The organism is Moorena sp. SIO4E2 (assembly GCF_010671945.1).
Taxonomy (GTDB): Bacteria; Cyanobacteriota; Cyanobacteriia; order Cyanobacteriales; family Coleofasciculaceae; genus Moorena; species Moorena producens.
In genome coordinates, this window is sequence record NZ_JAAHIE010000015.1 from 1 (window position 1) to 57,671 (window position 57,671).

Annotated in this window: 53 protein-coding genes, 2 tRNA genes and 3 pseudogenes (1 of these 58 running past the window's edge); 34 read left to right on the forward strand and 24 right to left on the reverse strand. The window is 44.0% G+C overall.

The genetic code is table 11. The features are described 5' to 3' along the window. Nucleotides 1–607 precede the first annotated feature (607 nt). The gene (locus F6K37_RS02855) at nt 608–1,156 is read left to right on the forward strand and encodes an outer membrane beta-barrel protein (protein ID WP_008185975.1); all 549 of its coding nucleotides are present in this window, start codon (nt 608–610) and stop codon (nt 1,154–1,156) included. A gap of 367 nt (nt 1,157–1,523) precedes the next feature. Next, the gene (gene sir / locus F6K37_RS02860) at nt 1,524–3,476 is read left to right on the forward strand and encodes a sulfite reductase, ferredoxin dependent (RefSeq protein WP_008185973.1); all 1,953 of its coding nucleotides are present in this window, start codon (nt 1,524–1,526) and stop codon (nt 3,474–3,476) included. 367 nt (nt 3,477–3,843) lie between these two features. Here the strand turns inward: sir and coaE are convergent, their stop codons facing one another. The 4 genes and pseudogenes from coaE to F6K37_RS02885 all read right to left on the reverse strand — a co-directional run bounded on the left by coaE (nt 3,844) and on the right by F6K37_RS02885 (nt 6,472). Further along, entirely contained in the window at nt 3,844–4,497 is a 654-nt protein-coding gene (gene coaE, locus F6K37_RS02865) for a dephospho-CoA kinase (protein ID WP_008185972.1), read from the reverse strand. A gap of 896 nt (nt 4,498–5,393) precedes the next feature. Further along, nucleotides 5,394–5,666: pseudogene (locus tag F6K37_RS02875) on the reverse strand (Txe/YoeB family addiction module toxin). Continuing rightward, nucleotides 5,647–5,919 carry a type II toxin-antitoxin system Phd/YefM family antitoxin gene (locus F6K37_RS02880; RefSeq protein WP_008191289.1) on the reverse strand — a complete coding sequence of 91 codons (273 nt, stop codon included), beginning with the start codon at nt 5,917–5,919 and terminating at the stop codon, nt 5,647–5,649. The pseudogene F6K37_RS02875 and the gene F6K37_RS02880 overlap by 20 nt, the downstream one beginning before the upstream one ends. Next, nucleotides 5,891–6,472 (reverse strand): spondin domain-containing protein, encoded by a 582-nt coding sequence (locus F6K37_RS02885; RefSeq protein WP_287248031.1) that lies wholly within the window; start codon nt 6,470–6,472, stop codon nt 5,891–5,893. The genes F6K37_RS02880 and F6K37_RS02885 overlap by 29 nt, the downstream gene beginning before the upstream one ends. 149 nt (nt 6,473–6,621) lie before the next feature. Between F6K37_RS02885 and F6K37_RS02890 the strand changes: the two genes are divergently transcribed. After that, the gene (locus F6K37_RS02890) at nt 6,622–6,771 is read left to right on the forward strand and encodes a hypothetical protein (RefSeq protein ID WP_165691804.1); all 150 of its coding nucleotides are present in this window, start codon (nt 6,622–6,624) and stop codon (nt 6,769–6,771) included. 352 nt (nt 6,772–7,123) lie between these two features. Here F6K37_RS02890 and F6K37_RS02895 read toward each other — a convergent pair whose 3' ends face one another. Further along, nucleotides 7,124–8,098, reverse strand: a complete 975-nt coding sequence (locus tag F6K37_RS02895; RefSeq protein ID WP_229414234.1) for a potassium channel family protein — start codon at nt 8,096–8,098, stop codon at nt 7,124–7,126. A gap of 393 nt (nt 8,099–8,491) precedes the next feature. Here F6K37_RS02895 and uvrA point away from each other — a divergent pair, with 393 nt between their 5' ends. The 4 genes from uvrA to F6K37_RS02915 all read left to right on the forward strand — a co-directional run bounded on the left by uvrA (nt 8,492) and on the right by F6K37_RS02915 (nt 13,723). Beyond that, nucleotides 8,492–11,476 carry an excinuclease ABC subunit UvrA gene (gene uvrA / locus F6K37_RS02900; RefSeq protein WP_008177551.1) on the forward strand — a complete coding sequence of 995 codons (2,985 nt, stop codon included), beginning with the start codon at nt 8,492–8,494 and terminating at the stop codon, nt 11,474–11,476. Nucleotides 11,477–11,584: 108 nt separating this feature from the next. After that, nucleotides 11,585–12,004, forward strand: a complete 420-nt coding sequence (locus F6K37_RS02905; protein WP_008177549.1) for an element excision factor XisH family protein — start codon at nt 11,585–11,587, stop codon at nt 12,002–12,004. Further along, nucleotides 11,989–12,327, forward strand: a complete 339-nt coding sequence (locus F6K37_RS02910) for a XisI protein (protein WP_008177547.1) — start codon at nt 11,989–11,991, stop codon at nt 12,325–12,327. Before F6K37_RS02905 ends, F6K37_RS02910 begins: the two co-directional genes overlap by 16 nt. Before the next feature lie 103 nt (nt 12,328–12,430). Continuing rightward, on the forward strand, nt 12,431–13,723 hold the full coding sequence (locus F6K37_RS02915) for an FGGY-family carbohydrate kinase (protein ID WP_287248036.1): 1,293 nt from the start codon (nt 12,431–12,433) through the stop codon (nt 13,721–13,723). 128 nt (nt 13,724–13,851) lie between these two features. Here the strand turns inward: F6K37_RS02915 and psaK are convergent, their stop codons facing one another. Further along, entirely contained in the window at nt 13,852–14,121 is a 270-nt protein-coding gene (gene psaK, locus F6K37_RS02920) for a photosystem I reaction center subunit PsaK (protein ID WP_044491752.1), read from the reverse strand. Between the two features lie 834 nt (nt 14,122–14,955). Between psaK and F6K37_RS02925 the strand changes: the two genes are divergently transcribed. The 4 genes from F6K37_RS02925 (at nt 14,956) to gltX (ending at nt 18,911) form a co-directional block, all read left to right on the forward strand. Further along, nucleotides 14,956–16,512 carry a TM0106 family RecB-like putative nuclease gene (locus F6K37_RS02925; RefSeq protein ID WP_008177541.1) on the forward strand — a complete coding sequence of 519 codons (1,557 nt, stop codon included), beginning with the start codon at nt 14,956–14,958 and terminating at the stop codon, nt 16,510–16,512. Between the two features lie 203 nt (nt 16,513–16,715). Next, on the forward strand, nt 16,716–16,979 hold the full coding sequence (locus F6K37_RS02930) for a hypothetical protein (protein ID WP_071986763.1): 264 nt from the start codon (nt 16,716–16,718) through the stop codon (nt 16,977–16,979). A 279-nt stretch (nt 16,980–17,258) separates the two neighbouring features. After that, nucleotides 17,259–17,332 (forward strand) — tRNA-Asp (locus F6K37_RS02935). A 130-nt stretch (nt 17,333–17,462) separates the two neighbouring features. Beyond that, nucleotides 17,463–18,911, forward strand: a complete 1,449-nt coding sequence (gltX, locus tag F6K37_RS02940; RefSeq protein ID WP_287248041.1) for a glutamate--tRNA ligase — start codon at nt 17,463–17,465, stop codon at nt 18,909–18,911. A gap of 25 nt (nt 18,912–18,936) precedes the next feature. Here gltX and F6K37_RS02945 read toward each other — a convergent pair whose 3' ends face one another. From F6K37_RS02945 to F6K37_RS02965, 5 genes and pseudogenes are all read right to left on the reverse strand, one after another. Further along, the gene (locus tag F6K37_RS02945) at nt 18,937–19,500 is read right to left on the reverse strand and encodes a helix-turn-helix domain-containing protein (RefSeq protein ID WP_008177532.1); all 564 of its coding nucleotides are present in this window, start codon (nt 19,498–19,500) and stop codon (nt 18,937–18,939) included. A gap of 87 nt (nt 19,501–19,587) precedes the next feature. Next, nucleotides 19,588–20,403, reverse strand: coding sequence for an SDR family oxidoreductase (locus tag F6K37_RS02950; protein WP_008177529.1), 816 nt, complete (start codon nt 20,401–20,403; stop codon nt 19,588–19,590). Between the two features lie 279 nt (nt 20,404–20,682). Next, entirely contained in the window at nt 20,683–21,003 is a 321-nt protein-coding gene (locus tag F6K37_RS02955) for a 2Fe-2S iron-sulfur cluster-binding protein (protein WP_287248088.1), read from the reverse strand. Continuing rightward, nucleotides 20,977–21,750: pseudogene (locus tag F6K37_RS02960) on the reverse strand (TrmH family RNA methyltransferase); the annotation flags it as partial. The gene F6K37_RS02955 and the pseudogene F6K37_RS02960, both read right to left, overlap by 27 nt. Nucleotides 21,751–21,767: 17 nt before the next feature. Further along, nucleotides 21,768–21,851 (reverse strand) — tRNA-Leu (locus tag F6K37_RS02965). 320 nt (nt 21,852–22,171) lie between these two features. Between F6K37_RS02965 and murA the strand changes: the two genes are divergently transcribed. Further along, nucleotides 22,172–23,569 carry a UDP-N-acetylglucosamine 1-carboxyvinyltransferase gene (murA, locus tag F6K37_RS02970; protein WP_008188237.1) on the forward strand — a complete coding sequence of 466 codons (1,398 nt, stop codon included), beginning with the start codon at nt 22,172–22,174 and terminating at the stop codon, nt 23,567–23,569. 98 nt (nt 23,570–23,667) lie between these two features. On the opposite strand, the gene thyD is transcribed toward murA, so the two are convergent. Together thyD and psb28 are read right to left on the reverse strand one after the other, a co-directional pair. Continuing rightward, nucleotides 23,668–24,585: a thylakoid membrane protein ThyD gene (thyD, locus tag F6K37_RS02975; protein ID WP_008188239.1), complete on the reverse strand. Its 918-nt coding sequence runs from the start codon at nt 24,583–24,585 to the stop codon at nt 23,668–23,670. 106 nt (nt 24,586–24,691) lie between these two features. After that, the gene (psb28, locus tag F6K37_RS02980) at nt 24,692–25,078 is read right to left on the reverse strand and encodes a photosystem II reaction center protein Psb28 (protein WP_287248044.1); all 387 of its coding nucleotides are present in this window, start codon (nt 25,076–25,078) and stop codon (nt 24,692–24,694) included. Between the two features lie 416 nt (nt 25,079–25,494). Between psb28 and F6K37_RS02985 the strand changes: the two genes are divergently transcribed. The 4 genes from F6K37_RS02985 to F6K37_RS03000 all read left to right on the forward strand — a co-directional run bounded on the left by F6K37_RS02985 (nt 25,495) and on the right by F6K37_RS03000 (nt 26,904). Then, nucleotides 25,495–25,683, forward strand: a complete 189-nt coding sequence (locus F6K37_RS02985; protein WP_044494793.1) for a hypothetical protein — start codon at nt 25,495–25,497, stop codon at nt 25,681–25,683. A 162-nt stretch (nt 25,684–25,845) separates the two neighbouring features. Next, nucleotides 25,846–26,040 (forward strand): hypothetical protein, encoded by a 195-nt coding sequence (locus F6K37_RS02990; protein ID WP_008188242.1) that lies wholly within the window; start codon nt 25,846–25,848, stop codon nt 26,038–26,040. Between the two features lie 157 nt (nt 26,041–26,197). Continuing rightward, a complete protein-coding gene (locus F6K37_RS02995; protein WP_154659913.1) occupies nt 26,198–26,347 on the forward strand; it encodes a hypothetical protein in 150 nt (49 codons plus the stop codon). Continuing rightward, nucleotides 26,344–26,904, forward strand: a complete 561-nt coding sequence (locus tag F6K37_RS03000; RefSeq protein ID WP_008188244.1) for a Uma2 family endonuclease — start codon at nt 26,344–26,346, stop codon at nt 26,902–26,904. Before F6K37_RS02995 ends, F6K37_RS03000 begins: the two co-directional genes overlap by 4 nt. Nucleotides 26,905–27,410: 506 nt before the next feature. Here F6K37_RS03000 and F6K37_RS03005 read toward each other — a convergent pair. Both F6K37_RS03005 and F6K37_RS03010 read right to left on the reverse strand, forming a co-directional pair. Continuing rightward, nucleotides 27,411–27,917: a PIN domain-containing protein gene (locus tag F6K37_RS03005; RefSeq protein WP_287248051.1), complete on the reverse strand. Its 507-nt coding sequence runs from the start codon at nt 27,915–27,917 to the stop codon at nt 27,411–27,413. Beyond that, nucleotides 27,914–28,159 (reverse strand): UPF0175 family protein, encoded by a 246-nt coding sequence (locus tag F6K37_RS03010; protein ID WP_008188247.1) that lies wholly within the window; start codon nt 28,157–28,159, stop codon nt 27,914–27,916. Before F6K37_RS03010 ends, F6K37_RS03005 begins: the two co-directional genes overlap by 4 nt. A gap of 156 nt (nt 28,160–28,315) precedes the next feature. On the opposite strand from F6K37_RS03010, the gene F6K37_RS03015 reads away from it, so the two are divergent. The 4 genes from F6K37_RS03015 (at nt 28,316) to F6K37_RS03030 (ending at nt 36,714) form a co-directional block, all read left to right on the forward strand. Continuing rightward, nucleotides 28,316–28,489, forward strand: coding sequence for a hypothetical protein (locus F6K37_RS03015; protein ID WP_154659914.1), 174 nt, complete (start codon nt 28,316–28,318; stop codon nt 28,487–28,489). A gap of 50 nt (nt 28,490–28,539) precedes the next feature. Next, the gene (locus tag F6K37_RS03020) at nt 28,540–28,743 is read left to right on the forward strand and encodes a hypothetical protein (protein WP_287248053.1); all 204 of its coding nucleotides are present in this window, start codon (nt 28,540–28,542) and stop codon (nt 28,741–28,743) included. A gap of 19 nt (nt 28,744–28,762) precedes the next feature. Beyond that, nucleotides 28,763–30,406, forward strand: coding sequence for a glycosyltransferase family 39 protein (locus F6K37_RS03025; RefSeq protein ID WP_287248055.1), 1,644 nt, complete (start codon nt 28,763–28,765; stop codon nt 30,404–30,406). A gap of 269 nt (nt 30,407–30,675) precedes the next feature. Continuing rightward, nucleotides 30,676–36,714 (forward strand): translocation/assembly module TamB domain-containing protein, encoded by a 6,039-nt coding sequence (locus F6K37_RS03030; protein ID WP_287248057.1) that lies wholly within the window; start codon nt 30,676–30,678, stop codon nt 36,712–36,714. A 151-nt stretch (nt 36,715–36,865) separates the two neighbouring features. Here F6K37_RS03030 and F6K37_RS03035 read toward each other — a convergent pair whose 3' ends face one another. Beyond that, on the reverse strand, nt 36,866–37,078 hold the full coding sequence (locus tag F6K37_RS03035; protein ID WP_287248059.1) for a hypothetical protein: 213 nt from the start codon (nt 37,076–37,078) through the stop codon (nt 36,866–36,868). 744 nt (nt 37,079–37,822) lie between these two features. Between F6K37_RS03035 and F6K37_RS03040 the strand changes: the two genes are divergently transcribed. The 6 genes and pseudogenes from F6K37_RS03040 to F6K37_RS03065 all read left to right on the forward strand — a co-directional run bounded on the left by F6K37_RS03040 (nt 37,823) and on the right by F6K37_RS03065 (nt 45,469). Then, on the forward strand, nt 37,823–37,960 hold the full coding sequence (locus tag F6K37_RS03040) for a hypothetical protein (RefSeq protein ID WP_154659972.1): 138 nt from the start codon (nt 37,823–37,825) through the stop codon (nt 37,958–37,960). 24 nt (nt 37,961–37,984) lie between these two features. Beyond that, the gene (locus F6K37_RS03045; protein ID WP_008190558.1) at nt 37,985–41,227 is read left to right on the forward strand and encodes an efflux RND transporter permease subunit; all 3,243 of its coding nucleotides are present in this window, start codon (nt 37,985–37,987) and stop codon (nt 41,225–41,227) included. 85 nt (nt 41,228–41,312) lie between these two features. Further along, nucleotides 41,313–41,528: pseudogene (locus F6K37_RS03050) on the forward strand (DUF433 domain-containing protein); the annotation flags it as partial. Next, nucleotides 41,527–42,138, forward strand: coding sequence for a Uma2 family endonuclease (locus F6K37_RS03055; protein ID WP_008190555.1), 612 nt, complete (start codon nt 41,527–41,529; stop codon nt 42,136–42,138). The pseudogene F6K37_RS03050 and the gene F6K37_RS03055, both read left to right, overlap by 2 nt. A 217-nt stretch (nt 42,139–42,355) precedes the next feature. Then, a complete protein-coding gene (locus F6K37_RS03060; protein ID WP_287248064.1) occupies nt 42,356–44,464 on the forward strand; it encodes a protein-disulfide reductase DsbD family protein in 2,109 nt (702 codons plus the stop codon). Between the two features lie 306 nt (nt 44,465–44,770). After that, nucleotides 44,771–45,469 carry a redoxin domain-containing protein gene (locus F6K37_RS03065; protein ID WP_287248066.1) on the forward strand — a complete coding sequence of 233 codons (699 nt, stop codon included), beginning with the start codon at nt 44,771–44,773 and terminating at the stop codon, nt 45,467–45,469. Here F6K37_RS03065 and F6K37_RS45325 read toward each other — a convergent pair. Further along, a complete protein-coding gene (locus F6K37_RS45325; RefSeq protein WP_008190549.1) occupies nt 45,466–45,963 on the reverse strand; it encodes a LysR family transcriptional regulator in 498 nt (165 codons plus the stop codon). The two genes, F6K37_RS03065 and F6K37_RS45325, sit on opposite strands and share 4 nt — an antisense overlap. 341 nt (nt 45,964–46,304) lie before the next feature. Between F6K37_RS45325 and F6K37_RS03075 the strand changes: the two genes are divergently transcribed. The 3 genes from F6K37_RS03075 to F6K37_RS03085 are packed head-to-tail and all read left to right on the forward strand — an operon-like array spanning nt 46,305 to nt 48,053. Next, complete coding sequence (locus F6K37_RS03075) at nt 46,305–46,496, forward strand: hypothetical protein (protein ID WP_071986973.1); 192 nt, start codon at nt 46,305–46,307, stop codon at nt 46,494–46,496. An 18-nt stretch (nt 46,497–46,514) separates the two neighbouring features. Beyond that, nucleotides 46,515–47,276, forward strand: a complete 762-nt coding sequence (locus F6K37_RS03080; protein WP_287248069.1) for a nitroreductase family protein — start codon at nt 46,515–46,517, stop codon at nt 47,274–47,276. A gap of 51 nt (nt 47,277–47,327) precedes the next feature. Further along, nucleotides 47,328–48,053 (forward strand): pirin family protein, encoded by a 726-nt coding sequence (locus tag F6K37_RS03085; protein ID WP_008190546.1) that lies wholly within the window; start codon nt 47,328–47,330, stop codon nt 48,051–48,053. Between the two features lie 174 nt (nt 48,054–48,227). Here the strand turns inward: F6K37_RS03085 and F6K37_RS03090 are convergent, their stop codons facing one another. Continuing rightward, nucleotides 48,228–48,818, reverse strand: coding sequence for a 2OG-Fe(II) oxygenase (locus F6K37_RS03090; RefSeq protein WP_008190544.1), 591 nt, complete (start codon nt 48,816–48,818; stop codon nt 48,228–48,230). 140 nt (nt 48,819–48,958) lie between these two features. Between F6K37_RS03090 and F6K37_RS03095 the strand changes: the two genes are divergently transcribed. After that, nucleotides 48,959–50,197: an RNA-guided endonuclease InsQ/TnpB family protein gene (locus tag F6K37_RS03095; protein WP_071986982.1), complete on the forward strand. Its 1,239-nt coding sequence runs from the start codon at nt 48,959–48,961 to the stop codon at nt 50,195–50,197. A gap of 30 nt (nt 50,198–50,227) precedes the next feature. Here the strand turns inward: F6K37_RS03095 and F6K37_RS03100 are convergent, their stop codons facing one another. The 5 genes from F6K37_RS03100 to patD form a co-directional block, all read right to left on the reverse strand. Next, nucleotides 50,228–50,836: a 2OG-Fe(II) oxygenase gene (locus F6K37_RS03100; RefSeq protein WP_008190538.1), complete on the reverse strand. Its 609-nt coding sequence runs from the start codon at nt 50,834–50,836 to the stop codon at nt 50,228–50,230. Between the two features lie 571 nt (nt 50,837–51,407). After that, nucleotides 51,408–51,632, reverse strand: a complete 225-nt coding sequence (locus F6K37_RS03105; protein WP_143764248.1) for a PEP-CTERM sorting domain-containing protein — start codon at nt 51,630–51,632, stop codon at nt 51,408–51,410. Continuing rightward, nucleotides 51,629–52,057, reverse strand: coding sequence for a hypothetical protein (locus F6K37_RS03110; RefSeq protein ID WP_008190532.1), 429 nt, complete (start codon nt 52,055–52,057; stop codon nt 51,629–51,631). The genes F6K37_RS03105 and F6K37_RS03110 overlap by 4 nt, the downstream gene beginning before the upstream one ends. Nucleotides 52,058–52,090: 33 nt before the next feature. After that, nucleotides 52,091–52,225 (reverse strand): hypothetical protein, encoded by a 135-nt coding sequence (locus F6K37_RS03115; RefSeq protein ID WP_008190529.1) that lies wholly within the window; start codon nt 52,223–52,225, stop codon nt 52,091–52,093. Nucleotides 52,226–52,557: 332 nt separating this feature from the next. Then, on the reverse strand, nt 52,558–52,932 hold the full coding sequence (gene patD / locus F6K37_RS03120; protein ID WP_008190528.1) for a heterocyst frequency control protein PatD: 375 nt from the start codon (nt 52,930–52,932) through the stop codon (nt 52,558–52,560). Between the two features lie 314 nt (nt 52,933–53,246). On the opposite strand from patD, the gene F6K37_RS03125 reads away from it, so the two are divergent. After that, nucleotides 53,247–55,511 (forward strand): RelA/SpoT family protein, encoded by a 2,265-nt coding sequence (locus tag F6K37_RS03125; protein ID WP_008190525.1) that lies wholly within the window; start codon nt 53,247–53,249, stop codon nt 55,509–55,511. Between the two features lie 184 nt (nt 55,512–55,695). Here the strand turns inward: F6K37_RS03125 and F6K37_RS03130 are convergent, their stop codons facing one another. Continuing rightward, the gene (locus F6K37_RS03130) at nt 55,696–56,652 is read right to left on the reverse strand and encodes a ribonuclease Z (protein ID WP_287248076.1); all 957 of its coding nucleotides are present in this window, start codon (nt 56,650–56,652) and stop codon (nt 55,696–55,698) included. A gap of 75 nt (nt 56,653–56,727) precedes the next feature. Between F6K37_RS03130 and F6K37_RS03135 the strand changes: the two genes are divergently transcribed. From F6K37_RS03135 to F6K37_RS03145, 3 genes are all read left to right on the forward strand, one after another. Then, nucleotides 56,728–57,003: a hypothetical protein gene (locus F6K37_RS03135; protein WP_287248078.1), complete on the forward strand. Its 276-nt coding sequence runs from the start codon at nt 56,728–56,730 to the stop codon at nt 57,001–57,003. An 85-nt stretch (nt 57,004–57,088) separates the two neighbouring features. Then, nucleotides 57,089–57,217, forward strand: coding sequence for a hypothetical protein (locus F6K37_RS03140; RefSeq protein WP_287248080.1), 129 nt, complete (start codon nt 57,089–57,091; stop codon nt 57,215–57,217). Continuing rightward, nucleotides 57,218–57,671 carry the beginning of an MFS transporter gene (locus F6K37_RS03145; protein ID WP_287248082.1) on the forward strand. Its footprint extends 689 nt past the window's final position, so the window shows 454 of its 1,143 coding nt (coding positions 1–454); its start codon is at nt 57,218–57,220; its stop codon lies off the right edge, out of view.

Here is a 57,671-nt window from a genome sequence, read left to right on the forward strand (position 1 = left end):
TTTTTGCTGCCATTGAGGAAGAACAGTTCCGACGTCAATATTTTTACCAGGTGCCTCTGTCTACCATTGCCGGATATAGCATGGTTGGTATCAAACAAGATTAGACGTAAGCATTCAGCAATCAGCAATCAGCAGTCAGCAGTCAGCCTTGGCCTTTGGCCACGCTACGGGAATGGCCACGCTATGGGAATGGCTGATCGCTGATCCCTGATCCCTGAGGGCTGATCGCTGATCGCTGATCCCTGATCGCTGATCCCTGATCCCTGATCCCTGAGGGCTGATCCCTGAGGGCTGATCGCTGATCGCTGATAACTGATAGCTGATAGCTAAATGCTTACAATCTGTGACACCTGCTAAACAGTCCACTAAGAAAACACAGACATTCGATTAATTGATAGAACCGACTCTCTTTTAAAGAGTATCAACTAATTAAGCCGTCTAAAACTAAGCCAAATTTTTTATAGTTATATCCGGATTAGCCAGATTCAAGTCATCTCAAGGCTTTCAAGTATTTAGATTTTTTTTTAGAACCTGAGGAACCTTTTGTTTATTCCCAACGACTTGTAGAGAAAGGAACAAAAAATTAACGAATTTGAGGAAATAAACAATGCAAGGTTTACTGAAATCTATTTTCACCATTTCTACTTTGGCCGCTACAACAATTGCTCCCGTTTTACTAGGAAATAGTATGGCTTCAGCTAATCCAGGAGCAGATGATCTCAGCGTCAAAGGTACAGATGCTAGCTACATTGGCGTTGGTCTGGCCGCCGGTGTAACTAGTGATGGACAAGGGAATGACCAAAATATTGGTGGTAATATTACAACTCGTCTGACAACTTCAAAGCTTCCCGTTTCTCTACGTGGTGATGTTATTTTCAATGATGATAATACCGCGATTATTCCTAGTGTTTCTTTTGACCTAGGCGTAGCCAAAAATACTAATGTTTTTGCTAGTGTTGGTTACTCTTTTGTGGAAGATGACGGAGACAATACACCCATAGGTAATCAAGATGCTTGGGTGCTTGGCTTGGGTGCTGAAAGCCAAATTGCTAAGGATGTTTTGGTTTACGGTAATACTAAGGTAGGTCTTAACGCTTACGAAAATAGTTCAGGTGAGTCTGTCAGTGTTCAATTGGGTGCAGGCTATCGTTTCTAAACTTAGTATGTCCATTGTCAAAGGGAAAGGATGAAGGATGAAGGATGAAGGATGAAGGATGAAGGATGAAGGATGAAGTATAAAGGATGAAGTATAAAGTGTCAAATACTTCAACTGAGGTGACAACAATCCTCTTGTGCATCTACTCGCTTGAGCGAATCTACTCGCTTCAACCTTCCTTCAACTCTTCCCTTTCCTCTTTCCCGGTATCTGCTTCAATCACACTGAGTGGGTTTAGATAAATTTTAGGATTTATAAAGTTATCGATCCAATGGGCAACGGTAGTATTAGGATCTAATCATTAACCGTAATCCCGAGCGATTTATCGGGAATTATACTTATTCATCTTTTTAGATCCGTCGAACCAATGGTTGTATCTCAGACTCCTAAAGCCCGCAAACCCTCTAAGATTGAAGGAATTAAAGAACGCAGTAACTTCTTGCGTGAGCCGGTGGCAACTGAATTGCTACAGGATACTACTCATTTTACAGAAGACGCTATTCAAGTTCTTAAGTTTCACGGGTCTTACCAGCAAGACAACCGAGATAACCGGGTCAAGGGTCAGGAAAAAGACTATCAGTTCATGCTGCGCACTCGAAATCCTGGAGGATTTATTCCACCAGAGCTTTATCTGACTCTAGAGCAGTTGTCAGAAGAGTATGGTAACCATACCCTACGAGTAACTACCCGTCAGGGTTTTCAGATTCATGGCATTCTCAAAAAGAATTTGAAAGCGACAATTGCCGCAATTGTCCGCAATATGGGGTCAACCTTGGGTGCTTGTGGAGACCTCAACCGCAATGTTATGGCTGCACCAGCACCATATAAAAATCGACCAGAGTATCAGTATGCTTGGGAGTATGCTGATCGGATTGCTGACTTACTTACCCCTCAAACCGGTGCCTATTACGAGATTTGGCTGGATGGGGAAAAGGTAATTAGTGCTGAGGAAGCTCCGGAGGTGAAAGCAGCACGGCAGCGCAATGGTAATGGTACTATTTTCCAGGACAAAGAGGAACCAATCTACGGGGAACACTATATGCCCCGGAAGTTTAAGTGTTCCGTAACGGTTCCCGGGGATAACTCGATTGATATCTATACCCAAGATGTGGGGTTGGTGGTAATTACCAACGACCAGGGAGAACTGGAGGGATTTAATGTTCTGGCTGGTGGGGGTATGGGTCGTACCCACAATAAGGAAGAAACCTTTGCTCGTCTAGCTGACCACATCTGCTATGTGGAGAAAGAGGATATCTACGACTTGGTTAAGGCAATTGTGGCAACTCAACGGGATTATGGCGATCGCGTAAACCGCCGTCATGCCAGAATGAAGTACCTAATCAATGATTGGGGTGTCGAGAGGTTTCGGGAAAAAGTAGAAAGCTACTTCGGTAAAACCCTGGCACCGTTTAAGCCCTTACCCCCATTTAAGTACGAAGATTATTTGGGTTGGAACGAACAAGGAGACGGAAAGCTATTCCTGGGGATATCGATTGAGAATGGTCGGGTCAAAGATGAAGGGGATTTCCGACTCAAAACAGCTCTGCGGGAAATTACTGAGAAATTTGCCCTACCGATGCGGCTGACTGCTAACCACAATATAATTCTCTATGAGATTGACCCCACCCACCAGCAAACCCTGAATCAGATTCTCGAACAGCACGGTATTCAAGTTACTCCAGAAGGAATTGAACCGTTAGTGCGCTACTCCATGGCTTGTCCAGCTTTACCTACTTGTGGTTTAGCGATTACCGAATCAGAACGGGCGCTCCCTGGCATGGTTGAGCGGATTCGGTTACTGCTGGACAAATTGGGGTTAGAGAAGGAATATTTTGTGATCCGAATGACCGGTTGTCCCAATGGCTGTGCTAGACCGTATATCGCAGAGTTGGGATTTGTCGGTAGTGCACCAAAGGCTTATCAAGTGTGGCTGGGAGCTTCACCAGATCAAACTCGGTTATCACGAGCCTATGTCCAGAAAATGCCAGAAAGTGAGCTGGAATCTTTCTTTGAACCAATTTTTGTGCAGTTTCGGCAAGAGCGCAAACCAGAAGAGAGTTTTGGGGATTTTTGCGATCGCATTGGCTTTGATGCCCTTCGGGAATTTTCTGCTAACTATGAGCTAGGTAGCGGTATAGTTAATCCAGATGCCAAGCTAGCAAGTAAGAAATCCTCAGCTAAGAAATCTTCTACTGCTAAAAATCGCCGTCGAATTAGCATTCCCGAAGAAGTCCATGCTCGTCTTAAGGAAGCTGCTGCTAACCAAGGGAAAAGTATGACGGAGTTGGCAGCAGAGGCTCTGAAAGCTTATTTGCCATAACTAGGTTAGCAGGTTTAAGGCTGTCTGTCAGAATGTAGAATGCATAATTTAGAATGTAGAATGTAGAATGTAGAATGCATAATTTAGAATGTAGAATGTAGAATGCAGAATGCAGAATGTAGAATGCAGAATGTAGAATGTAGAATGTAGAATGTAAGCAGGTACACAAAATTAATTACACATTTCAAAAAACTCAAAGGCTTACAATGTAAGGGTTACAGAGATGGCGAGTAGGTAATTAATCCTGCGATCGGTGCTTATAATTCTAAATTCTAAATTCTAAATTCTAAATTCTAAATTCTAAATTCTAAATTCTAAATTCTAAATTCTGAATTCTAATAAATTCTAAATTCTAAATTCTAAATAGTTAGGGATGATATGAATTGGTAGCAAGAGCAGTAGATACTTGTTGGATTAGAGCTTCTTGGGTAGAGGAGTTATCTAAAACTAGATCAGCAAGTTCTATTTTTTGCTGGAGGGGGAGTTGGCTGTTGATCCGGGCTTGAGCTTGTTCTTTAGAGATGCGATCGCGTTTCTGGATCCGTCTGAGCTGTTGTTCTGGTGAGCAGCTGACTACCCAGATTTCTGTCACTAAGTCTGTCATCTTAGCTTCAAATAGTAGAGGGATGACTAATATCACTGTCGGAGCAACTAGCGATGCAGCGCGGTCTTGGGGGTTTCCCCCACTCGCTATTGCATCAAGAAAGGTATCGAGTTCAGATCGGAAGCGATCGCGTACATAAGGATGGATTTGTTGCTCTAACCACTGTCGCTCAGTTGGGTTACTAAAAATTATCTCTCCTAAGCGTTTACGGTTCAGGGTACTGTCACTGTGCTGCACTTGTAAACCGTAGCGCTGATAAATCTGTTTCAGGATTGGTGAATCTGGTTGTACTGCTTCTCTGGCATAGATATCCGCATCTAAAATTGGTAGCCTGTAGGTATCAGCCAGGTAATTCGATACGGTGGTTTTTCCCGTAGCGATACCACCGGTTAGACCAATGATGCGTTTTTGATTCATGGGCGTTAAGTGTAGAATCAGTGGTTAGATCAGGGATGCGATCGCACCTGTTGGTCACAAATCCGTGCTACCAGGTGGTGGGTTACCACCCAATTCCCTTCCCCTAACTTACCCTAAAGTAGCTGAGGGCTGATATCAGATCAGGATGATTACCCTTAATCAAAATCTCCCCCATCTCCCACACTCCCCGCGCCCGGGCCCCACACTCCCCACACTTCCCGCAGTTTTTTAGCCATGTCTACAGAATTTATTCCGAATCACAACAATAATCCCAAGAAACAACGTATTAAGTACATTAAGGGCTCTCCTGAAGCAGTAACCAAAACTATTTACGGCCTTTGCGCACTCGGGTATGGGTCGGTTTCCGACTGGAGCCCTTTGCAACCGACGGGCATTCCGGGGCAAGTAATTAGTTTTGCAACCAAGTATCAAACTTGGCGTTAATAGGTTAAATTTATGGGGGGGTTTCCCCCCCGGTCTGGTCCGGTAGGATCACATCCGGATTGATTCGGAAACTGATAGACAAGACAATTGCGTTTACAGTATTGAAATAGCCGTGGATAGTATTTCTACGGCTATTTTTTTTTGTAAGCTATCAGCTTAAGCGCTACGCGCACGCTACGCGAACAGCTATCAGCTATCAGCTATCAGCTTAAGCGCTACGCGCACGCTACGCGAACAGCTATCAGCTATCAGCTATCAGCTTAAGCGCTACGCGCACGCTACGCGAACAGCTATCAGCTATCAGCTATCAGCTTAAGCGCTACGCGCACGCTACGCGAACAGCTATCAGCTATCAGCTTATGATTGGGGCTACACCTATGGTGGGCAGTGCCTAGTAACGGGCTTTGTCAGCTGATTTGTATCAAGCACTGCCCACCCTACATGAACTAAAATCAATTAAATTGATCGTAATGACCACCTATTGCAAAAATATAAACATAGTTATCATCAAATTTGTAAATAAGGCGATCTTTTTGAGAAATTATTCTTGACCACAACCCCGATAAATTATGTTTTAACGGTTCAGGTTTTCCCATTCCTTTAGCGGGATCGTCTCTCAGCATTTCTTTGATGATTTTACAAAGGGTTTGATGGAGTTTTTTGTCTTTTTTACGAAGTTCTTCGTAATTTTACCAAGTTTTGCCCTCAAATACTAAGGATATCATCTAGTTCTTCCTGATTGGGAGAGTAGCCTTTATTTTGGGTATGGGTAGCTTGAGAATGGTTAATCTGTTCCATTAAATGGCTATTTTGTAATACATACAAGGTTTCTTGTTGTTGTTCCAAATCTTCGGCACTAATAATAATAAAGTATCCCTGATTGGGATCGGTTATTTTGAGGGTAGTATGGTGATTGATGACTTGTTTAATAAAGTCTTGGATGTTAGTTTTAAATTGCTTGATAGGGATAGAGTTCACNAGTAGTCGTCTGCTGCTCGTCGTTAACTTCCGTACCTGCATCCAGAACTTGAGAACCGAGAACGGTAAAGTCAGCTCCAGTGAAATTACCTTCTTCATCAAAAATCTCAAAAGCCAAGGGGTTGCCATTAGCAATGAAAGCATCATTACTGGGAAGAATCATTGCTGCGTAGCTGAAGTAACGGCTAGTAGAATCTACAGTAAATGTGGCTTGGGCAATATCCCCAGAAGCAACTGGACCATTTGGACCAGGAATTACCCCATCAACTGAACCCGCACCACTAGCAAAAAACTCTTGACTAAGCACTGCTGCATTGCCATCCTCTGCAATCCGCTCAAGTCCTGGTGAAGCTGCCTCACCCCGATCATAAATATCAAACAAACCATTATGAAAACCAACCCAGACTGGAGTCAATAACGTGCCGTTTTCCGGTGCCAGGCTTTCAATTGTCACCTTAAGGGTGGCTGCTGTTGCCCTAGATGCCATGGCTAGTGTAGAGGTTACCGTAACCATGGTCACGATTTTGAGTGATTTAATAATTGAATGCTTCATGGTGATTCTGATCAATGAGATCAATATGGTAGATTTGCTTCGGAGTGTGTTGCTCAACTATCTATACAGCTACATCATTATCCGTAGAGTGTAAGTATTCAGCTATCAGCTAATGCGCTACGCGCACGCTACGCGAACAGCTAAAGGCCTTGGCCGTTGGCCACGCTACGCGAATGGCCACGCTACGCGAACAGCTATTAGATGCTTTAACTGCTCGGGGTTGGATGAGTAAAACAAGCAGGGATTTTCAAGCAGCCGTATCAGCAGCCCCAGCTTGTTTACTACCGACCGTTGATTAGCTGACGACTGACGGCTGATAGCTGAATGCTTACCGTAGAGTTAATCAGCTAAGTGTTCAAAACTTAGTGTTCAAAACTGATTTTGCTGGCACCGTATCAAGTGGTTAATCCTAGGTTAGTAGCTTGACTAGAATTATTGGTTTCTTGGTTTAATTGTTGCTGAATAGAGGCTGAAAATTTGCTGATAATTTACTGATAATTTTCCGCCTCTCTCAGCCTTGTCTCATGACGTGATATTATCTAGGGTTGACTACTTATGCTGGAAGGGTGTTCGTTAATTTAATTAAAATTAACCATTTAAAATTAACCATTTACAATGGTTAATTAACACATTACAGGTGACATATCACACTTACGTTGAAGATTTCTGTAGCGGTCGTGGTTCATCTTGAGCAACGACAATTAAATAGTCACCATTCTCAAGTTTATAATCTGTCGGTGGATTGGAGATAACATCTCCTTCAATTCCTTTTTGTACTGCTAGGACAATACTTTGATAGGCTTGCTTCATATACGTAAATACTTCCATAAAGGAACTACCCACCCGAGATTCAGGTATCGCAATTTTATAAAGCTTGTTGCCACTTTGAGTACTTAATATTTCAGAGACAACTTTGGTAATTCCATGGTTAAGAGCAGCTTGGGAAATGAGCATGCTACTTAACTCACTGCTAACGATTATTTCGTCAACCTTAGCCCGCTGACAGGATTTAACATGAGTTTCATCTACCAGCTCCACAACTGTGTAAGCGTTGGGATTAATACTTTCTACTGTCAGGGTAGATAGTATAACTTTGGCGTCGCGAGCTGTTTCATCTATGCTGTCATCCCCTAAAATTATAACAGTTCTAGCCTGGATCAAGTTGGCTCGATTCAAGGTTTCATCACATACGTTGCCCTTAATAAAAAACAAATTATTGTCTTCGATAGGCTTCCGGTCTATATTGGCAATTAAAATAATTTTATCATCTTGAGTTTTAGGAAACTTTCGCAACTCATTTATAATAAATTGTGCTCTAGAATTCCATTCGGAAATAATCAAGTGATTGTTAAATTTATAAGACCCCATACCTAGATCATTTTTAATTTTTTGATCGACAAAAATACCAGCGAGGGTAGCGGTGAAGATGGCTAAGAATCCAATCCCCACAAACATATCGAGAATAGCAATAAAGCGACCACCAACTGTGACAGGTGTGATATCACCATAGCCAACAGTTGTTAGGGTGACGATGCTCCACCAGAAAGCATCTGCTTTTGAGATATCTGGTTCCAGCCATGATATAGTGATGGTGTTAATAGTAATAATTATAATAATAATAATCATTACTTTATCAAGGTTTTCACTGCGCAAAAAATTCCAGAATTTTCGATTCCATAGTAAGATCATTTGACTTAGAGGTAATGGTTAGATCATGTCGGTTTAAGTAACTATAATATCCCTTCACGGGGATCTATTCTCGGGTAATGGCTAAGCTGCGGGTGCATCTAATTTATAGATTGAATCGGCAAGGGTGCAGGGGGGCTCAGGAGCTCGGGAGTGGGGTTTGGAGTGTTTCAAGTTTACTGAAAACTATACAAAAACTATACAATTTCAATCTGCGATCGCTCAAGCTGAAAGCTAGAGGGCGTTCGGCAAAGGTCTGAATGCTTAGGTTTAACATTACTATAGGAACGGATAGCGCTACTATTGTTAAGGAGTTTAAAGCCGCTGTCGGTCATGCCAAAATCCTCTAACCCCAACCACACCCAAGACCACACCCCTAACTCTGCTCAAAACACCATTCGGATTCGGGGGGCTAGACAGCATAACCTGAAAAATATTGATCTGGAACTGCCACGCGATCGCATTATTGTCTTTACTGGTGTTTCCGGTTCCGGCAAATCCTCCCTGGCATTCGACACTATCTTTGCGGAAGGACAACGCCGTTATGTAGAATCCCTTAGTGCCTATGCTCGTCAATTCCTGGGACAACTGGATAAACCGGATGTGGATGCCATCGAAGGCTTAAGCCCCGCTATCTCCATTGACCAGAAATCTACATCCCATAACCCCCGTTCCACCGTTGGTACAGTTACAGAGATTTACGATTACCTGCGATTACTGTTTGGAAGGGCTGGTGAACCCTATTGTCCCCGATGCGATCGCAATATTGCTCCCCAGACCATCGACCAGATGTGCGATCGCATTATGGAACTCCCTGACCGGACTCGCTTCCATATCCTGGCTCCCGTTATCCGAGGCAAAAAAGGCACTCACAAGAAACTATTATCCAGCTTAGCCACCGAAGGATTTGTGCGAGTCAGAGTCGATGGTGAAACCTTTGACCTCTCCGATACCATCGAATTGGATAAAAATTATACCCACAACATTGAAGTGGTGGTTGACCGTCTCATCAAAAAGCCTAGTATTCAAGAACGGATTACCGATTCCCTTGCTACTTGCCTAAAACGTTCTACTGGAATTGCAGTTATCCAAGTTTTAGATAATACATCAGCACAGCCAGCAGAGGTCAAATCTGATCATAATTATAAACGTACGGCTCGCAAAAAGGGTAGTTCATCTGACCAAGACCTTCCCCAAGAAATCGTCTTTTCAGAAAACTTTGCTTGCCCAGAACATGGGGCAGTAATGGAAGAATTATCTCCCCGATTATTTTCCTTTAACTCCCCCTACGGCGCTTGTCCATTTTGTCACGGTATCGGTAATTTACAAACCTTTTCTCCAGAACTAGTAGTACCTGACCCTACTCAACCCTTATATAGTGCTATTGCCCCCTGGTCAGAAAAAGACAACACCTACTACATCTCCCTACTCTATAGCGTAGGACAAGCCTATGGTTTTGAAATCCAAACTCCCTGGAATCAGCTAACCTCTGAACAACAAGACATCCTGCTCTACGGCACCGACGAAAAAATCTACATTCAAAATAATTCTGCTTATGGCAAAGAAAAAGGGTACTACAAGCGCTATGCTGGCATTATCCCGATCCTCGAAAAACAGTACAAAGACACTAGCTCTGAAGCATCAAAACACAAACTAGAGCAGTATTTAATTTATCAACCCTGTCCAGAGTGTCATGGTAAACGGCTCAAACCAGAAGCACTATCGGTGCGGTTAGGACAATATCATATTGATGATTTAACTAGTGTCTCAATTCGCCAATGTCGTCAACGGATTGATAACTTACAACTCTCCCCCCGCCAAGCTCAAATTGGTGACCTTGCCCTCAAAGAAATTAAAGCCCGATTACAATTTCTGCTTGATGTAGGATTAGATTATCTTACCCTTGACCGTCCAGCCATGACCCTTTCTGGTGGAGAAGCTCAACGGATTCGCCTAGCGACTCAGATTGGAGCAGGCTTGACTGGAGTTTTGTATGTATTAGATGAACCGAGTATTGGATTGCACCAAAGAGATAATGGACGGTTACTCACTACCCTGATCAAATTGCGAGATTTGGGGAATACCTTGATTGTTGTAGAACATGATGAAGAAACCATTCGCACTGCCGATCATATTGTCGATATTGGTCCGAAAGCTGGAATTCATGGGGGAGAAATTGTTGCTCAAGGGGATTTAGAAACTATAATAAAAAGTGAAAATTCCCTGACGGGAGCGTATTTATCAAAACGCCAAGTAATTGAAACTCCTAGTCAACGTCGAGAGGGAAATGGTCGTTCATTTGTGATTAAAAATGCTCATCGTAACAATCTCAAACACATTGAAGTAGAGATACCACTAGGGAAATTAGTCAGCATTACAGGTGTATCTGGTTCTGGTAAATCTACGTTAGTAAACGAATTACTTTACCCAGCATTACAACATCATCTGACTCGTAAAGTACCCTTTCCCAAACAATTGGATCAAGTTGAGGGACTCAACGCTATTAATAAAGCAATCGTAATCGATCAATCTCCCATTGGTCGCACTCCTCGGTCTAATACTGCTACCTATACAGGAGTATTTGATACCATTCGAGAGGTATTTTCTAAAACTATTGAAGCTAAAGCTAGAGGTTACAAGCCAGGCCAATTTTCATTTAATGTCAAAGGAGGACGTTGCGAAGCTTGTTCGGGACAGGGGGTGAATATCATTGAGATGAACTTTTTGCCCGATGTCTATGTACAATGCGATGTTTGTAAGGGAGCGAGATATAATAGAGAAACGTTGCAAGTGAAGTATAAAGGATATTCCATTGCTGATATTTTAAATATGCCAGTGGAAGAAGCGTTGGAGGTATTTAAGAATATTCCAAGAGCAGCATCTCGGTTACAAACCTTAGTAGATGTGGGGTTAGGATATATTCACTTAGGGCAACCAGCACCGACATTATCTGGTGGAGAAGCACAGCGGGTGAAGTTGGCAACAGAATTGTCACGTCGGGCAACGGGAAAGACATTGTATTTAATCGATGAACCGACAACAGGATTGTCATTTTATGATGTTCATCACTTGTTAAATGTATTGCAGCGGTTGGTAGATAAAGGAAATTCTGTTTTGGTGATTGAACACAATTTAGATGTGATTCGCTGTGCTGATTGGGTAATAGACTTAGGACCAGAAGGTGGGGATAAAGGGGGAGAAGTAATTGCCTCTGGAACACCAGAGGAGGTAGCAGAGCATCCTAATTCCTATACAGGGCAGTATTTGAAGGAGGTTTTGCAGGAGTACCCGCGACAGGAAGGACTGCTAAGTGCTTAGTGCTTAGTGGGTCAGTTATAGGGCATGTTTCAGGGATGGCTTTTCTGATGCGATCGCTATTTGAGTTTCCATCCTAGTTGAGGATGATGCTAGAGGGAAGAGATTGAGATGGCAAGGCGAGACATATACCACAATACGGTTAAGCGTGCCTTACAAAAGGATGGCTGGACAATTACCCATGATCCATTTCCCCTACAGATAGGCCACAAACGCTTATCTGCTGATCTTGGTGCGGAACGTCTAATTAGTGCTGAAAAAGGAATACAAAAAATTGTTGTTGAAGTCAAGAGTTTTGTAGGAAAGTCTGATGTAAAAGATTTAGAGCAGGCTTTAGGGCAGTATATCCTGTATCGTCAAGTCCTGGATGAAATGGGTGTAGAGCGCTGTCTTTATCTTGCCGTTTCTAGACTGACCTTTAAAAACGTGTTTACCATAGAATTGGGAAAGGTATTGCTAAGGAACCAAATTATTAAATTAATTGTTTTTGATCACGATAGTGAAACGCTGATTCAATGGATACCAGATTAAACTACCAAGACATCATCAAAAAAGTATTAATGGAACACGCTGAGTATCGTGCTTCCCTACCTGACAGCTATGACTCTAAAGTGCTTTTCGATGATCAGCGAGGACACTATTTAGTATTAGACATAGGTTGGAATGATGACCAGTACCTACACGCTACACCCATTCACCTAGATTTAATTGGTGACAAAATCTGGATTCAATACGATGATACGGAAGAGGGGATTGCTACCGATTTACTGGAAGCAGGTATTCCCGCAAACGATATTGTACTTGGTTTCCGCCATCCTCAAGTAAGACAATATACAGGTTTTGCAGTAGGCTAAAGGTGGAATGCAGAATGTAGAATGCAGAATGTAGAATGAGGTAAAATTCCAAATTCTAATATTCTAAATTCTACATTCTAAATTCCCTAATCCCTAATCCCTAATGACTGTCTATCTAGGCATCGATTTCGGAACCTCTGGCGCACGGGCAGTAGTGATCGACTCTGTTGGTACTATCTTTGCCGAGACTCAATATCCCTTTCCAATCCAAGCCATCACCATCGATACCGCAACACACTGGCAGAAGGTATTATTTTCCCTGATTGAGCAAATTCCCCAGTCAATCAAGGGTGAAATTAATGCGATCGCAATTAATGGCACCTCCGCAACAGTTTTGTTATGCGATCGCATCGGTCAACCTGTAGATGCACCCATCCTTTACAACGATCCACGAGGAGTAGCTGTGATGGAACAACTTAGAACCATTGCTCCTCCCAACCATGTCGTTTTAAGTGCTACCTCCAGCCTTGCCAAACTTCTCTGGTGGTATGACTGTACAGATCTGATCAGCAAAAGCTCTGCTGAAACTAATCCCCTATACTTCCTCCATCAAGCGGACTGGTTAGCCTTTCTATTGCATGGAAAACTAGGCATAAGTGATGATCACAATGCCTTAAAGCTCGGTTATAATCCTGAAAATCTTTGCTATCCTGACTGGCTCAAACAGCTACCGGTGTCACCCATGCTACCCAACGTCTTGGCTCCCGGTACACCAGTAGGAGTTGTAACCCCTGAGGTAGCTCACGGCTTGGGATTATCACCAGATTGTCTAGTCTGTACAGGTACCACCGATAGTATTGCCGCATTTATCGCTAGTGGTGCCAAACAACCAGGTGAAGCGGTAACCTCCCTTGGGTCTACCGTGGTATTGAAACTATTGAGTACCACTCCTCTAGAAGACGCCAAATTTGGGATTTACAGTCATCGATTGGGAAATTTATGGCTTACCGGTGGCGCATCCAACACGGGTGGAGCAGTACTACGCCACTTTTTCAGTGACAGAGAATTAGAAAGTCTCAGCTCTCAAATCGACCCGGAGCAAGAAAGTGCCTTGGATTATTATCCCTTACTTAGACCAGGCGATCGCTTTCCCATTAATGACCCTGATCTCCGGCCAAGATTGGAACCCAAACCCGATAATTCCGTGGAATTTCTCCAAGGAATGCTCGAAAGCATAGCGCGAATTGAAGCTAGGGGATATAGCTTGTTGCAACAGCTCGGAGCAAGTCCCTTAACCGGTGTCTATACTGCTGGTGGTGGTGCCAAAAATCCTACCTGGACAAGGATTCGAGAGCGTCAGCTCATGGTACCGATGTTGACATCCCTTCACACAGCGGCTGCTTATGGTACAGCACTATTAGCAAAGCAGGGATGCCTGTTAGGAGATCGGGTATAGGGTAATTGTGTCTAGGATTACTGCATGACCGAGTGACTGGGTGAGAATCTGCTGTGAATTATCAGCCCTGGATCAACCTGACCATCATCACTATCCCAGTTCGCCCTATACCCTAGAGCTCCTAAGCTCTAGATAATCCCCATGTTAGCCAATCCTAAGATAGTGCCTAGTCCTAGGATGTGACCGAAGCTGGTGGTTGCCAGTAGGGCGGGAAGACCCATGCCACCGAAGAACTCAGGCATAGGCAATGCCGGACCTGCGCTAGGATTCTGGATAGTAGCTTTTCCGAAGGCAATCGCTAGGACATTGCAGACAATCATGATGATTCCGACTGTCGGGCTCCATTCCAGGGTGTTGGGAACGGCAGATGCAGCAGCAAGCAAGATTGAGTAAGTCAATTTGTGTTCTCCTGTTTTTGATAGACTCTTACAGTGATCTCTTAAAGATTTAATCTTTTATAAAGATTTTACCAGCACGGTCTCATAATTAATTTTTTTGGAAAAGTCGATTCCGTTGCCAGTCTTGCTTTGATTACCCTTGATTAGAGAGCGAAAGCCCGTGATTACTAGACTTTTGGGCGGTGGGATTCGGTAAAATTAAATCAAGCCTTTATGTAAATAATTGTTAAGTAATCCCTGGTTGCTCAGTCAATGTTTCGGTAAATTTACATAAATTAATAAAAGCGGGATAAACCCTGGATTGATCAATCAATCCGGGTTGACCGGATTAATTCATCCTGCATGGCTGGTGATATCTTACGCCTAGCGGCGAGTATCACTAGCCATGGGGGGTTAGCTTCCTCCGCTCTTATGCCCCACACCTCAATGCTACGCCATGAGTGTTTAAAGTTACCGTAAGGTACTGGTCGCCTTTATGGTTAGTCGGTTATGCGTAAAAGGGTTAAAACTTTGCCGATTTTGGCTCCACTATCCTAAGGTTTCGTCTCCAGGGATGAATCCCGGACAGGAACTCTGATAAACAGCCTGAAAAACGTTATACTGAAAATAGTAGGGAAAACAAATTAAGAGCTAACCGCCACCTGCTAAGTAAAAAAAAGAACTTTTTTTAATTGTTCCGGTGCGGAGGGGCATCCCGTATCGTTAATAAAGCTTACCGAGTAACCGAACGCGCCCCGCGTCGGCGAAAGCCGATAGCGATGGCTGGTGTTGGTAAGAAGCCCACACTCAACCTGACAAGGTGAGTGTGGGAGTATGTCACCTGAAACTATAATTATGCTGCTGACGGACGCATTACTTTTAGATTACAAACGCTGTCGGCGTCGAGCGTTTTTGGACATTTATGGAGACCCCACAGAGCAAGACCTACCCTCAGATTTTCTGCTGAAACTGCAACAGAAAAGCCGAGACCATAAACAACAGATTCTGGCTACTGTGCCCCACCACTCACCCCGCTACCCCAGAACAGATTGGCACGCTGCTGCACAGGCCACCTTGAAACTGATGCAACAAGGGACGGAGTACATTTCTGGAGGGGTACTGTTGATGCCAACTGGTGACGGGGTGACATTGCTATGTTTTCCTGATTTGCTGGTCAAACAGCCGGGACGTTCTAATTTTGGTGATTGGATCTATGTTCCCACCACCATTAAGCTCAGCAAACGACCCAAGCCAGAGTATAAAATCCTTACTGCTTTTCGTGCTCAGCTGTTAGCAGCAGTACAAGGACATTGGCCCACCACTGGCTCATTAATTTTGCGTAACCAAAAGTGCTACACCGTGGTAATAGAACGATGGGTGCCACTGATGGAACAACTGCTATCGGAATGTATTGAGACTCTATTGCAGCGACAAGAACCAGAGGTGTTCATTTCCCGTCAGCGGTGTAGTCTTTGCTGTTGGTATCACAGTTGTTATGCGATCGCTAAATCTGTGGAGCACATTTCCCTATTGCCTGGAGTAACACCCAGCCGCTATCGGGATTTGGAGGCTTTGGGAGTAACCACAATCGAATCCTTAGCCACGTCTACGATTACTGAATTAGAGCCCAGCTTTGGTAGCTCAGTAGCTTTCCAGTTGGTGCAGCAAGCCCAATCTCAGGTACAAAACCGGGTGCTGCTTTATCCCAAACATTACTTTAGTATACTTGAATACGAACAACTAGAGCGAGGGAATGGTAATGCCAAAATCTCGGCAGACCTCCCGAATCAAGACTCTTTACCGACAGCATCTGTTGAGCTTTATTTTGATATTGAAGCACAGCCTGATTTGCCCCTGGAGTATTTGCTAGGGGTGTTGGTGATTGATCGACGCACTGAAACAGAGACTTTCCATAACCTATTCGCAGAACATTCTTGGCAAGAAGGATTCATCTGGCTACAATTTTTAGACTTAGTTGAGCGTTATCCAGATGCCCCAATCTTCCATTTTTCCAAGTATGAAGTTGACACGGTCAAGCGCTTAGCAACCCTTTACCAAACTCCACGACAGATAGTTAAACCCCTGCTAAATCGTTTCGTGGATGTTCATCAAATAGTTATTGATACTGTGACCATGCCAGTGGAGAGTTATTCTCTGAAAAATTTGGCGAGATGCTTGGGCTTTGAGTGGCGAGACCCCGATATGACTGGCTCCCAATCTGTGTGTTTGTATGACCAGTGGTTACAAACAGGCAATCACTCTATTCTCGAAATGATCCAGCGCTACAATGAAGATGACTGCCGCGCTACATATCACCTCAAGGAGTGGCTAGTCAACTTTTTGTCCAACACTTTGTCCAACACTTTGCCCAACACTTTGCCCAATACGATTAACTTTCAAAACTTAGCATGAAGTTATGCAACAATTTATTAAGTTATTAGATTTTGTAATCTAGCTGACACACACAATGTATAGGTAGATGCTAAATTAAATCTAAAGGGGGCTTTCGCCATCATTGGATGGAGGGGAGCCCTCTCTAGAATTTTAAGAGGTCTAGAATTTAGAGGTCTAGAATTTATTGAGGTCTAAAATTTATTTGATAAGAGGTGATTAATATGCTTCCACTTTTTCTAATTCTTTTGGTAACTGCCCTAGGGAGCATCTTGATATCTTGGAGAGTCTCTCACGAAATCCCTCGCCTATTGGGAGTAGGCAGTACCATTGTCTGTCTAATATTTGGTTTTGCTATGGCACCTTGGCCAGTACAGGTTTTGATGCTCCTATTAATTCTTAGCCTGGAACGATTTTATCCATTCAGCAGAACAGCTTCAGAGGCAATCTTAATCTCAAAAGTCTCCAACACCAAAAGAGAATGGTGATTCTGCCATAGTAGTAAATAAGGTTTTTGGTCTTGAAAAAAAAATAGTGAGCCCTAGGGTGCTTGATTCACGCACCCTATTGCTTAAGCCCTGGGATAGGTTATACTGATCACAGCCATAAACTGAGCCTTCGGTCATTGGTCGAGGGTAAGCTCAAGGCAAATCGGCTGAGAGCTCAGAGCTCTAAAGTGACTGCTCAAAGTATTTTTCGGTTTTTTTCAAAAAAAGCCTTGACAAATACACCAGTCATAGATAACAATAGTAAATGGTTCAGAGATTGGGACTGTAGTTCAATTGGTTAGAGCACCGCCCTGTCACGGCGGAAGTTGCGGGTTCGAGCCCCGTCAGTCCCGTAGAAGAAATGTAGGATACTATCGACTCCTCCTAAAGATGATCCTGAAGATGATCTAGTCGGAGTAGTTGATTGTTGCAGGTACAATAGAGACGAAAAGACTATAGTAATTAGGTTCTTAGCAATCAGCTGTGACAGTTAGAGTCCGTATTGCCCCAAGTCCAACCGGAAATTTACACATTGGTACCGCTAGAACCGCTGTATTTAACTGGCTATTTGCCCGTCGCCACAGCGGTAAGTTTATTCTGCGCATTGAAGACACCGACCAAACGCGATCGCGAGAGGAATATACCCAAAATATCCTCGATGGTTTAAGTTGGCTGGGACTGGAGTGGGACGAAGGACCATTTTTCCAATCCCAACGTCTTGACCTTTATAGTGCTGCTATTCAACAACTCTTAGACCAGGGATTGGCTTATCGCTGCTACACCACAGCTGAGGAACTAGAACAACTGCGGGAAGCTCAAAAGGCAAGAAAAGAAGCCCCCCGCTATGACAATCGCCATCGAAATCTGACACCAGAACAACAAGCAGCATTTGAGGCGGAAGGGCGCAAGCCGGTGATCCGCTTTATGATTGATAATGACCGGGAGATTGTCTGGAATGATCTAGTCCGAGGTAAAGTCACCTGGAAAGGGAGTGACCTTGGGGGTGATATGGTGATTGCTAGGGCATCTCAAGAGAATGATATCGGTCAGCCTCTCTACAACCTAGCTGTGGTGGTGGATGACATTGATATGCAGATTACCCATGTCATTCGCGGTGAAGACCATATTGCTAATACTGCTAAACAGATTTTGCTCTATGAAGCCCTAGGGAGTGTAGTCCCAGAATTTTCCCATACACCTCTGATTCTTAACCATGAGGGACGGAAGCTATCCAAGCGCGATGGTGTAACCTCTATTTTTGACTTCAAAGCCATGGGCTTTACCCCTGAGGCGATGGTTAATTATATGACATTGCTGGGATGGTCTCCCCCTGATTCCACTCAGGAAATCTTTACCTTGGCTCAAGCCGCTCAAAAGTTCGGTTTTGAACGGGTTAACCCAGCTGGGGCAAAGTTTGACTGGGCTAAGCTGGATTGGATTAATAGTCAATATATCCACCAGATCAGTGCATCTGAGTTAGTGGACTTGTTGATTCCCTACTGGGAAAGTGCTGGGCACAACTGTGATCCTGTGGAAAATCGCCCTTGGCTGGAACGGTTGACTGCTATGATTGGGCCAAGTTTGACTCGCTTGCCAGAAGCAGTAGAGATGACTCGGATGTTCTTTACTGAGTCAGTTGAGTACACTGAGCAGGCCGTAGAGCAGCTGAAAAAAGCTGGTGCTAGTGAGGTGGTGCAAGCTATTCTTGAGCAACTGGGTAATTACCAACAGCTGAGTCCAGAGGAAGCTAAGCAGATTATTAACCAAGTCACAAAAGCGCAAAAGGTCAAGAAAGGATTGGTTATGCGATCGCTTCGTGCTGCACTAACTGGGGATGTCAATGGTCCTGATTTGATCGAATCCTGGGTATTGCTTCATCAGCAAGGGTTTGACCAAACTCGCTTGAAGGAGTCATTGCTTCAGGTTGCATGATCCCAACTGATAGGTAACTGATGGGTTACCGATTGGTAACCCATTTCTGATCCTGTTTAAGTCTATTGCACCCAATTGATTGAGAGGTTTCACTAGATGTATTACCCATCAATTCTTCTGCGGTAATTGGGGTTATTCTGAGAGTATCTAGAGGAACTAAAAACTCACCTTTTTGGAGCTTAATATCCAGGGCATCAAGGACAAACAAAAAATCTATAAGGCTCGCTGTTTGGTAGTCTTTAGCTTCATAGTCTATGATTTTTCCCTCGGTTAAACCAGCGATATCCGCCAGTTGTTTTTGGCTTAGATTAGCAGCTATACGAGCTTTGAGCAGAAGTTTTGGGAGATTTTTAATATCATCAAGTTTCAGAACAATTGGAGTACGATTGTCATGGTTGATGAGGGTTTCGTCTTCAGCAACTTCGGTTTTTAAAGCATTAAGATGACTTTGTAATGAATCGCGCTTAATCTTCCACCAACAATCATTTTTTTTGAGCTCTTCATCTTGAGCGTCATAAACAGATAAGTCAGATTCAAATTGACGAACTAATTCTTGGCTGTAGTCATACTGTCTTTGATTTTTAATCATGGTTCCCACCTCAATCCCTACGCAACTTTACATACCAAGCATTTCAGGTTGTTTCGTCGCCCCTTCAGGATAAACCCTCTATTTGAACTAGATGCCAAATTGCTCTTTAATACCTTGGATAAACGTCTTATCATCCAATTCTTTTCGATTAGCAACCATCATCCTGGCATCTTCGCCAGCAGTATATCGCAATTTATCAGTGCCGTCTGTCGCTGCTTCATAAATCACGTTAGCGACAACAATAGGCTCAGAAGCCTGATCAGGGAAAGATTCCATCGAATTGAACAGCTTACCAATTAATTCTTGATACTCAGTTAGGCTTTCATCGTTGCTCATATCAAGGGAGCGGCCAGCAAAATCAGTGTTGATAATGCCTGGCTCAATAATTTTCACTTTGCAGCCAATTGCTTCCATTTCAAAACTCAGACCTTCGGAAATCCCCTCAACAGCAAATTTAGTCCCGTTATATAATGAAAATAATGGAAAGGTCATTTTGCCACCAATCGATGAAATATTAATTAATATACCATCTTTATTTTGTCTGAAATGGGGTAGGATTGCTTTGGTTACATCTAACAGCCCAATAACATTAACATCAAATTGTCTTTTTATCTTTTCCCTGGGGGTTGCTTCTAAAGGGCCAAAAGCACCATAACCAGCATTATTTACCAAAACATCAATTTTAGCGAACTTTTCAATACCTAGCTGAATGGCTTTTGTAATTGAATTTTGGTCTAAAACATCTAGTCTTGTCACCAATACATTATCAAGGGTGGTTAGTTCTGTTTCCTGTTCTGGACTTCTCATGGTTGCAACCACGTTCCAACCTTTTTCCTGGAACAATTTTGCAGTTGCTTTTCCAATACCGCTGCTTGCTCCTGTAATTAAAATTGTCTTACTCATTTTGGATTCAAACTAATTTTTGTTATTTGACTATGACAATTCATGCTTGAATGTCGATTCAGTTTGATCCTATACTAACGAAGGGGGAAATTTCACTAGCAAGTTACGCCAAACTACATGCAACGTGCGCCAATCAAAAATTATTCACGTTATGTGACAAAAAGCGAAAAGATGACTGTTGTAAAAGACAGATAATGTATAAGGTACTCCCGACTCCCGACTCCCGACTCCCTAAAACCTAGGACGAAAGTACCTCACCGAATTGAGAACTGCTATAGCTCAAGCGCTAACTACCACTTGTCCGACAGGATGAGCCACACAAGTCAAAATCATGCCTTCCTTCCGTTCATCCTCTTCGAGAGCATCAGGTTCCTCGTCATACTCTACTTTCCCTTTTAGAAGCTTTTGCTTACAAGCACCACAGGCTCCCATGCGGCAACCGCTTGGTAATGCCACCCCTTCTTGTTCCGCCACATCTAGGATCACATCCTCTGCATCACAGGTGACTTCTTTCCCAGACTTAGCAAAGACTACAGTTGGTTCTGAACAGGTTGACGGTGATTTCACTAAAAAACGTTGCCGTTTAGCTTCGTACAACATCAAGGCAGCAGCAATGGCTACATTTAAGGATTCTACTCCTGGCATCAGGGGAATATTCACTTGCTGATCTGCTGTTTTTACCAAGTCTTCCCTAAGTCCAGCTGCTTCATTGCCCAGGAGTATTAAGCTAGGACAGCGCCAATCTATGTCCCAGTAACTGACCTTAGCATCTGGTACTGTGGCCACTACTTGTATCCCTTGAGCTTGAGCTTGAGCTACGAGGGTGGGCAAATGGGGGGTAACTGCCATGGGCAGACGGAACCACTGACCGACTGAGGCTCGCAATACTTTAGGATTATCTAGCTCTACACTATCGGAACTTAGCCACAATCCTTCCGCACCAGCGGCTACCGCAGTTCTAATGATTGTTCCAAGATTTCCTGGGTCTTGTATGGTTTCTAGAGCCAGCCCTAGGGAGAGGGAATTGAGGGGTTTCGGGGAAAGGGGAAGACGGGTTGCTGTGGCTACTACTCCATCTGGCTCAACTGTAGTAGCGATCGCTTTTAGTACAGACTGACTTACCACTTCCACTCTTTGAGACCGAACGGAAGCATCTTGGGATAGTTGTGGATGAGCTTCAAGCCATTCTGATGTATAGCAGAGGGTGACTAGGGGATAATCTACGGCACAGGCTTCTGCCAACAGGTGGGTTCCCTCCAACAGAAATAGGTCTTGCTGCCGACGTCCTTTGACTCTGTGCAGCTTCCGAATTTCCTTGACTAGGGGATTCTTGGTGCTTGTGAGCATACCAGTTTGGTTAATTATGCGGAACCCGGGACTTGAACCCGGAAGTCCTTGCGAACACTAGAACCTGAATCTAGCGCGTCTACCAATTCCGCCAGTTCCGCGTTTGTTGGCGCTATAGCAATCGTTGGTGATTCCGAGAGTGGTCAGTCCTGAGTCATAACTGTCACGGTTTAGGATTCAACTTAGGGTTGCTATGGGGGTTGCTCTATTAGCTCACCGGTTTTTTAGTATACAGCATTTACTGCTATTGTGGACAAGTTTGTTGTCGATAGCCGCAACGCCTGAAAATTTACCGGTTTACATTGCCAACTTCTGAGTATAGTGGAAAACCTGACATTTGATCAAGATACGTGGAAAACTAGACATTTAAAAACTTTCAGGTAAAATCAAAACCAAATTTAACATTTCGCCAGAAATTATAATGATTTTGGAGGATAGACCCATTAATCACTCTCAAAGCCCGATAAATCCCCCATCTCTGTCCCAGGAAAACGAATCGGTTCTCAAGATTTGGGGTAGAGCGTCTCTCCACGGACAGGTAAAAATTAGTGGAGCTAAAAATTCTGCCTTGGCAATTATGGCAGGGGCTTTACTGTGTTCTCAAGATTGCCGACTGCGTAATGTGCCCTCCCTAGTAGATATCGAGCGTATGAGCCAGATTCTTGCTGCTGTGGGAGTGAAGCTCAAACGCAGTGGTGACATCTTAGACCTAGATGTCAGCCATATCGGACAATCAAAAGCTCCCTATGAGTTGGTGAGCCAGCTGCGAGCTAGCTTTTTTATCCTCGGTCCGATCCTAGCGCGATTGGGAGTGGCACGGATACCACTGCCTGGTGGCTGTGCTATTGGTGCTAGACCAGTAGACCTCCATGTCAGGGGTCTACAAGCTATGGGCGCTCAGGTTCATATTGAGCATGGCATTGTCAATGCTTATGTGAAAGGAACAGGTAACAACAAGCTAAAGGGGGCGAAAATCTACCTGGATTACCCCAGTGTGGGGGCAACGGAAACTCTGCTGATGGCAGCGACTCTGGCAGAAGGGGAAACCACCCTTGAAAATGCAGCTCAAGAGCCAGAAGTGGAGGATTTGGCGAATTTCTGCCGAGCGATGGGAGCTCAAATTAGTGGTGCTGGTACTAAAACTATTAGTATCTCTGGGGTTTCTAGTTTACATTCGGTGGATTACCCAATTATTCCTGACCGGATTGAGGCTGGAACTTTCTTGGTAGCTGGGGCAATTACCCACTCTGAACTGAGCCTTTACCCAGTAATACCGGAACATTTAACTGCTGTGATTGCTAAGCTACAGGCAATTGGTAGTGAGGTGATGGTTGAGGCACCCAATCGGTTACGAATTATTCCTAATAAACTAAGGGCAACGGATATTGAAACCTTGCCTTATCCTGGATTTCCTACGGATATGCAAGCCCAGTTTACGGCGTTGCTGGCTCTGAGTGAAGGAAACTGTGTTGTTAGCGAAACGGTTTTTGAAAATCGGCTGCGTCATGTTGCCGAATTGAATCGCATGGGGGCGGATATACGGGTTAAAGGGAATAATGCGATTATCCGAGGTGTGCCAATGTTGTCGGGAGCACCAGTAGTGGGTACGGATTTACGGGCATCTGCTGCACTTGTGGTCGCTGGGTTAGCGGCAGAAGGAATAACTACGATTCAAGGACTCCGTCATTTAGACCGGGGTTATGAAGACTTGGAGGGGAAACTGCGACAACTTGGTGCTAGAGTAGAACGGGTTCCGGCTCAGATAGAGGAAGAGGAACTTCCTCCGACTCCCACTAATGCCATGACTGCAACACCGTAGTAGTTACCGTAGTAGTTATAGTCATTAGTTATTAGTCATTAGTCATTTAGAAATTGTTAATTGTTAATTGTTAATTGTTATCTGTTATCAATTAACAATTAACAATTTTCAGTTTTCAATATGTCTACTAGAGCTTGTTTTACTGTGGAATACTGATATTCCCATCCATAACTAGTGGTTCGTTTGGGTAGCACCTGTTGACCTTCCAAGACTACTATGGCTCCTTCTCCCAAAAGGGCTTCTAGAGCAACACTGGGAACTGGTAACCAGGAGGGACGATTGAGAACATCTCCAATGGCTTTACATAGTTCGGACATCAAGACAGGATTGGGAGCTGTGGCATTGAAAATCCCTTCCATGTCTGGTCGGGTTAGGGCAGCTATGATTAAGTTCACTAAGTCATCTCGGTGAATCCAAGAAAACCATTGGCGACCGGTACCGATTGGCCCTCCAGCAAACATTTGAAAGGGGGGTATCATTTTCGCTAGGGCACCGCCATTGCCCAAAACTATACCAATGCGCAGAATCACTAGTCGCACATCTGCATCTTGGACTTTCTGGGCTTCCCCTTCCCAGGCTTGACAAACCTCTGCCAGAAAGTCCTCTCCAGCAGGACTTGTTTCATCAAAGGTTACTGTTTCACTAGTGCCGTAGTAACCAATGGCAGAAGCGTTTACTAATACCGTGGGTTTAGGGTCAGCAAGGGCGATCGCTTCCACTATTTTTTGGGTCCCTAATTGGCGGCTATTGAGGATGTCTTCCTTACGGGCTGGTGTCCAGCGCTCCTCAGCAATCGGGGCTCCGGCTAAATTGACTACACCATCACAGCCTGCGATCGCATTTTGCCAATCCCCTGATTCGGTGGGAGTGTAGGCAATAGTTTCTATATTGGGAAATTGCGCCGTAGCTTTAGCTGAGTTACGGGTTATAATTAAGGGTTGATGTCCTTCTTCCTGTAGACGCTCCACTAAGCGGCTACCGACAAATCCTGTTGCTCCAGTAATTGCGACTTTCATACTTCATCCTTGATACTCTATATCGTGTCTGATACCATACTCATCGGTTAGGCTAACACGGGGATACGGGGACGGGAAGACGGGGGAAAATGTTTAGGATGGGTAATTATCCTTCAGTTGATGGTTTGGTTTCACCGTAAGCCATGCCGTTGGCTTCAGCGTACCGATTCATGAAGCGCATGAAGCGTTCCCAGTGGTCGTCTTCGTCAATTTCAACTTTACACTCCACTCCTGCTAGCTCATCTCCTTCTGGACCACCGAAGCGAAATTTTATTGAGGAAGGAGTCATATTAATGACCCCTTCTTCGTCTGTTAAGACCATTGATTGAGAAAATCGGTTTCTATAACTGTTGAATTGTTCAATAGCCTTTAACTTTTCAAAGGTCATCAAGACGATGCGGGCTCCTGACCGTCGGTTTTTTCTGAGGCTGACGTCACTCAGCTGTTCATAAATACCGTCAAAGAATTGGATGGATGGTGTTGAGGAGTTCATTTTAAATATAAAAACATGGTTAAATTTTAGTATATCGCCTGAGGAGGGGTTGACAAAATTATTTTTATAGGTACAAGGTAATCGGGAGTCGGGAGTCGGGAGTCGGGAGTCGGGAAGAGAGCTTGTAGGGTGGGCAAAGAAAGTTTGGTTATTTTGAGTCGTTTAGATTAGATTACTTTGCCCACCCTACTTTAATTGGTATTTTTTTTGACTCTTCCTAAGCAATAATTTTGGAGATTATTTCCAGTTACTTGAGGATGTTGAAGTATAAAATCTAGGTATAAAATTTAATTTATAAATAGTTGATAAACAGTATTGGTGATTGTTCATAATATTAAAAACTAGTTTTCTATCTTTACTCTTGCTCTTAAGTCCCTGCTCCGAATTCCCTAAAAACAAACGAAGACTAACCACAAATGAACCGCCGCCGCATTCTCAAAGCTGGACAACCTTACAGCTTTAGCCAATATTTTGACCTTCCCTTTACCCTAGAAGATATTTTGGCTGAATTTGACTGTACCTTTGTGCGATCGCATATCGATCTCCCTCGTCCTCCCCTTCCCGAAGCGATCGCATTTATCCTTGGATTATACTTAAGGAAGTAAACTATGAAGTAAACAAGGTGTTAAAATCTATGGCAAAGAATACTCAAAGTCATTTTGCCCCCTACTTAAAACATAGAGGGAAAACTGTTGAAGAACAAATTATAGCAATTCTCTATCCCATGAGGTAGGGATCCCCCTAAATCCCCCTTAAAAAGGGGGACTTTGAGGCTGAAAAGCGTACCTCATAAATCCTATAAACGCTATAAACTCAATCAACCTGCTCTGGCATGGCTAAGAAAACGCCTTGAAGAGGAAATCACTCAAGAAGAAGCTAAAATTCGACAGGAAGATTTAGAAAATTTTAAACAAATTGTTGATAGTTTTCGTCCAGAAGGCTCTAAACTATATAGCTACTAATGATTGTTTTTGTCGATACCGGCCTTTTAGGGTTGTTATCTTCTCCCAATGACAAATTAGAAGCACAACAATGTCAGCAATGGCTTTACTCTCTTTAACTGAATCCTAACACCCGTTCACGCCACACCCAGTAAGGCTAATCATAATTCCTCTATCCTTGATTAACTCTTATCTCTTGCCTCTTGCCTTTTGCCTCTTGCCTCTTGCCTCTTGCCTTTTGCCTCTTATCTGTTCCCTGTTACCTGCTCCCTACTCCCTACTCCCTTTATTCTATACTAATAGTGTCACTGTCTTGAAACTGTCATGATTGCTGATAAAAGTCCCAATTACATTTCCAAAGAAGACTATCTATCCTACGAAGAAGATAGTGCCATCAAACACGAGTATATTGATGGAGAAGTCTATGCCATGGCTGGGGCGAGTGATGCCCATGTTACTATTGCCCTTAACCTGGCTTCAGCCTTAAGAAATCATGTCAGGGGCACTGGCTGTCGGGTTTATATGGCAGATATGAAAACTTATGTTGAAGCATCCAATAGTTATTATTATCCTGATGTTATGGTGACTTGCGATGCCAGAGACCGAGAATTGAGCAATTATAAAAAATATCCTTGTTTAATTGTGGAAGTTTTATCTCCCAAGACTGAAGCCTTTGACCGGGGTGACAAATTTTATAATTATCGAAAATTAGACACCTTGGTGGAATATGTTTTAATTAGCCAAAACCATCAGCGGCTAGACTGCTTCCGCCGAAATTCTGAGGGAATTTGGACATTGCAATTTTATGATCCGGGCAGTGAGATTAATCTAGAAACTGTGGATTTTAGGACTAGTCTTGAGGCTTTGTATGAAGATGTAATGTAAGCCGTCAGCCATCAGCTGTCAGCCTTCAGCCTACAGCCAAGGGATTATCCGAGGGAGAAGCTACGGGAACGGGCATTAGATGAAAGCAATCAGATATTCAAGGTAAATTTATACCTTACTCCTTTTTTTTTACAAATATGAGATGCACCCATTGATGGGTGTTGTGGTGGCATAAGCCAAAAACCAATAACTTTGTATAATGGATTTATAGAAAGTTATTGAACATACTTCCTAAGACTTATGCGTGACCTATAACAACTGATAAAAAATATTCAAGAACTACTAGAAGACGATCAAAACATTATTGCCGATATCATTGAAGTATTCAAAAAACAGTATTTAACAGAAAAACCGGCATCTCTTAATCCTCTGTAATTAGACAATCAACCTTTTATTGGTATGGGTCGTGATCGACAAGATACTCAAAATAGTAGCGAATGGGTGAGAAGAATTAGACAACTTACTCCCTAAAACCCAAGAAGGATAAAATCCTCCCTCTTTTAAGATTATAATGTACTTTCTTCGTCGGTAGCTTGGAGAATTGCTTGGTACAATTGAGGACTAATACGAAAGTCCATTGTTTCAATCAATTGATCCATTAATGGTTTAACTGCCGGAATTAAATTACTTTTCTTGGCTTGCACGAGAATGCCCAGTAAGCCCACAATAGTTAGCCCCAATTCTTGAGCAACTGCTCGTCCCCGTCGCTCATCCATCAGTAGCAAATCGGCATCCATTTCCAATGCTAATATGATCGCTTCTGCTTCACCTAAATCGATGCTTTCTTGACTTTCCTGAAGTGTGATAACTTGCTGCCTATCTGAAACAGCATGAGTTTTAATCCAAGATAAGGTTTGAACTTCTACTGTTCCAGGTACAATTTTTCCGATACCAACCATTTCATTGTAGACAGCAACGGGAATAATCACAGAACCATATAAGCGATGCAAGAGGTTAAGTTGATTGATGCCTGCTAGATTAGTAATCGGTGATGTATCGCTAATAATAATCACAGCAAACTCATCGATTGTAGGGTTTTAAGGTCTGCTTCAAAATCAGCAACATCATAATTCAAATCTAAACCGCGCTTGGCCAGTTCATGCTGAAACTCAATCACAGTTAAACCCGTCCAGGCACGGACTTTGCCACTGCTAATTTTGTCTTGCTTATAGAGCATCAGCGCAATTTCAAGTTTGAATTCATCCTCAGTCATTTGGCTAGCTTGGACAATATCGTCAGGGATAACTACACTCATAGCTACACTATTAAGTAATTGATATATTATGAATAGTTACTTTAATTTTATCATAAATTTAAACTGAATCATAACACCCGTTCAAGCCACACCCAGTAAAGCTAATCATAATTCCTCTATCGTTGATTAAATCTTGCCGTCTTGATGCAGTCGCTCATGGGGGAAACCACGGCAGTTGCTCATGGGGGGAACCCCCAAGACCGCACTGCCTCCCCAAGACCGCGCTGCATCGCTCTTGCCTTTTGTCTTTTGTCTCTTATCTCTTCCCTGCTCCCAACTCCCGATTCCCGACTCCCTAAAACCCAGAACTTTCTACCTCACCCCATTTAAAAATACTGTAAAATTATAGTAGTTAACTGACTACGCCCCCACAACTAGTTATGATCAAAGCAATTACTGCTAGTGGAAAAATCGATCCATCAGGTCAATTATCCTTAGACTACCCAATTGAATATACTCCCCCTAAGCCAGTAGGAGTAATTATTATGTTTGACGAAACAGATGGGGAGGTAAATAGGTTTTGGAAGTCAGTAACTATCAACAGCAACCACTCCTGTCAGCTAAACAGTTGCAAGAGGGATTAAAGCAGGCGTTGANTGGAAATTGGTAGTCTTTAGATTTTACAACCTAGACCGTAAAGTTTACTGGTACGACGAGACTATGACCTCCCTTAGAATTTCTGGTCACACTCAAACCGAACTAGTAGAAGACATTTTCGATGGTCAGATTATCAGCGTAGAAAATTTGTTAAAATCCTACCAATTTCCTAATCCTAAAAAAGATATCAATGACACTATTAATTCCCTAGCAGGTAATCCAGAACATTCGCCCCTTTACTACCTAATGGCGAGATTATGGTTACAAACCTTTGGCAATTCCGTAGTAACTATTAGACTGCTATCAGTAATAATTAGCTTATTAGCATTGCCCTGTGCTTACTGGCTGTGTTTAGAACTATTTGGTTCAAAATTAATCGGGTGGGTAGCTGTTGCCATAATTGCTATTTCTCCCTTTCATGTTTTGTATGCCCAAGAAGCCCGAGAATATAGTTTATGGACTGTTAGCATTTTGCTTTCTAGTGCAGTCCTATTATGGGCAATGAATTATTCTAGAATAAAGCAATTCATTAAAAAACCTTATCAATGGATTATCTATAGCTTTACTGTTGCCTTAGCACTTTATACTCACCCTTTCTCAGCCTTTGTCTTAATTGGACAGGGATTGTATGTATTAATTACCGAAGGTGGTCGCTGGACTAAGCGAGTAACTAGCTATTTACTAGCCTCCTTAGGAGGAGTATTGCTATTCTCCCCTTGGCTAATCATTGTTATCACTAATTTCTCCAAATTTATCGCTAATACTGACTCAGTTAATCATAGTCGTTCAGGCTTCTTACCCCTATTTTGGACCTTAAACCTCAGTCGGATTTTCTTTGATGTTAACCAAGGCATCCATCCTTTGAGTCCCCTCCACTATCTCAGTTTATTTTTAGCAGTATACGCCCTCTACTATCTTTGTCGTAAGGCTCCTCAGCATGCTTGGGTATTTATTATTACCTTAATTGGAGTGACAGGAATTGCTATAATCGGTCCAGATTTGCTCTTAGGTGGTCGCCGTTCTAGCATTACTCGCTATGCTATTCCCTGTTATCTAGGTATTCAGTTAGCTATTGCTTATTTCCTGACAACCCAAGCTAAAAACTCAGGAAAACTTACCAAAGATAAGGGAAAAAAGGGATTGCCCACCATGGGCATGATGAATGGAAATTTAGCAAATACCGAAGATAGACAAGATGGGCAAGTAAGGGGTGACCATGACATGGTGCCCATGGAAAAAACCCGAAAAAATCCTAAAACTTGGAAGTCTATAGCAATTGCTCTGGCATTTAGCGGCATACTCTCCTGTATCGTCAGCTCTCAACTGCCAGTTTGGTGGCACAAGAGCTATGCAAAGAGTCGCAATAATCCCCCCGTAGCCGCTTGGATTAATCAAATCCCACAACCACTCTTGATCAGTAATGAAATTCCCGGTAGGGTTCTATCTCTGTGTCATCTACTTCGTCCGGATGTACAGCTGATGTTATTGGATAAATCCAATAGCTCTACCAACATACCGGAGATTCCGGAGGGTTTCAAAAATGTTTTACTTTATCGACCGTCAGAGGAATTGCGTCAGGGAATTGAAACCACCCATAACTATAGGGTTAAACCTACGGATCAATCTTGGCTCTGGAAACTATCAAGATAGGGAGCTTCGTCAGAGAAAAAAAGTAGTAGTCTTATCTGCCTGATCCCGAGTTGCATTCACACCATTGAGACATAGCACCTTCTTCCATCTCCTCCCCCTTTGCCCCTTCTTCCTAATCATGATTGGGAATGGTGATATCCTCTTGAAACGCACTTGGTATTAGGCACCTATAACTGATACCCCTACTCCCTGTATTTCCCTGATAAATTAAGATGACGATGCCCCCATATTCCCTCGGAACTCCAGTTGTAAGGTGCAAACCAATCAAGATGAGTAACTCTCCCAATCCTGGTAATCTACCAGAGCCTACTCCGGAAAATACTCCAGAACCTACGGTAAGTAGAGGGTTTTGGCAGAGGCTGCTACGTCCGGTCTTCATGCTTATGGTCATGATTCTAGTTTCTGGGATAGGGGGCGGAAGCCTTTTTGCTTGGTATTTCATCCAGAAGCAATTAGCACCAACGGTAGAGAAAAATTTATCTAGCTTTCTTAACCGGAAAGTCAATGTCGGACCAGTGGAGGGCTTTTCCCTAAATGGTGTAAGGTTTGGTTCTTCGCAAATACCAGCTACCCCTACGGATCCCGATCATCTTTTTACCGAGGCAGTGAAGGTAAGCTATAACCCCGTTAAACTGCTGTTTACCAGAACTCTAGAACTGGATGTAACCCTAGTTGAACCTAATATATATGTTGAACAGGACAAAGATTTAAACTGGGTGTCTACAGCATTTACACAAACTGCCCAAGATTCTGCGTTTAAGGTAGACCCAAAGGTGGTGCGGTGGCGGGATGCGGATGTGGTGGTGGTGCCAAGATCTGAAGTGGGAATCAAACAACCACCGATGAGATTTACTGAGGTTAGGGGGAAAAGTAAATTTATCGACGGAGGTGAGCTGATTCGCTTTGATGTAAATAGTCAGCCGTTAAGTGGGGGAAATTTAAAGGTTAAGGGAGATTACCGCCTCTCTCAAGAAGAAACTGACTTGCACCTTGATGTCGATAACGTGAGTGCGGCAGAGGTTAGTAAAGTACTTCTGATTCCCCTGAAGCTTCAAGGGGGTAAACTGGGTGGCAACCTGAGAATACAACGGAATAATGCTGAACAGCCTTGGCAGTATTGGGGTACGATCAACTTTTCCGACACCATCGCCCGCTTAGAACCCTTGCCCCAACTGTTCACTGAAAGCAACGGTAAGCTGAGCTTTCGAGGAAGTCAGATTTGGCTCACTAACATAACTACCAGATTCGGTCAAGTACCTGCCCAAATTGGGGGAATGCTGGATATTGAGTCAGGCTACAAGCTCAGAGTAAAAAGCGAACCGGTTGAGATACAGCAGTATGCACAGACGTTTGGGATCAAAGAGCTACCAGTAAAAACTTTAGGTAAAGCACAGGCTACGTTTCAGGTCACTGGAGCTATCGACAACCCGATTGTGATTGGAGAGGCGTTTACCACCACTCCCGCCACCCTTGACCAGGTGAAATTCAGCTCTATTACTGCTGACTTTAGCGTTATTAATACTGAGCTGGCCATTAGAAACTTGCAGGCAAAACCAACAGTGGGTGGCTTAGTCACAGGCAAGGGGGATATCAAATTTATGGATCAGGGGGGGGCAGTATTTGATCTTAAAGCTGTGAATGTGCCTGCGAATGCGATCGCAAAACAGTATGGATTTAATCTACCCATTCCTCTGGGTCGAGTTTATGGCAGAACCCAGATCTTTTCTCCCCTTGACAAGCCCGAGAATTTTCGTGCCACTGGTTATGCTAATCTGCCCATGGGTGATGGTGTTCTCAGAGCTACTAATGTTCAAGTGGGGGGTGGGCGCTGGCAGGGGTTAGTAGAAGCTAAGAATATTTCCGTGGCACCAATCATCAAAACTTTGCCTGCACCATCTCTACCGCCACAATTCTCTGGACCGTTCAATGGTCAATTTAATTTATCCGGTCGTCTTGATTCTTTCCAACCAGAAACCCTCCGTGCCAGCGGTTACGGCAGCGTAACGGTTGATGCTGGTACCTTGCGTGCTACCAAGGTAAAACTGATCAATGGTGGTTTTTCTACCCTAGTCCAAGCCTCTGATATTCCTCTAGAAGCCTTAGCACCAGTACCTTCTGAATTTAAAGGTCCCATCTCAGGGGAGTTGACTATCTCAGGGAATGTATTGTCTTTGAGTCCTAGCACGATTACCGCTAATGGGTCTGGTAGTTTAGACCTAGCAGCAGGGACTATTAAAGCCGATGCGATCGCGATCGCTAAAGGCAAGTTCCAAGCTCAAGTAGTCGCATCCAATCTCAAGTTAGGTCGTCTCGCCCCCATACCCCCCCAATTCAACGGTCCAGCTTCCGGGGAGTTTACCATCTCAGGAAATGTGGATTCGGTCAGTCCTAGTACGATTACCGCTAGTGGGTCTGGTAGTTTAGATGTAGCAGGAGGAACCATTAAAGCTGATGCTGTCGATATCGCTAATGGCAACTTCCAAGCTCAAGTAGTAGCATCCAATCTCCAGTTAGGTCGTCTCGGACCAATACCTCCGCAATTCAACGGTCCAGCCTCCGGGGAGTTTACCATCTCAGGGAATGTGGATTCGGTAAGTCCTAGCACCATTACCGCTAGTGGGTCTGGTAGTTTAGATGTAGCAGGAGGAACCATTAAAGCTGATGCAGTAGATATCGCTAAAGGTAACTTCAAAGCTCAAGTCGTAGCATCCAATGTCAAGTTAGGTCGTCTCGGACCAATACCATCCCAATTCGACGGTCCAGCGTCCGGGGAGTTTACCATCTCAGGGAATCTAGATTCGGTAAGTCCTAGCACCATTACTGCTAGTGGGTCTGGTACTTTAGATGTGGAAGGGGGTAGAATTCAGGCTTCTCAAATCGATATTGCCAATGGTAACTTCCAGGCCAAGGTACAAACCTCTAACCTCGACTTGGGTGCTCTTGCTCCGGTCCCGCCCCAATTCAATGGCCCTGTTTCCGGGAATGTCACTGTCTCTGGTAATCTAAATAATTTAACCATTGACGCCATTCAGGGCAAAGGGTCTGGACAACTGAATGTTGCTGGTGGTCAATTACTAGGAACAGCTGAGTTTAGCAATGGTAAATTTCAGGGGGTTTTCCAGCCTACTAATCTCCAGTTGTGGGAGATTAATCCCGATTTACGAGGACGTCTCAATGGCAGTGTCAATATTTCTGCTCCGTTGCTATTGACACCAGATAAAGCTCTATCAGCAATCCAAGCTAAGGGTAAGCTTAATTTTAGTAAAGGCATTTCTGTACTTGAGCGTTCCCTAGCCACATCCTTTGACTGGAATGGTCAAAGGCTAGAGATTAAAGAAGCCACAGCCGAGGGATTCAATGCTAATGGTTTTGTCAATCTAAACCCAGGCAGTCAGGGTTTACAAGCAATTAAGACCTTTGATTTCCAGGTACAAGCAGAGAATTTGAATTTGCAACGATTACCGGCTGACCTGCCTTATGCGTTAAATTTAGGAGGCTTAGTCGGTTTTAACGGTCGGATTGCCGGTACTCCTCAAGCTCCGACAATTAACGGTGACTTAAGACTGCGGTACTTTTTTGCTGGTCCTCTGGAGTTTGAATCCCTACTGACAGGTCGAGTAAGTATAGCACCAAAGTCAGGGGTAAATCTCCAGCTAGCAGGGAATCAAGAAAAACTGGAGGTTGTGCTAGACCCCAATTACCAACCCGTATCCTTTTTGGTGCAGTATCAGGACAAGACCGCTAGTGGGATTCGGTCAGGGGATGAGCTACAAATGACCGTGGAGAATCTTCCGATCAATACCATTAAGAGTCTGGCTTTGAGTAGTGGTATGGTAGACGGTCAAAACCTCGAACCATGGTTAAGCAAACCCTTGGCGGGAGACATCTGTGGGAACATGGCTCTGAACCTCAAGACTTTTGGGTCATCCGGTAAAATTGAGATCGCAAATCCCATCTTTGACAACCTCAGAGGTGATATGTTAGAAGGCTTTTTCCAATACCAGCAAGGGACGATGACTCTGACCGATGGCTTGTTTGAAAAAGGTGATAGTCAATACTTATTTGCTGCCAACGTCACCCCAACCCCCAACGGCCCAGAATTTAACGGGGAACTCCAGGCTAAGCTCGGAGAAATCCAGGATGTTCTAACTACCCTACAACTATTTGAGATCACTGACCTAGGTCGAGGCTTCCAAACCCCCGTCTACGGCACAGCCGCTGATCTTGCCGTTAGTGGAGTAGGTAATTCACAAAATGGTCTCAAAAAACCCCTGCGGCGGATGTCAGAAATAGTCAAGCTCCTAAACAGACAACGGCAGCAGCGTCAAGAGAGCTTTCTGTTACCAGAGCTTACCGAGCTCAATGGTGCTTTTACTGGCAGTATCAGTCTGGTCGGTTCAGTCAAAGATGGCATCCGTGCTGAATTTAATTTCCAAGGGGAAAACTGGCAATGGGGTTCCTATAAAGCTGAGACAATTATTGCCCAAGGAAATTTTGCAGAAGGGGTACTGAATCTTTTACCTGTGCGGATTCAATCGGGTCAGAGCCTAGCCACCTTGTCCGGTAGTATCAGTGAACTTGGTCCATCGGGTCAGCTCAGGCTCAAGAAAGTCCCGGTTTCCTTGATTCGAGAAGTGTTCAGATTTCCTAGCTCTGTTGGTTATGGAGGATTTGTTGATGCCACAGCGGACTTTTATGGAAGTCTCAGCAATCCCCAAGCCAGGGGAGCAATATCGGTCGTGGATGCCAGTTTAAACCAAACACCCCTCGAATCCATCAAAGGCAGCTTTAGTTACAAGAATGCGCGGTTGAACGTCTTTGCCCAAAGTTTTCTGACCAAAGAGTCTGAACCCCTAACTGTAAATGCCAAAATCCCCTACAAGTTACCCTTTGCCGAAGTAGAGCCAGAAAATCGGCAAGTCAGTGTACAACTCAAGGTTGAAAACGAAGGACTTGCCCGATTAAATATGCTTACCAATCAACAAATCGCTTGGGTTGATGGTAAAGGACAAGTAGATTTAGATATTTCTGGTACCTTTGACCAAGACCAAGATTGGCTACAGCAACTGGAGCAACTTACCGTTGTCGGTAACATTAATGTAGAAGACGCTACTATTGCTGCCCAAGCTTTACCAGAACCCCTGACAGAAGTCAATGGCAAAATCCGGTTTAACTTCAACCGCATGGAAATTGTAGACAGCTTACAAGGGAATTTTGGTGGTGGTAAATTAGTAGCGGTAGGGAATTTGCCCTTGCGAGACCTACCTAGAGCATTAGAGAATCCCCTCACCGTTGACCTGAATCAACTAGCCATCAATCTCAAAGGGATTTACAGTGGTGGTGTTAAAGGTAAGACTATTATTACTGGGACTCTATTTAATCCTAGAATTGGTGGTTACATCGAATTGTTTGATGGTCGAGTACCCATTTCTGAATCTCAAACTGCCCCGAGCGGGAGTAGCGGATCTGCAGGTGAGGAACTAATAGAGTTCAATAACTTACAGTTAACCTTAGGTAAAAACATCCTAGTTCGACAGCTACCAGTATTAGATTTTCTCGCCAGCGGTACCCTTCTAATTAATGGGGACATGAGTGATATTAGACCAGAAGGAACCATTCAGCTGCTGCGCGGTCAGGTGAATCTGTTTACCACCCAGTTTCGCCTTGATAAAAATTACAACAACAACGCCCGATTTGTAGCCACTCTTGGCAGAGACCCAGAGTTAGATGTGCAGATGGTGGCATCAGTAATTGAGTCTAGGAAACAACCCATTACCAGTGAAACCTTTGCTAATGAAATTAGCGATCGCCCAACTAATTTTGGCACTACAGAAACTATTCGGGTTCAAGCAAAAGTAAAAGGGCTAGCAAGTCAGCTCTTTGACCGAGTGGAACTCAATAGTATGCCAAAACGTAGTGAAGGGGAAATTGTTGCCCTATTAGGGGGTGGCTTTGTGGATACCTTGGGTCGAGGCAATAGTACCTTGGGTTTGGCCAACTTAGCTGGGTCAGCACTACTGAGTAATGTCAGCAACCTGATTGGTGATGCCGCAGGATTAGATGAGTTTCGCCTGTTCCCCACTACAGTTACAGATGATAATAGGCGCACTGATAGGTTAGAGCTAGGTGCTGAAGCGGGGATTAATATTACTAATAATTTATCATTTTCGTTGTTAAAAGTGTTGACTACTGATCAGCCAATTCAGTACAACTTGCGCTATCGAGTTAATGAAGAAATTCTGCTGCGCGGTGCTACGGATTTTTCAGACGATACCAAGATAACTGTAGAGTATGAAAATCGATTTTAATTAGAATTTAGAATTTAGAATTTAGAATTTAGAATTTAGAATTTAGAATTGGGAATTTAGAATTTAGAATTTAGAATTGGGAATCGGGAATCGGGAATCGGGAATCGGGGTAAGAGGCGTAGGGTGCGTGATATAGCACTACGCGCTACTGTTAGGACATTCCTAAACTCCGAAACCTAGTCCTAGCTTGCTTTTGACTTCTGACTTCTGACTTCTGACTTCTGACTTCTGACTTCTGACTTCTGACTTCTGACTTCTGACTTCTGACTTCTGCTATAAAGGTCGCGCCTTGTTGAGACAGCCCGCCCCGGATGCTGTTGGTGAAATATTTCTTAACAAACCAAGAAGCCCCCTCAGCCCTCACCCCCAGCCCCTCTCCCAACCTTGGGAGAGGGGAGCAGATTACGGCAGAATAAGGGTTTCACGAATTCGCCAGCAGCATCCGCCCCGTAACGCACCACCGGGTCAAACAGCTTTAACAAAACTCGCGGAATTCCCCACCTTCTTTCAAGGTGTTGAAGTTACCGTAAGGATAGGGTCGCCTTTATGGTTAGTCGATTATGGGTAAAAGGGTTAAAACTTTGCCGATTTTGGCGACCCTATCTATCGGTTTCGTCTCTGGGATGGATAGCGAGACGAGGACCGATTACTGACCCATCTCCCCATATTCCCCGACTGGTCGGGGTCAACGGACCGGTCCGAAATACAGATTACCTATTACCTATTACCCATTACCCATTACCTATTACCCATTACCTATTACCTATTACCCATTACCTATTACCTATTACCTATTACCTATTACCTATTACCTATTACCTATTACCTATTACCTATTACCCATTACCTATTACCTATTACCTATTACCTATTACCTATTACCTATTACCTATTACCTATTACCTATTACCTATTACCTATTACCTATTACCTATTACCNTGTGTTTTCAAAGTTTTCCGCAAGATATTAGATCCCCCCCAGCCCCCCTTATTAAGGGGGGAGCCATACTCAAAGTCCCCCTTTTTTAAGGGAAACGGGGGTACTCGGAGTTTGAAGACACGCCCTAACCCCTCCCAGGAGGGGAAGAGGGAACAGGGAAAAAATCCTGTGTACCTCATTAGGCTAGAAACCGCTATATTAGTCTCTAGAATCCTTCCCGATTCCCGATTCCCGATTCCCGATTCCCGATTCCCGATTCCCGATTCCCGATTCCCGATTCCCTGTTCCCTAATTCCTAGTTCCTAAAGTTGCCAACTTCGGTGAAATTTGATGAAACTTATCGAAACAGCTGTCCGCTGGCGACACGGAACATTTGTTCTGTTCTGCCTCCTAGCCCTATGTGGCATCTTAGCCCTATTCCAGCTTCCCCTAGAACTTAGACCAGGAGGCGATACCCCAGAAATTACCATTAGCACCTCCTACGCTGGAGCAGGACCGACTGAAGTAGAAGACCTGATTACTAGACCGATCGAAGAAGCCGTCGAAGAAGTCACAGGGGTTAAAGAAATTACCAGTAGCTCTCGGCCTGGACGCAGTCGGATTTCTCTCGAATTCAATTGGGGAACAGATATTGATGCTCGCTTAGTAGATGTCTTGAGCAAATTACAGCGAGTGTCCTCTCTACCTCCAGAAGCGGGAGACCCCTCTGCTGAAGTGGTCAGTGGTGTTAGCAGTCCCATGATGTGGATTGTCCTAATGCCCAAAGAAGGCTATGATTCTGACCCAGACCATTACCGTGACTTGATTAAAGATGCCATCGTACCCAAGTTACGCCAAGTCGAAGGAGTAGCTCAGGTTCTTACTCCTGGGGGACGGGAACGGGAAGTGGAGGTGATTGTAGACCCGAAAGCCTTAGCTGACCGCAATCTAACCCTTTCTAATGTCGTGAATACTTTGCGCAATAATAACCGCAATATTCGGGGTGGACCGATGGTAGTGGGAAGACGGGAATACCGAGTCCGCACCGTCAGTCGCTCTGAGGATGTGAAGGAGTTGGAAGGGTTTGTGTTGCGCCGAGACCAATCAGGAACTGTCTATTTGGGGGATGTAGCTGATGTCGAAATTGGTCGCAAGCTTGAAAGTACGGTTCTTGTAGCAAATGACCAACCAACCGCTGGCATTGGTATCGAAAGACGAATTGGTGCCAATGTCCCAGAGATATCTAAGGGGGTCAGAGCAGTACTCAAGAAACTGGAAGCCCAACTGGAACAGCAAGGGGAAGGTGTCCAGTTCTTAATTAACTACGACGAGAATGACTATATTAACCAATCTATTGCGTTAGTGCAGCAAAATTTGATCATGGGGGCAATTCTAGCATCCCTAGTGTTGCTGCTGTTTCTCGGGTCATTGCGAACCGTAGCAGTCATTGCCCTTACTATTCCGACTACTATTATTACCGTCTTTATTGTCTTAGCCTTGCTAGGTCGGTCTCTGAATGTGATCAGTCTGGCAGGATTAGCCTTTGCGGTCGGAATGGTCGTAGATAATGCCATTGTGGTGCTAGAAAATATCTTCACCCACATGCAACGGGGAAAAAATCCGCTCCGAGCTGCTATTGACGGTACTCAAGAAGTGTGGTCAGCTATGCTAGCCTCTACTCTGACTACCGTAGCAGTATTTGCTCCCATTGTTTTAGTCACAGGGGAAGCAGGACAGCTGTTCTTTGATATTGGTATTGCTCTATCGACATCGGTATTGTTTTCCCTGTTTGCAGCTCTGACCCTAGTGCCTATGCTATCGGGACTGTTTCTTAATCAAGCGGAGGCGCAACAGATTTTGCAGGGGATGGGGGATGTCGGCACCCAAGGTTTAGACCCAAAACCATTGCGCCCAAAGCAGCGAAATAGAGGAGCCAAAATCCAAAATGTCCTAGTGCTAGCTGTAGCCAAAACTTCAGCAGTGTTTCGAGTATGGCAAGGCAAGCTAGAGGGATTTTTATTAAAAACCGTGCGTTGGTCTCTTGGTGGCAAACGGATCGGAAGGCGTTTGGCTGTGTTGTTGATTCCTGTAGTATTGCTCTTTGTCAGTATTCGGTTACTCCCCCCCATGGATTACCTACCAGAAGGGAACCGTAATTTAATTATGTGGTTAACGGAACCCTTTCCAGGCACCAGTATTCCAGAATTCCTACGGCTATCTCAACCGGCCAGAAAGTTTTTGGCACAGCAGCCGGAAATTGACCGAACCTTGCTATTAGCAAGCTCCGGATGGAAAGCAATTTTTGTCCTTCTCAAGCCAGAGTTAGCTACCGCTAGGAATCTCGATGACATGGTGAATCGGATGGGAAAGGTAAAGTCTAATTTCCCTGGTTATCGCTTTGTGGTTGCCAGGCGCACTGCCATTTTTCGGAATCCAGGCAAGTCCTATAAAGTGCGTCTGGTAGGACAAGACCTGGATCAATTAAACCAGTGGGGTCAGGATATTACTAAGCAATTGCGCCAACTGGACGGTGTGCGCAATGCTCGTTCCAGTTTTGTTACTGGTGCGCCAGAATTACAAGTAATTCCCAATCGGGTGCGACTGGCAGAAGTGGGCTTGTCAGAAGCTGAGTTAGGGAGAATGGTTGAAGCTGCTCTCGGTGGGATTAAAGCCTCAGAATTTGTGGATGGTAAACGGGAACTGGATGTGACCGTTGAATTACAACATACCGTTGTCAAAACCCCAGAGCAGTTGCGTCAGTTAGTGATCTATACTCCCAATGGTGGGCAAGTACAACTAGCTGATGTCGCTGAAGTAGTAGATACCACCGGACCCGATCGGATTGACCGAGTGGATTTACAGCGTTCTATTACCCTAACCGTTAGTGTCGAGCGCTCAGCTCCCTTAGGCAAACTAGTTCAACAGACAGAGCAGCAAATTCTCAAACCCTTCCGGAAAAACCTACCTGCTGGCTATCGTGTCGAGTTAGCTGGTTCGGCAGATTTGCTATCGGAAACGTTAGTGCAGTTGGGGTCAATCTTTATTCTGTCTTTAGTGATTACCTATCTGTTGCTAGTCGCACTCTACCATTCTTTTCTCTATCCCATCGTAATTATGGCAACCGTACCGATAGGATTAACCGGAGCGTTGTTGAGTTTGGTGATAGTGAACAGAATTCCTGGTGTTTTGGTACCACTGGATATGATTACTGGGTTGGGATTTGTGATTCTGACTGGAGTTGTGGTGAATAATGCCATCCTTTTGGTAGACCGAGCCTTGCAATTACAGCGAGAAGGAATAGATTACGATACATCGTTGTATAAAGCTGTATGCGATCGCTTACGACCGATATTCATGTCTGCTGGAACTACAGTACTGGGAATGTTACCGCTAGCAGTAATACCAGGGAAAGGAGCTGAATTATATCAAGGGTTAGGGATTACCTTGACTGGGGGATTAGCTTTGTCTACATTACTGACACCTACAGTAGTTCCAGCATTGATGGGATTATTAGGAGACTTTAGGGGTCAGAAGCTGAAACCTTCTGAGGTGAATCATAAGGAAGAATCCCGTGAAATGGTTAGAGTTGATTAATCTGACGTTGCTGATTCAGTAACACCCATATCCTCACCCTGACTAGGCGTTTGCTACCATATGAAATAGCAACCTGATAAAGTCTATGACTCTAGCAATTGCCCTTGAACCCGCACCTATAGAGACAGATGGCTATGGTGTTGTACGAGTTGCCAAAACTCGTGTCACCTTAGACACTGTTGTGACTGCTTTTCTTGAGGGATGCACGCCAGAGGAAATTGCAGAGCAATATCCATCGCTACAACTACCAGATATCTACTTGGTTATCGGTTATTACCTCAGACATAGAGCAGATCGCCATGAAAGTAGCCACCACATCTGTTGAAACCAATCCCATTGTGTTGAGGATGCCCCCGGCATGGGCTATGGATGATGATCAATTTTTTGAGTTTTGTCAGATTAATCGAGATTTACGAATTGAGCGCACATTAGACGGAAAAATAATTGTTATGCCCCCCACAGGAGGTGAAACATCTCAAAAAAATTCCAACATTAATTTTCAGCTACAGTTGTGGAATCGCCAAACAAAGCTAGGCAAGGTATTTGAGTCTTCTGGTGGCTTTAAGCTGCCCAATGGTGCAGAACGTTCCCCTGATGCTTCTTGGGTCAAAAAAGACAGGTGGGAAGCCCTAACGCCTCAACAAAGGAAAAAGTTTATTCCTCTGTGCCCAGATTTTGTGATTGAGTTGCGCTCTCCCAGTGATAGGGTGAAGAGTATTAAGGAAAAGATGGAAGAGTACAGGTCAAATGGCGCTCTGTTGGGGTGGTTGATTGAGCCAAATAGTCGTCAAGTATATATTTACCGTCCTGGGGTAGAAGTGGAGCAGTTGGACAATCCAGCTACGGTGAAGGGGGATGAATCAGTGCTGCCTGGTTTTGTCATGGTCATGGAAGAAGTTTGGGAAGGCTGAACAACCCTTTAATCCCATTGGAATACGCGATCGCTTACTAGCTAGGCGCAATCAATCCAAGTAATCCCAAATGGCTCGATTCCTCGCAGATGAAAATTTTAATGCCAAAAGATTAGTTCCTTAATTGATAATGGGTAATGGGTAACTGACCTAACTGTACCTGAGATGATTCCTAAAAAAAATCGTGTAGGTTAAAAATGTATTCAGTAGAGTCATCATGTTGCAGCAACTCCTCACCTGGATCATAGCCCTAGCCCTAACCCTATCCACTACCTTACTACCCATTGCTCCTGCCTCGGCTAACCCAGTCCAAACCGAGAACGTCGAGGTGCAATTGATCAGCGAAGTGATCAATATTCAACCTGGAACCCCCTTCTGGGTAGGACTACACTTCAACATCAATCCCGGCTGGCACACCTATTGGCGAAACCCTGGTGACTCGGGTCTTGGAGCTACCCTGAAGTGGACCCTACCCCCCGGCTTTGAAGTGGGAGACATCGTTTGGCCCTATCCCCAGCGGTTACCCCTTGAGCCATTAATGAACTTTGGCTATGAAGAAGAGGTTACCCTACTCAGCCAAATCACACCCCCAGCCAACCTAGCTACTCCCGATTCTCTTCAACTGGGCGTAAAAGCGGATTGGCTGGTTTGTGAAGTAAACTGTATTCCCGAAGAAGGCACCTTCAACCTCACCTTACCAATTACCTCTAGACCTCCCTTAGTCAACCAACGGTGGACACAGGTATTTGAGCAAGCCCGTCAAGCTCTACCCAAACCCTCCCCATGGCAAGTCACAGTCACTATCGAACCACAAGACTTAACTCTGCAAGTTGAAGCCCCGGAAATGGAAGAGGCTCAAATCCAAGAGGTGATCTTTTTCCCACATCAAGACGGTATCATTACCAACCCAGCGCCCCAAATCGCAGAACTGAATCAAGATGGAATCACCTTGCGATTGCAGCGAGGCTATCTCAGGAAACTCGACCCCATCACTGGAGTGCTAGTGATTCGAGAATCCCTAGATAACCAATCCGTAGTCCAAGCCTTCACCATTGAAGCCGCAGTCAGCAATGAAATAGGCAAAACCGCCCCAACCCCAACCCAACCCCGATGGGAAGTGCTGCTGCTAGCATTACTCGGAGGCATAATCCTAAACCTGATGCCCTGTGTCTTCCCAGTGCTATCCCTCAAAGCACTCAACATAGTCCAAAAATCCCAGAAAAGTCCCAAGCAAGTGAGACGCCATGCGATCGCATTCACTGCAGGCATTCTCGTCAGTTTTACCGTAGTGGCCAGTGTGCTATTAATTTTGCGATCGCTAGGGCAACAAATCGGCTGGGGATTCCAGCTACAATCCCCCGTTTTCGTTACCTTAATGGCATATCTAATGTTTGCGGTTGGCTTAAGTCTATCGGGAGTCTTTATCTTCGGTGCTTCCATCATGGGAATTGGGCAACGATTAACCACTCGCTCAGGATACATCGGGGAATTTTTCACAGGAGTCTTTGCCACCGTAGTCGCCACTCCCTGCACCGCACCATTCATGGCAACCGCCCTGGGAGTAGCCCTGACCCAATCCGTACCGATAGCGATCGCAATCTTTGAAATGCTCGGTCTTGGGCTAGCCCTGCCCTACCTAGCCATTAGCTTCACCCCAGGATTGCAGCGTATTTTACCCAAACCAGGAGCATGGATGGAAACCTTCCAACAGCTTCTGGCATTCCCCATGTACGCCGCCACCGCCTGGTTAATCTGGGTATTAGTCCAGCAAACTGGAACCAACGGTTTAGCAGCTGCCCTAACAGGGCTAATCCTAATTGCCTTTGCCACTTGGCTGCACCAAAAAACCCGCCTACTCCCCCCTCTAGGAAAGCATCTTGGCTCAATCTGCGCCTTAGTCGCCCTAGGATTTTCCCTGAGCTTAGCCCAAGTTTCCACCACCACTCCTACTGCACTGACCCATAATCAAAATAACGGCATCAAATGGCAAGGCTATACAGCTGAACGACTAGTTAAACTAAGGCAATCAGGAAGCCCAGTATTCCTGAATTTTTCAGCATCCTGGTGCATTACCTGTCTAGTTAATGAGCGTGTCGCCCTCAACCAGCCAGAAACCATAGCCGCCTTCGAGTCTAAAAAAATTGCCCTACTCAAAGCAGACTGGACTAATCGTGACCCAGCCATCACCAAAGCTCTAGAATCCTTCGGGCGTAGTGGCGTACCCCTTTATGTCTTGTATCCACCAGACTCAGAATTTACCCAGCCGATTATACTACCTCAGATTCTATCCCCAGAGCAAGTTCAACGTGCCATCAAAAAACTATAGCAAACGGAGTCAGGAGTCGGGAGTAGCGTAGGGTGCGTTAGGGGCGGGCGAGCCCTCATTTTCTGCCTCTAAACCAGTGTTAAGATAGCCAGCCCCGTAACGCACCATCGGGTCAAACAGCAAACAAGAGATGCACCCCAGCGGATTTGGGAGTAGGGAGTAGGGAATATGGCATCAAAAATTATCACAATTAATTTAGGATCCCTATATAAAATTTAGGTAGAATTTAAGGAAATGGCAAATAACAAGTAACAAGTAATAATCAACAATTAACAATCAACAATTAACAATCAGCCATCAAAAAATATGAACAACTTTCTCAAATTTAACGGTCAGAAAATTACCACCACTGGATTAGTAGCCCTAGCCCTAATTATCACCGGATGCCAGAATACTCCCCTCAGCAAAGATTCCAAAACTACAAGTCCAGCCTCCACCGCAATTGCAGCATCATCACCATTACAGATTGATGAAAAAGCACCAGAATTCATTGGAGTTGATAGCAACAATACCACCCACAAGCTCAGTGATTTCAAAGGCAAAGTCGTAGTATTGGAATGGACTAATCACCAATGTCCCTTTGTCCGCAAACATTACAACAGCGGTAACATGCAGAAACTTCAAAAAGAAGCCACCAGCAAAGGAGTAGTCTGGTTATCTATTATCTCCTCAGCTCCAGGAAAGCAAGGTCATGTCACCCCTCAAAAAGCCAATGAATTGATTAAAAGCAGTAGCGCTAGTCCCACAGCAGTAATTATAGACTCCGAAGGCACCATTGGTCGTCTATATCAGGCTCGCACCACACCCCACATGTATGTTATTGATACTGATGGAGTCCTAAAATACATGGGAGCAATTGATAATAAACCCTCAGCTAATCCAGCCGATGTAGAAACTGCTACCAACTATGTCCAAGCTGCTGTGGATAGTGTTATTACTAATAAACCTGTAGAAACAACAGTCACTCAGCCTTACGGTTGCTCGGTTAAATATAATAATAGTTAAAGACAGCGGTTTTTAATTCGGTGAGGTACTTTTGTTATGGGTTTTAGGGAGCAGGTAGCAGGTAGCATGAAAGAGGAAAGAGGAAAGAGGCAAGATGCAAAAAATTCTGTGTACCTCATAGCTATGAAAAACGCTAGATTATATTTGAATACAATAGCTAAAGGTTCAATATCAGCTGAAGAAAACCCCTCAAACCCCAAGATAATCTGACCAATTTCCCCACGACTAGCTCGCTGAGTCACTTGGACACCCAAATCCACCTGCTTGAGGATCCTTCGCGCCTCTAACACCAACGCTCTACCAGCTTCAGTTAGTTGAATCTGGGGCTTAGTACGGTGAAAAAGCTGTACCCCCAAGCTTTCCTCAAGGCGTTTAATTTGACGACTCAAAGGCGGTTGAGCAATATGAAGCCGCTCTGCAGCTCGCCCAAAATTCATTTCTTCGGCCACCACTAGAAATGTCTTAAGATGATTAAGTTCAATGTTAGATAGCATCAGTCATACCTTTAGAGGTATCAAGTCCCTCCAAAAATTATATTAGACAAAATTAAAATTACTACCTAAGCTAGTAATATAAGCTTCTAGGGAGTAAAAACATCAAGTAATTAAGAGCATAAACTGCGTTACCAAATTCTAGAATTAGCCAGGGTAATAGCTCCTAGTTAATAGGTAATTTATAAAACTATAGTTGAGAGGATAAAGATAGTCATAAAGTGCGAATTAATTGCTTATTTATTCAACACTAGATATCAAATTTTTGCTTGGTATTGATATCTAGTTTGACCTAGTGGTGCGTTACGGGACGGGCTTTACCAACGCTTACTACCAGGTGGAAAATGAGTTCGAGCCCTTCGGTGGTGCGTTACGGGGCTATTGGCTACGAAGTTGAAATGATGGCAAGGCGCGCCCCTAACGCACCCTACACACTTCAACCTTCAATAAAACAACCTTCAACCTGTAAACCTTCAACCTGTAAACCTTCAACCTGTAAACCTTCAACCTGTAAACCTTCAACCTATCAACTTTAAACCTTCAAATAACTAACTATGAACGAACTATCACCATCAATGGGATTAAAAGAAGCAATAGAAGAGCGTCGTGCTGCCCGTTCATTTCGTCTTGATCCAATTCCCACAGAAATCTTAACAGAAATTTTTCGCTTAGGAGTGCGATCGCCTTCCGGTTTTAATTTACAACCCTGGCGCTTTATAGTCGTACAAGAGGAAGCTAACAAAGAAAAATTAAGAGCCTGTGCCTTTGATCAGCGTCAAGTAACAGAGGCTCCAGTTGTATTAATTTGTTGTGGCGATAGCCGAGTTAATCAAACCGATTACATTGAATCGGTGATTCAAATTGGTAAAAATGCTGGTGGAGTCAATGATGCTTATGCAGATATTATGCGTAGCTCCATTCCTCAATTGTTTGAGTATCATCCCTCGTTTCAATCCACCGAAGCCTGGACAAATCGTCACACTATGTTAGCCGTTGCTCATTTAATGATTGTGGCAAAAAGCTTTGGGATTGATACTTGTCCCATGGAAGGATTTGTGTCTGCTCAAGTTAAAGAAGCATTTAACATTCCTGCGGAAGTAGATGTGTGTTGTTTACTCCCCATGGGATACGCCGCTGAACCCTGTCTTGATGCAGTCGCTCATGGGGGAAACCACGGCAGTCGCTCATGGGGGGGACCCCCAAGACCGCGCTGCCTCCCCAAGACCGCGCTGCATCGCTTTAAACTCTATGGTGGACGGTTTGATATCGAACAAGTTTACTATGGGGAGAGCTTTGGAGAATCATTCCAAGTGTAGTACTCCTCAAAGTTTATTAATGACTAATTACAAGATTTGGAAACAAACCCGATGACTGTAACCACAAACAATCAGAAAGTAATCAAAATTCGTAAATCCTCTGAAAGAGGACACGCTAATTACGGTTGGCTCGATTCTTATCACACCTTTTCCTTTGCTAACTATTACGACCCCGCTCATATGGGATTTGGCAAACTGCGGGTAATTAATCAAGACCGGATTGAAGGTGGAACTGGCTTTGGAACTCACTCCCATAGAGATATGGAAATTATTTCCTATGTCCTAGAAGGAGCCCTTGAGCACAAAGATACCCTTGGCAATACAACCGTTATTCGTCCTGGTGAAGTGCAACGGATGAGTGCAGGAAAAGGTATTGCCCACAGTGAGTATAATTATTCAGCCACTGACATCGCCCATTTTTTTCAAATCTGGATTCTACCGAATCAAACTCGATTAATACCAAGCTACGAGCAGAAATTTTATGCACCAGAAGAAAAGCAGAATCAATTAAGACTAGTTGCTTCAGAGGATGGACGGGATGGTTCTGTGACCATTCATCAAGATGTTAATGTCTATGCCACGAATCTGGATGCTGGTGCATCAGTAATAACCCATGCTAATCAAGATCGTCATATTTGGGTACAAGTAGCACGAGGTCAGGTCAAGTTAGATAATTACTTGCTACAAGCTGGTGATGGTGCTGCTATTTCTCAAGCAGAATCTGTGATGTTAGTGGGTCAAGAGCAAGCAGAGGTGTTGCTGTTTGATTTGGCTTAAATCGAGATATCTGAGCATCTGTACATTTGAAGTTACTGGTTTGCCATTGGCTAAAACCTTGATTTTTACTTTCACTTGGGTAAGTCCTATCGCCATTCTTGATAGCGGTAAACAAAAAGGGTTTCAGGCTAGATTGCCCCTGGTGACAGCTTCGCTAGTTCTACCCCTGATCGATCAAACTCCATCGAAGATCCGACTATTAATCCAAGCTACTAGAGCAAAGCGGGTTCCTCGTGTAACGGGCTGTACCTGGTGAATCCAACTGGATGGGAAGAGTGTTGCTGAGCCTTGCTCTGTGCTAGCCACTTGTACAGCTTTCCTAAAGATGAGACTTCCCCCCTCATAGTCTTCAGGTGGGCTAAGTTGAACGACAATGCTGATACGGCGTCCACCAATTACACCTTTGTTGACATCAGTATGTTCCTTATAATGACCTCCGATCCCGTAACGTAGGAGAAGAATTGGTTCTGAAAATTCCTTCTCAATATTGAAGTTAAATACCTCGTTAGCCTGATCTGCACATGCGATTAGGCGTTGATAAAGCCAGCTATACTCAGTTAATTGAGGGATCTTGAGAAGATGTGCCCATCGATAAGAACGGTCAATTACTTGCTTAGAGTAGTCATGACCGACACGAATTTTTGCTTCTTCCAACTCGTGCTTCGCTGCATCTTCAACCAGGTCAACACACTCTCCAATAGAGAGAACTCCAGGGAAGGTCATTAAATGTTGATGAGGGGGTTGAGGGCTTACCACAATAGACATCAGATAATTTCCTATGGGAGAATTTAATGTTTCATCTATCTTCGGCGTGGAGACTCCCGTTATAGCGAAGCTTAACGGTGAGAGGAAACGCCGCCCTGCTCTATTGTATGACTTCACAATAAGTGGTGTATAATGTGAGTATGATTCAACGTGCCTATCGCTATCGCTTTTATCCAACGACCGAGCAAGAAACTCTCTTGCGACGGACACTGGGTTGTACTCGGTTGGTTTACAACATGGCTTTAGCAGCTAGGACTCAAGCTTGGTATGAGAATCAAGAACGAGTTGGGTATGCACAAACATCCTCAATGCTAACAAGTTGGAAAAAGCAAGAAGAGCTTAGTTTCCTTAATGAGGTTAGCTGTGTACCGCTTCAACAAGGCTTGAGGAACCTTTCGGCGAAGCCGACGCTACGCGAACAAAAAGCCTTTGCGAATTTCTGGGCAGGACGTGCTAAATATCCCAATTTCAAAAAGAAACATAATGGCGGTAGTGTTGAATTTACTAAGTCGGCTTTCCGTTGGAAGAATGGGCAAGTGTTTTTAGCTAAATGCTCTGAGCACTTGCCAATCCGATGGAGTAAAAAAATACCTGAAAATTGCACTCCTTCTACTATTACTGTCAAGTTGGATGCTAGAGGACGTTGGTATGTATCTCTTCTGGTAGATGACCATACTATTAAGCCTTTTCCAAAAACTGATAAGTCTATCGGTTTGGATGTGGGCATAAATAGCTTGATCGCTACTAGTGACGGAGAAAAGATTACTAATCCCAAGCACTTTAAGGGGTTACACCAGAAATTAAGACGTGTTCAAAAAGTACTGTCTCGCAAGAAAAAAGGTTCTAACAACAGACAAAAAGCTAGACTAAAAGTAGCTAAAGTACATGCACACATAACTGATACCCGTAAAGACTTTTTGCATAAGCTGACTACTCAACTGGTACGCGAAAACCAAACGATTGTCGTTGAGGATTTAGCTATAAAAAACATGGTGAAGAACCATAAACTTGCCCTTGCTATTAGCGACGCTAGTTGGGGGGAATTAACTAGACAACTGGATTACAAATGCCAGTGGTATGGTCGAGACTTAATTAAGATTGACCGATGGTTTCCTAGTTCTAAAAGATGTGGGAACTGTGGGCATATCGTTGATAAAATGCCGTTGGATATTAGGGAGTGGAAGTGTCCTGAATGTGGGATTATCCATGACCGTGATATCAACGCGAGTCAGAATATTTTGGCGGCAGGACTTGCCGTGTCAGTCTGTGGAGCGAACATAAGACCTGACAACCATAAGGTTGAAGGGCAGTTGCGAAAATCCCGTTCGCGTAGCGTCGGCTTTCTCGAAACGGGAAGGAAACAGAAACCTAAATCGTGAGGTTTAGGAATCCCCCACTATAGCGGTAGCTTAGTGGCGGGAGGATGTCAAAGAGAGAAAAGCTACAAGAGTCCGTCGTTCCCCTCGAACAACAGGAGTCACCTCGTGGAGTAGATCACCTGCACTGAGTACCATCTGAGTTGACAAAGGATGATATATATTGGTAGACCCTCCTTGATCATAAACAACTAGATCGCCACCTTCATCAGCTTCCTGAAGATGAATAATAATTGCTAAATGTCGCAGTGGATCGGAATCATTATCATAGTGAGCACCAATATAGCCTCCAGGTCTCATAACATTCAACTGAATGCGTCGAATTTCTAGAAATTTAGCACAGGTTATGAACTGAAAAAAGGCCTTCATTGGCTCCTTCAGGAGGATATTTTCAATCACTGTGCCAGTAGAGGTAAGAGTTTGTAGATAAGGTGTATCGGTCTTCAGACGACCCACTTCTAAGTTGTGAGTTTCCCCTCTGTCACCCACAGTAACCGAGCGAGTAGGAGTCTTGCAGGAAATATTAAGAATACATTGATAGTCTTCAGGGGTCATTGGAGTTTCATTAAGGGATAGAACCAAGACTCCATACTTGGCAAACTTATAGCGCAAATCACTATACTGAGAACTAAGCTCCAACATCTAAGTTTCTTCTAGCCTCTAAAAACTCTTTCTTGAACACCAAAACCTCCAGGAAGCTGAAGATGTAGAGCATAAGACTGATAGCATAAAATCCATTCTTCAGCCAACTTTCCCCCTGGCTTGATCATACAATCACTAGACTGATAGCATAAAATCCATTCTTCAGTCAACTTTCCCCCTGGTTTGATCATACAATCACTCAATATTCCTGGGCATCACTATTGAATCATGTTTCGGTAAAACCCAAAATCTGGATTTTACCGAGTCAAACAACACAACTGAGATGCACCCATTCTTGATAGGGGTAAACACAGATAGTTTGTAGGAATACAGCAATGTTTCCTACAAACTATTTTTGATTCATATTGTCTATTCACATTATAACTAAGAATATGACTACGTTCTGGTAATAGGTAATAGGTAATAGGTAATGTGTAATGGGTAATGGATAATGGATAATAGATAATGGATAATGGGAAATGGGTAATAGTAAGCCAATAACCAATGACCAATAACCAATGCCCAATTACCAAGTAACTATCTTTAGCCTTCTTTTCCCTCAGTCTTATGACTAGGATTTTTTACCTTGGCGTTTCTGTACTGACGTTAACCCCATAACTCCGAACGCAAACAGCGTACCTACTAAAGTTCCTGGTTCTGGTGTGGATACACTGCCTGATGGTGGCCTCGGTGTGTGTGTAAGTCCGCTGATAACAAAGACAACATCGTTAAAGTCTTGGTCTCCTGAATCATGGGCTTGCTGGGATATCCAATCGTCTTCAAATCCTAGCATCACAAACTTTTCCCCTCCAAATTCAACTTCATAACCCAAGAGATGATGAATCCGTCGAGATTGAATCTGCCGAGCTTGAATTCGTCGCGGATTTTTTCCCGATTGGAACCAAAGTACTTGTCGTTTTCACGATTATCATTGTACCCATCGGACTTTATGAAAAACTCAATAAAGGTGTCACCGACAAAATTCCCCAGATTTACACCTTGACCAAGTGCCAAAAGACCATCGTCGTTAGGGAGAATGCTCAAGGGAGAGGAAACATCATCAAAAACTATTTCTTTACTGTTACCATTATCCACAGAATAGAATAGTTGATTTCTGAAACCGGCTCCTTCGTTGATAAAAAAGACTTCCACATCGTTGGCACCACTTTCCCAGCGCAGAAAATTAAAATCGATTTCAGGCAAATCCTCTTGATTTATCATTAATCTTTCTTCATTTACGAAATCGTTAAAGTATTACCACTGCTCATAGGTTAGTTTTGGTACGTAATTCCCTGAATTGCTATACTGTTGATTGTATTCTTGCTCAGATACATTTGCAGATGCTTGATTGGCAGAATACAAAACTCCTAAAACAGTAGCGGTCGCCATTAATCCAGAAAGCAGTTTATATTTAATGAAATTGACTTAACTGATTAGACACTTCGTGGTTGTATAAATTAGGGAGTATAGAGCTGTTTTGTCTGTGCATTCCCTCTTATTTATCAGTGTCTCTGTCCGATGTATAGCGTTTCCTTTATGATTCGTGAAATATATTGGCCGAAGCTATCGCTATAACCCAAGCCCTGCAAGGATTTACGATTTTACCAATTTTACAAATGATTTAGGATTGCTATATGCGATCGCGTTTATGAAGATTTGATGCCAGGTTTAACTTTTGTATAAATTTTAAGGATGATAGCTGAATGCTTACGCTAGGAGTATTATGGTTGTTCCTGAGATTGTTGCAGCCACCCTTGGCAGTACTGAATCAGGGTCCCAATGCGATCGCATACTCCCTTCTGCCTCAATTTGGCTGTCTGGGCACTCCGGGATGCCTGCAGAAGCATCAGGTCATTTTCCAATAATCGGATCTGTTTGTGAATTTCCGTTTTTAGGGACTGCCATCGAGAGGCATAATCCAGAGGTATGTCTGAGGCACTAATACTAGCGATCTCAGTGATGAACAGCCCCTTTAGTGCTTGAAACTGCTCCTGAATTGCTGATCGGGCCACATCATCAGCGCCAAATTTGTAGTACATTTGTTCTAGGGCTTGTTGGAATTCTCGTAATCGTTGATTATGTGATTGAGATAACATTGTGAGCCCTATTAGCGTAAAATTATAAATGTAAAGAATTTTTTCTTTTTAAAGACAGGGCAGTTACCAAACCAACAATTTGGCTCTGCCACTTAAATATTGGAGGAAGCTTCCATCTCTTTGAACTTGAGCATCCGGACAGCATTCTGGCTTGACGAAAAAGGAGGGTGAGAGGAAGCTTTACTTAAACCGACTGCTGAGAAGGGTTTGGCTGCATCGACAAGCTTGCCACCCTTCTGAGTCAGTACTCATTTTGGTAGACTTCGGTTTTCCTAGACTCCGGTATCTATTTTTTCTCTGAGGGGCAAATAATTATGGACGCGATCGCCACCTACTCTATTTTGAATTTTAACGTCGAGATTCCTGACTGGCTGCAAGATTGCTTAAGAGCCGCTTCATCAGCGGCAGAGGAACCAGTCGGTGATCATACTTTGTTAATCGCTGAGGCATTTAAATTTGCTTACCAACTCCATCAAGGTCAGTCCCGCAAATCAGGAGAGCCTTACATTGCCCATCCTGTTGCAGTGGCTGATTTATTAAGGGATTTGGGAGGCAACTCTACTATGATAGCGGCTGGATTCCTCCATGATGTAGTTGAAGATACGGAAATTACTCCAGAAGAAATAGAATCCCGGTTCGGAGTGGAGGTACGAAATTTAGTAGAAGGGGTAACCAAACTATCTAAATTCAACTTCTCGAGTAAAACTGAGCGTCAAGCCGAGAACTTCCGCCGGATGTTCCTGGCCATGGCAGCAGATATTAGGGTAATCGTTGTCAAACTGGCAGATCGATTACATAATATGCGGACGTTGGAATACTTGAAGCCACAAAAACAGGGTCAGATTGCCCAAGAAACTCGAGATATCTTTGCCCCCCTAGCCAATAGGTTAGGAATTGGTTGCTTCAAGTGGGAACTAGAAGATTTAGCCTTTAAGTATCTCGAAAGGGATGCTTATCGGGAAATTCAGTCGTTGGTAGCAGAAAGACGCTCAGACCGGGAACAGCGCCTCAAGGAAGTCTCAGAACTTTTGCGAGAGCGCATTCAGAAAACCGGTGTTCATTGCGTTGATATTAGTAGTCGCCCCAAGCACCTGTATGGAATATATCAGAAAATGCAGCGGCAGAACAAGGGGTTTCATGAAATCTATGATATTGCTGCAATGCGCGTGATTGTGGAAACCAAAGAGGAATGCTACCGAGCCTTAGCCGTTGTTCATGATCTGTTTAGACCAATTCCAGGTCGGTTTAAAGATTATATTGGTTTACCTAAACCTAATCGCTATCAATCCCTCCATACCGGAGTGATTGGGTTTAATGGTCGCCCGATCGAAGTCCAAATTCGCACCCTGGAAATGCACCATGTGGCGGAATGGGGTATTGCTGCTCACTGGAAGTATAAGGAAACCGGTGGCTCTAATACCACCAAATTCACGGCTGATGATGAAAAGCTGACTTGGCTGCGGCAGTTATTGGAATGGCAGAAAGACCTGAAAGATGCTCAGGAATACATGGAAAACATCAAAGATAACTTATTTGATGAAGATGTCTATGTATTTACACCAGATGGTGACGTAGTCGCTTTGAGTCGGGGGGCAACTGCCGTAGACTTCGCCTATCGGATTCATACCGAGGTGGGAAACCATTGTGCTGGTGTACGAGTTAATGGTGAGTGGCGGGTACTCGATTGTCCTCTAAAGAATGGGGATATCGTAGAAATTCTCACCACCAAAAACGCTCACCCTAGTCTAGATTGGCTCAACTTTGTGGTAACAGCCAGTGCCAGAAATCGTATTCGGCAATGGTTTAAGCGATCGCATCGGGAAGAAAATGTGGCTCGGGGTCGGGAACTCTTAGAGAAGGAACTTGGGAAAAAAGGATTTGAAGCCTTGCTCAAATCAGCACCAATGCAAATTGTGGCGGAGCGCTGTAACTACCACAAAGTAGAGGATTTACTGGCTGGCCTGGGTCATGGTGCAGTGACACTCAACTTTGTAGTGAAACGACTAAGGGAAGAACTACACGCTGGTTTAGACAATCAGCCAGAAGAAAGTGAAGTTATCCAACAGTATTCTAGCTCTACCCCCATTAATCTCCAATCCCAACTTCCTAGTAAGACACATCCTATTGCTGGTGTAGAAGGACTACTGTATCGCCTTGCTGCATGTTGTAACCCCTTACCGGGAGAATCTATTATTGGGGTAGTCACTCGCACTAAGGGGATTTCCATTCATCGGCAAGGATGTGTGAATGTGGAAAATGTTTTAGGAGAAAGACTAGTACCGGTCAGCTGGAATCCCACTGATGTCGATAACGGACGTCCCCAAACCTACCCGGTAAATGTGCAAATTGAAGTCATTGACCGGGTTGGTGTCTTCAAAGACATTCTCTCTCGCTTAAGTGACCAAAACATTAATGTCCGTAAAGCTCAAGTCAAAACTCAGTATGGCAAACCAGCTCTAATTGACCTGTGCATTGATATTCTCGATCACCAACAACTCAACTGCAGCTTTGCCAAAATCCAACAAATGAGCGATGTGTTAAATATCCGACGTGTTTCTCAGGTGGAGGAATGTCATTGAAGGTTAGGAGGTTAGGAGGTTAGAAGGTTGAAGGTTAGGAGGTTGAAGGTTAGGAGGTTTAAGGTTAGGAGGTTGAAAGTTAGGAGGTTGAAAGTTAGAAGGTTAACAATCAACAGTCAAGATTTAACTCAACAGTCAAGATTCAACAGTCAAGATTCAACAGTCAAGATTCAACAGTCAAGATTCAACAAACCACTTCTTTTTCTTCTGAACGTCGTCTAGGCACCTCATAGGTGAAGAAATCATAGGCTAAGATGGTATTTGGGAAAATTGCCCGTGCTTCAAGAAGCAAATCATCTAACCTCAGGGGGTTTCCTGGAGCATAACGAGGACTGAAATGGGTCATAATTAGCTGTTTGACTCCTGCACCAAGGGCAACTTGAGCTGCCATGGTAGAAGTAGAATGTAAGCGCTCAATAGCCATCTGAGCGTCTTGATGGGCAAAAGTAGCTTCGTGAATCAACACATCTCCATCCTTTGCTAGTTCAATAGCCTGCTCACAGAAGATAGTATCGGTACAATAAACCACTTTACGACCAGTTTCGGGTACTCCACACAAGTCAATACCCTGAATCTTACGCCCATTAGGTAGGGTAATCGTTTCTCCCCGTTTGAGTTTACCGTAAAGAGGACCAGACGGAATTCCTAATGCGATCGCTTTTTCTACATTAAACCTGCCCGGTCGGTCTTTTTCACACACTCGATAGCCAAAGGCTGGTACACGATGTTCGAGGGGTAGACAGCTAACGGTAAATTCCTGGTCTTCGTAGACTAAACCAGGTTTGATCGTGTGAACCTTGAAGGGGAATGCCAAATGGGTGCGAGAGTATTTTAGGCAAGCTTGGAGATAACTATCTAAACCCGGTGGTCCATAAATATCAACCCTGTCGATGTTTCCCGCTAAGCCACAGCTTGCCAACAGACCTGGGATACCAAAAATATGGTCGCCGTGGAGGTGGGTAATGAACATTCGTCTGATCTGGCTGGTTTTCAGGTCACTCCGCAAAAGTTGATGCTGAGTACCTTCGCCACAGTCAAACAGCCAGACTTCTGCACGCTGAGGTAAGCGCAGCGCTACACTGGACACATTGCGCGATCGCGTTGGGACTCCGGAGCTAGTTCCTAAAAATGTAATTTCCACGCAGCCTGTTTTTGAATGTTCTTGTCTTGACTCTTCTATATATAGTACACAGCCTGAGTCCGATAGTCTCGAAGAGTGGGTAGGATATCACCGGGTCAGCCATCAGCTTTCAGCTTTCAGCTTTCAGCTATCAGCTTTCTGCTTTCTGCTATCTGCTTTCTGCTTTCTGCTATCTGCTATCAGCCATCAGCTATCAGCTATCAGCTATCAGCTATCAGCTTTCTGCTATCAGCTTTCTGCTATCAGCTTTCTGCTATCAGCTTTCTGCTATCAGCTATCAGCTATCAGCTTTCTGCTATCAGCTATCAGCTTTCTGCTTTCTGCATATGCTTAGATGGACTTTCCTGGTGACTTTCAATTCTCATTAATCTCGAAAATTATAGCGTTGATCACAGTCATGAGGTACAGTATTATTTGAAGCTGATTCCCTGTCTTGATGCAGCGCATCCCTATTACCCATTACCTATTACCTATTACCTATTACCTATTACCTATTACCTATTACCTATTACCTATTACCTATTACCTATTACCTATTACCTATTACCCATTACCTATTACCTAAATGGGTGGTACCAAGCAACAGGTAGGGTTAGTAATGGGTTGCTTTGCCATTGGTCTGTTGCTGTTTAGAAACCCACTGGGGCGTATGGCAGACCTGCGCAGTCGCAAGTTGGTAGTAATTATTGGTACTATCGCTGTCGCTCTAGCGCCTTTGGGCTATCTATTTACCCAGTCGATTAGCCTGTTGATGCTGGTGCGAATGTTTCATGGCATCAGTATTGCAGCGTTTACCATCGGTTATCTGGCTCTAGTCACCGATTTGTCCCCTGTTGACAAGCGAGGTGAGTTAATTGGTTACATGAGTTTGGCAACACCGATTGGTTTAGGTCTCGGACCTGCGCTGGGGGGTTTTCTACAACAAGAGGTTAGCTACACTGTTTTATTCTTAGTGTCTGCAGCTCTAGGTGGGCTGGGTGTGCTGTTAGGGAGTCAGATTCGTGAACCAATCAGGCATG

Bases quoted from the DNA above. Each gene is read 5' to 3' on its own strand.
- F6K37_RS02855 (WP_008185975.1), top strand. From the start codon at position 608: ATGCAAGGTTTACTGAAATCTATTTTCACCATTTCTACTTTGGCCGCT.
- sir (WP_008185973.1), top strand. From the start codon at position 1,524: ATGGTTGTATCTCAGACTCCTAAAGCCCGCAAACCCTCTAAGATTGAA.
- coaE (WP_008185972.1), bottom strand. From the start codon at position 4,497: ATGAATCAAAAACGCATCATTGGTCTAACCGGTGGTATCGCTACGGGA.
- F6K37_RS02895 (WP_229414234.1), bottom strand. From the start codon at position 8,098: ATGATTATTATTATTATAATTATTACTATTAACACCATCACTATATCA.
- uvrA (WP_008177551.1), top strand. From the start codon at position 8,492: ATGCCAAAATCCTCTAACCCCAACCACACCCAAGACCACACCCCTAAC.
- F6K37_RS02905 (WP_008177549.1), top strand. From the start codon at position 11,585: ATGGCAAGGCGAGACATATACCACAATACGGTTAAGCGTGCCTTACAA.
- F6K37_RS02910 (WP_008177547.1), top strand. From the start codon at position 11,989: ATGGATACCAGATTAAACTACCAAGACATCATCAAAAAAGTATTAATG.
- F6K37_RS02915 (WP_287248036.1), top strand. From the start codon at position 12,431: ATGACTGTCTATCTAGGCATCGATTTCGGAACCTCTGGCGCACGGGCA.
- F6K37_RS02925 (WP_008177541.1), top strand. From the start codon at position 14,956: ATGCTGCTGACGGACGCATTACTTTTAGATTACAAACGCTGTCGGCGT.
- F6K37_RS02930 (WP_071986763.1), top strand. From the start codon at position 16,716: ATGCTTCCACTTTTTCTAATTCTTTTGGTAACTGCCCTAGGGAGCATC.
- F6K37_RS02945 (WP_008177532.1), bottom strand. From the start codon at position 19,500: ATGATTAAAAATCAAAGACAGTATGACTACAGCCAAGAATTAGTTCGT.
- F6K37_RS02950 (WP_008177529.1), bottom strand. From the start codon at position 20,403: ATGAGTAAGACAATTTTAATTACAGGAGCAAGCAGCGGTATTGGAAAA.
- F6K37_RS02955 (WP_287248088.1), bottom strand. From the start codon at position 21,003: ATGTTGTACGAAGCTAAACGGCAACGTTTTTTAGTGAAATCACCGTCA.
- murA (WP_008188237.1), top strand. From the start codon at position 22,172: ATGATTTTGGAGGATAGACCCATTAATCACTCTCAAAGCCCGATAAAT.
- thyD (WP_008188239.1), bottom strand. From the start codon at position 24,585: ATGAAAGTCGCAATTACTGGAGCAACAGGATTTGTCGGTAGCCGCTTA.
- psb28 (WP_287248044.1), bottom strand. From the start codon at position 25,078: ATGAACTCCTCAACACCATCCATCCAATTCTTTGACGGTATTTATGAA.
- F6K37_RS02985 (WP_044494793.1), top strand. From the start codon at position 25,495: ATGAACCGCCGCCGCATTCTCAAAGCTGGACAACCTTACAGCTTTAGC.
- F6K37_RS03000 (WP_008188244.1), top strand. From the start codon at position 26,344: ATGATTGCTGATAAAAGTCCCAATTACATTTCCAAAGAAGACTATCTA.
- F6K37_RS03010 (WP_008188247.1), bottom strand. From the start codon at position 28,159: ATGAGTGTAGTTATCCCTGACGATATTGTCCAAGCTAGCCAAATGACT.
- F6K37_RS03015 (WP_154659914.1), top strand. From the start codon at position 28,316: ATGGGGGAAACCACGGCAGTTGCTCATGGGGGGAACCCCCAAGACCGC.
- F6K37_RS03020 (WP_287248053.1), top strand. From the start codon at position 28,540: ATGATCAAAGCAATTACTGCTAGTGGAAAAATCGATCCATCAGGTCAA.
- F6K37_RS03030 (WP_287248057.1), top strand. From the start codon at position 30,676: ATGAGTAACTCTCCCAATCCTGGTAATCTACCAGAGCCTACTCCGGAA.
- F6K37_RS03045 (WP_008190558.1), top strand. From the start codon at position 37,985: ATGAAACTTATCGAAACAGCTGTCCGCTGGCGACACGGAACATTTGTT.
- F6K37_RS03055 (WP_008190555.1), top strand. From the start codon at position 41,527: ATGAAAGTAGCCACCACATCTGTTGAAACCAATCCCATTGTGTTGAGG.
- F6K37_RS03060 (WP_287248064.1), top strand. From the start codon at position 42,356: ATGTTGCAGCAACTCCTCACCTGGATCATAGCCCTAGCCCTAACCCTA.
- F6K37_RS03065 (WP_287248066.1), top strand. From the start codon at position 44,771: ATGAACAACTTTCTCAAATTTAACGGTCAGAAAATTACCACCACTGGA.
- F6K37_RS45325 (WP_008190549.1), bottom strand. From the start codon at position 45,963: ATGCTATCTAACATTGAACTTAATCATCTTAAGACATTTCTAGTGGTG.
- F6K37_RS03075 (WP_071986973.1), top strand. From the start codon at position 46,305: ATGAGTTCGAGCCCTTCGGTGGTGCGTTACGGGGCTATTGGCTACGAA.
- F6K37_RS03080 (WP_287248069.1), top strand. From the start codon at position 46,515: ATGAACGAACTATCACCATCAATGGGATTAAAAGAAGCAATAGAAGAG.
- F6K37_RS03085 (WP_008190546.1), top strand. From the start codon at position 47,328: ATGACTGTAACCACAAACAATCAGAAAGTAATCAAAATTCGTAAATCC.
- F6K37_RS03090 (WP_008190544.1), bottom strand. From the start codon at position 48,818: ATGTCTATTGTGGTAAGCCCTCAACCCCCTCATCAACATTTAATGACC.
- F6K37_RS03095 (WP_071986982.1), top strand. From the start codon at position 48,959: ATGATTCAACGTGCCTATCGCTATCGCTTTTATCCAACGACCGAGCAA.
- F6K37_RS03100 (WP_008190538.1), bottom strand. From the start codon at position 50,836: ATGTTGGAGCTTAGTTCTCAGTATAGTGATTTGCGCTATAAGTTTGCC.
- F6K37_RS03110 (WP_008190532.1), bottom strand. From the start codon at position 52,057: ATGATAAATCAAGAGGATTTGCCTGAAATCGATTTTAATTTTCTGCGC.
- F6K37_RS03115 (WP_008190529.1), bottom strand. From the start codon at position 52,225: ATGGCGACCGCTACTGTTTTAGGAGTTTTGTATTCTGCCAATCAAGCA.
- patD (WP_008190528.1), bottom strand. From the start codon at position 52,932: ATGTTATCTCAATCACATAATCAACGATTACGAGAATTCCAACAAGCC.
- F6K37_RS03125 (WP_008190525.1), top strand. From the start codon at position 53,247: ATGGACGCGATCGCCACCTACTCTATTTTGAATTTTAACGTCGAGATT.
- F6K37_RS03140 (WP_287248080.1), top strand. From the start codon at position 57,089: ATGCAGCGCATCCCTATTACCCATTACCTATTACCTATTACCTATTAC.